Here is a 57,671-nt window from a genome sequence, read left to right as displayed (position 1 = left end):
AAGTGATCGCCGACATGGTGGTGATCAATCCTTTTGATTTTTTTGTGGATGATTATGCTTCCGGTTTTCCTTTTGACTACGAGGAAAGTCTGAAAATACAGTTAGGACCGTATCTGGCCATCACTGAAGGAGGAGCTCTTCTTATGAAGCTGGTGGAGAAGGCTAAGAGATTGATATCAAAGGATATAATCACAGTTGACTATCTGGTTGCCATCAATGCGATGATCAATCAGGAGTTGAGGTATAACGTACGTATGGAGCCAGGAGTCCAGTCTTGTGAGGAGACCTTGACGATTGGCTCAGGATCATGTCGTGATTTTGCATGGCTGATGGTTCAGGTTTTGCGCCATATGGGTTTGGCTTCCCGCTTTGCCTCAGGATATCTCGTGCAGCTGACAGCAGATGAAAAATCCCTTGATGGCCCCTCGGGCCCGGAGGCTGACTTTACAGACCTCCATGCTTGGACTGAAGTATATGTGCCAGGGGCTGGATGGATAGGTCTGGATTCTACTTCCGGCTTGTTTGCAGGAGAAGGACATATTCCTTTGGCCTGTACACCTACTCCGCAGGATGCTGCTCCGATTTCGGGTATGGCTGAGCCTGTGAAGACAAGCTTTCATTTCGAAAATAAGGTAACCAGAATTAAGGAAACCCCCAGAGTGACCAAACCATACAGTGATGAGCAGTGGGAGCAGATACTCTCAATAGGCGATGCAGTGGATGAAGATCTGACATCCAATGATGTGCGATTGACCATGGGAGGAGAACCTACTTTTGTGGCAGTGGATAATCAGGATGCCCCGGAGTGGAATTCCGATGCTGATGGTGAGCATAAGCGGAAGTTGGCAAATACACTGTTCCATAAACTCAAAGACGAGTTTGGCAATGGTGCGCTGATGCAATACGGACAGGGCAAATGGTATCCTGGGGAGCCCTTGCCACGATGGAAACTTGCCTGTTTCTGGAGAAAGGATGGAGTACCTATGTGGCATGAGGACAGCCTGATGGCTGATTTGTCAAAAGACTATAAGCTAACCGCAAAGGATGCTGAAAAATTCTCTTCTGAGCTCGTTGAACAACTAAATATTGACCCCAAGAATATACGACCGCTCTTCGAAGACCCATTTTATTTTATCTGGCAGGAAGGTAAAGTGCCGGTAAACATAGATCCCTATGAATACGATCTGAAATCACCATTGGAGCGGCAAAAGCTGGCCCAGCTTCTTAACGAGGGCATGGACAAGCCAGTCGGATTTTCTATTCCGCTGGAATGGGAGTACACAGAGCAGCGTTGGATGAGTTGCCGTTGGAATTTCCGCCGGAAAGATATGTTCCTGATTCCTGGAAATTCTCCCGCTGGTCTGCGGTTGCCGTTGGACTCCATAGAGTTTACTCCTGCCAAAGATGAGCCCATCAAACCTGAAACTGATCTGTTTGCGGAAGTAGGGGCATTACCCACAGCTGTAAGTCCCCACAAGAAAAAACCGATAAATTCTGATCGGGTTTTTAAGACTTCTTTGGTAGCAGAAGTCCGTGAAGGAAAGTTGTTTGTGTTTTTTCCTCCTGTATCATTTATTGAGCATTACCTGGATCTGGTAGGAGCAGTGGAGCGTACCGCAAAGAAGCTGGATATCCCGATTCTCATAGAAGGATATGATCCTCCATCTGATAAGAGAATAGAGAAAATGATGATCACCCCGGATCCTGGGGTGATCGAGGTGAATATTCAGCCTGCCCGTTCTTGGAGGGAGATTTTACACAATTATGGCACACTGTATGAAAAAGCAAGAGAAAGCCGTCTGATCAGTGAAAAATTCAACGTGGATGGAAAGCATACCGGAACGGGGGGCGGCAATCATATTACGCTCGGAGGAGAATCCCCCGAACATAGCCCATTGCTAAGAAGACCGGATGTGTTGAGAAGTTTTATAACTTATTGGCAACATCACCCTGCACTGTCTTATCTCTTTTCCACTCAGTTCATAGGGCCTACCAGCCAAGCGCCCCGGGTGGACGAGGGACGGGATGATATGCTTTATGAGCTTGAACTGGCTTTTCAGCAGGTGCCAGAAGGCAAGGAAAATGAAATACCATTCTGGATGGTGGACAGGATCTTCAGAAATCTATTGGTGGATATCACCGGCAATACCCACCGGGCGGAATTTTGTATTGATAAATTGTATTCTCCCGATTCGAGTAGTGGTAGATTGGGGATTTTGGAGTTCAGGGGCTTTGACATGCCGCCGCACTTCAGGATGAGTATGGTGCAGCTTTTATTGATCAGGGCACTTTTGAGTTGGTTTTGGAAAGAACCTTACAAGCATAAATTGGTTAGATGGGGAACCTCCTTGCATGACAAGTTCTTGCTACCGCATTACTGTTACAAGGATATGACAGAAGTGGTGAACGATCTGAAAGGAGCTGGCTACGCCTTTGATGTCTCTTGGTTTGATCCCTTTTTCAGCTTTCGCTTTCCTTTTATTGGTGAATTGCAAGTGGAAGATATCCATATAGATATGAGGATGGCGATTGAGCCTTGGCATGTGCTTGGAGAAGAAATGTCCAGTACAGGGACTGCCAGATATGTGGATTCTTCCTTGGAAAGACTTCAGGTGAAAATCTCAGGACTCACTGATTCCCGGTACTATCTGCTTTGCAATGGATACAGGATTCCGCTCAAAAACACAGGGGTGCAGGGAGAGTTTGTCGCAGGGATTCGTTATCGAGCCTGGCAGCCCTATTCTGCGCTACATCCTACGATAGGAATTGACACTCCTTTAGTCATTGACCTATATGATTCCTGGACCAGAAAATCCGTAGCCGCCTGTCAATACCATGTTGTTCATCCAGGGGGAAGAAGCTATGACAGTTTTCCTGTAAATAGTTATGAGGCTGAAGCACGTAGGGTTTCCAGGTTCTTTGATTATGGACATACCATTGCCCAGCCCGCTGTCCCGCTCTCTCGGGAAAATATACAACCTGGTCGATACCTTACCAAAACGACCGCCGAAAATAATTATGAAGCTCTCCAAGAAGACATCAATCCGGATTTCCCCTATACCATGGATCTACGCAGATATAAAAAACTTGATTAGTTGTTTTAAATGAAGCGTAATAAGCACACTTTTGAGATATGATTGAGTCCTATCTTATTGAAAAAATGTTCAATAATGCGCCATTTCTGGATGAAATGGCCACCGACCAAGGTAAAATACACCCACATTGGGAACGAATAGCAAAGTATTACGAGCAGATTGGCTCTGAGCGTATGGCTCAGTTTCATGATGAAGTGGGACGGCAACTACGGGAAAATGGGGTTACCTATAACGTCTATGGTGATCCTAACGGGATGAACAGGCCTTGGATTTTAGATCCCGTTCCCATGGTTTTTAGTGCGGAAGAGTGGGAAGGGATAGAGAGAGGATTAGTTCAACGTACTGAGCTTTTAAATTTAATAATGAGTGACTTATATGGCGAACAATCCTTGATCAAAGAAGGCCATATTCCATTTGAGTTAGTTTATAATCACAAAGGATTTCTCCGTCAGGCGCATCATATCAAATTGGATGGGGACCAACAATTAGTCCAATATTCGTCTGACCTAGCCCGAGGTCCAAATGGAAAGATGTGGGTGCTCCATGACCGTACTGATGCGCCTTCGGGCGCAGGATATACTTTTGAAAACAGGGCGGCAATGACAAGGGTTTTTCCGGAATTGATCCGGGAAAACCACGTAAGTAAGATCACTTCTTACTATCAGACTTTCAAGAGTACACTTAGTAATCTTATTACTAACAATAAAGAAAATCCGAGGGTTGTCCTCCTTTCGCCAGGACCTACCAACGAGACTTTTTTTGAGCATGCCTACATTTCCTCATTTATGGGATTCACGCTGGCTTTTGGGGAGGATTTGACAGTGAGTGATGGCTATGTATGGCTGAAAACAATCAAAGGACTGGAGAAAGTGGATGTAATCATACGCCGTGTAGATGATGTGTTTTGCGATCCTCTGGAATTTAGAAGTGATTCCCATTTAGGGGTGGTGGGTTTGATGGAAGCTGTGCGCCAGCGGAAGGTTTTGGTGATTAATCCACTGGGGTGTAGGGTACTTGAGAATCCTGGATTAATGGCTTTTTTGCCTAAAATCAGTAAACATTTGCTTGGGCAGGATCTTGACCTTTCTTCTGTGGCTACCTGGTGGTGCGGTCAACCCAAGGAGATGAGTTATGTTTTTGAACATCTTGATTCTCTAGTAATCAGAAATATTTATAGGGGAACCAGTCATAAATCAGTCTTTGGAGGTACACTCTCCAAAGCAGAACTGGATAGATTAAAACAAGAAATCCTAAGTAGCCCCTACATGTATGTTGGTCAGGAGATGGTAGAGTTTTCTACCACGCCTTCCTGGATAAATAATAAACTGGAGGCTAGAAATGCGGTGTTCAGAAGCTATGTGGTAGCTGATACTGAGAACAACAGCTATAAGGTGATGCCTGGAGGATTATCCAGGAGTTCCCCGGAAAAAGGAGCTTTTCTGGTATCGAACCAAACAGGTGGAATAAGCAAGGATACTTGGGTTTTGGGCAAGGTTAAGGAGACATCTGTCCCTACAAAGCCAGTCAAAATCCAACCTCTAGTGAGAAGTGTACTTCCTAGCCGTACCGGGGAGCGGCTGTTTTGGCTGGGTAGATATCTGGAGCGATCCGCTTATACTGTACGATTGATGCGTATGACCCTTCTCTCATATAATGAAGCTGATGAAGATATACATTTGCATGAAAACCCTGTATTGAGCACATTGCTAAAAACCCTTACGGTGATGACGGGTACTTTACCCGGGTTTACAGAGCCGGTTAAATTAAAAAGTCCAGAAAGCGAATTGCTTTCCCTGGTTTATGATTCTGAAAAATCTGGCAGTTTGGCATATTCCATCCAAGCATTTCTATCCAATGCATATGCGGTCCGTGATAGGCTGAGCTTGGATACCTGGAGGATTTTGGACAGTATATCGGAAGAACTCGGCCATATGAAGAAGTCCAATATCTCCTTGATGCAGGCATATCAGTGTTTGGACAATATGGTGGTGAAACTGATGGCTTTTTATGGTCTGAACATCGACAACATGACACGCGAGCCTACCTGGCACTTGTTGAACATCGGTCGATTTATTGAGTCAGCTGTCAACAATTGCACTATTCTAAGGGAAATGCTCTCTAAATTTTATGATGCTGAGTCAAATAAAGAGCTGATGGAGGACACGCTCAGATGCAATGAAAGTCTGGTGACCTATCGCTATAGATACAGGTCAAATCTGGAAATGTCAGGGGTTTTAAGCCTGTTGATTCTCCATGAGGATAATCCCAGGTCGCTGATCTATCAATTGCTGGAGATTGATCATCATTTAAAAACTTTGCCAAGTCAAAGTGAATTGGAATTATTTAGTATAGAACGTAAAAGCTTGCTTGAGGCAATTACTAAAATCCGACTTTGCGATGTCAATAAGTTGTCAGTATCTAATCCGGTTACCAATGAATTTGAAGCTTTGACTACGTTGCTTGATGACGTAATTGCCTTGCTCCACAGTACATCTGATTTCATTTATGAAAAATATTTTAGCCACACAGGGAGTGGATACCGAATGATGCAATCTACCATACCGGAGATATGAGTTGGATGATTGATGCCGTGTGCTGGATGTCCGGTGTCGGGTGCCTGTCCTTAGCACAAAAGATAAGGGTCAATTGTGGTGGGGGTGTAAGTTGTAAATGTCTGCAGGGATTACCTGGAGTAGTTGACAGTCAATAATTTCAATATCCGCAGTCTTCGGTGGAATAGAATAATAGGGCTGAAAGACCGGGTTATAAAAGCCCAGACCATTGGGCTGGGTAAAGATAGAGAACCATACGTAAAGCTCTGAATGGGCAAAATGTAGTATGTAGTTTAGGGGGTTAAAGCAAGATTTGGAAGATATTGCCGGAAGTAGTCCACAATCAATAGATGCCGTTCGTGTCACAAGAACGGTAGCACGGATAAACTTTCTGGCAACGGATATCCAACAGTCCCCATATGAGAGGCTAAGGGATCGTATCAAAACGTAAAACTCTTAATTTACAGAATAAAAGAAAAACATGAAATCGAGAATGACTAAAAAGTCACACACTGTCATGATTATAATCGCTGCGAGATTCCATATGGCCTTTAAAAGACTAATTATAATCATATGAAATATCAGATTACGCATACCACAGATTACCTTTATGAGTTTCCAGCTACGCTTTGCCATAATCTGATGTTTCAGATACCAGTGGATCTTGATTTCCAAAAGGTGGAGGAATACAGTTGTGAAATCACCCCGAAACCTAGTTCTGAAATTGAGAGGGTGGATTTTTTTGGAAATAAATACCTGTATTTTTCTGTAGAAAGGTCACATAAAAATCTAAATGTAAGGTCACGGAGTATTGTGGATTTAGGGATTCCTGCCTGGATAAGTCTGAAGGCTGAAGAAACTATGCCGTGGGAGAAAGTAGTTGCTTTGCTTCACACTACTTCCACTCCTGTGGATATTCGCCAATATTACTTGGAATCGAACCATGTTCAATTTGTGCATGGTATAACCGAATATGCTTTAAAATCATTTACACCAGGCCGTCCTATCATGGATGCGATGCTTGATCTCAATTCTAGGATATTCAAAGATTTTGCGTTTACCCCCGGTTTCACAGACATCAGCACTCCATTGGAGAAGGTTTTTACGCATAAAAAAGGAGTTTGTCAGGATTTTGCACACTTTTCCTTGGCCTGTTTGAGAGCAATAGGTCTCTCGGCAAGGTATGTAAGCGGATACTTGGAGACTTTACCCCCTCCGGGTAAGCCAAAGCTGGTAGGAGCAGATGCTTCCCATGCTTGGATAGCTTTATATATTCCGGGACATGAATGGGTGGAATTTGATGCCACCAATAATCTATTGGTCAGTGATAAGCATATACGTGTGGCAGTGGGTAGGGATTTTGCGGATGTAACACCCTTGAAAGGAATCGTATATAGTGGTAGTGAACAGGAAATGAAAGTAAGTGTGGATGTAAGGAATCTGTTGGATAAATAACCGATAGCCATACACAGTCAGTTTGCTTTCAAAAGGATAATCATTACGGAACCAACAATCATTATAGCGGAACCTATTATTTTTTTCCTGATGTCCTTTTCCCGAAAAAATCGATAGCCCAGGAAAACACTGACGATGATAGAAAGTTGAAAAAGTGATAAGGCATAGCTTACATCCATACGTTCAAAGACATAATTTGTGCTGAGCTGCATTGTTCCTATACACCCTACAAGGAATAGCAGTTTATATAGGGTCTTCCGAGTCAAATGCTGAAGATTCTCCTTTAACCTGACCTGAAAAATAAGTAGGAGTGCAAATGAGAAAATCGCACCAAACCCACACCAGGAATAAAACGCAAGGGTAGGAGAAGAGGAGATGATTACTTTCTTTACGAATATTGCCTCTACTGCGGTGAGTAGCATAGCAGCGATACGGAATTGAATTTCTTTGTTTTTGATTAATGCAGGGGTAAACCGCTCTTCAGTAGTATCAAGAACCATATAACTGCCATAGATAATAATTCCAATACCGATAATTCCCCAGGTGTTGGGTACTTCGCCTAATAAAACCACTCCGAAAATCAAGGCTACTATAGCCTTGTATGAGTTGATTGGGCCCAGAATGGAAAGATCCCCTTTATGGAGGGCTTTGACAAGAAGTCCGTTTCCCATTGCTCCAAAACTACCACCAAGAAGAGAGTAAATCCAGAAGTCCTTATTGAGGGGGCTTATTTCTATAAAAACGTAGCTCAGGAAGCAGGCAAACGTGAGCAGAAGATAGGTGAGAAAATTAATCCATAGAGGATGAGATCCTGCCTGTGTAAGTTGTTTTTGAAAGACATTCCCTAGAGGATTGGCTATTACTCTAAGGGACACAGCCGACAAAATGAATATAATCTCAACCAAAGATTTGTCCTGTTATGGCACGAGGATTATCCACCGGATTTTTTGGCTTTATAGCCAGAAGCCTGAAGAACCTGGACTACTTTGTCTCTGTGATCTCCTTGGATAAGGATTTCTCCGTCTTTCGCAGACCCGCCTACACCACATTTATTTTTAAGCATTTTCCCTAATTCCTTTAGGTCTTCATCGCCTCCGATAAAACCTTCGATTAAAGTTACTTTTTTGCCTGCACGGGCTTTTTTGTCCAGCATTACTTTTAAGTTTTGCTGATTAGCAGGAAGAGTATCCTGTGTCTCGTGGCTTCCGGTTTGAAATTCAAATTCATCACTGGTGGAATACACCACGCCGTCACGCTTTTTCCAGTCGTTATTTCTTTTTGCCATTATTAAAATAAAAAAGAGGCTGTCGTATGGTTATATTTGCTTGTCAAGCCAAGCGAAGTTCATTATTCAAATAAAACCCGTTCCGTCCTTTGACCCGCAGAAGATCAATGAGACAAATAACATCTTTGAGGCAGCCTCATAAACTGCTTATATCCTCAATTACCTCGTTTTAAAAGTCCAGACCGGACGTTTGGCATGGTTTACCACATCCTCGGCTATAGAGCCAGTAAATAGATGGGCTAAACCGGTTCTGCCATGGGTGGCCATGGCTATAAGGTCTGCGTCTATGTCTTCTGCAAACTCAACTATGCCGGATTCTTCAGAATCAGAATTGTAAATCTCCGCCACTGCATGCTCGATTTCATATTTGGCGGCAAATTTCTTGATTCTGGCAGCGGATTCCCTTGTGGTTTCAAAACTGCCGGGAGTATTGATGATTACCAAATAGAGATCGGCATCAAACCATTTTTGTAGATTTTTCAGTCTATGTGCGAGCTCGTCCTGATCCTCACGGAAATCACTTGCAAATACAATCTTTTTGAAATTAGCCGGATCCACGGCAGCTTTTACTGTGACCACCGGGCAGTGCGAAGTACGGACTACCTTTTCCGTGTTGCTACCGATCAGGACTTCTTCCAATCCGCTGGATCCCTTGGATCCCATGATCACTAGATCAGGATCTTCCTCCTGTATCGCTGAGGAGATATTCTGAAAAGCATTTCCCAGAACTATTTTTGTGTTAAAAGCAAAGCTTTTTCCTGAGTACTTAGCTTCCATTTCTTGGAACTGCTGCTTCCGACGATCCATAAGTTCAATGAAAAACATCTGGTTTTCATATTCAGGAACCATTTCACCCCCTCCCATAGTGCCCATTCCTGAAGAGGAGGGAACCTCGATGACATGCAAAACAGTGATTTGCACATGTTCAAACTTAGCGGATAAATTTGTGGCGAACTCTAGGGCATTTTGCGCTTGCTCTGAGAAATCGAATGGAATAAGTACGTTGGTCATGGTTAAAAGCTTGTTGGTTTATGTCAAGCCAAATTAGCCCAATTTCAAAGATTAGAAAAGGACTTTTGTCAGCTTTTTGCTAAAAAAACCAAACCTATTCCAAAGAGAATGACCCAGGCTAAGGTGGAGACAGCCATTTTCTTTAAGTTAGGGTCGATTTCCTTTGAATCTGTCCCTTTTTGTACAGCCAATCCGACTTTGACCATAATCGGAAAAATAACCAGTGCTAGCAGAGAAGTCCACTCATTAGTCACATATGCGAACATCAACAAGCAATAGTTTCCTCCCAGAATCAAACACCAGTTGTAAATTATTGCCGCATTTTTCCCTATTCTTACGGGAATGGATTTCTTTCCGGCAATCGAGTCGGATTCTATATCCCTGATGTTGTTTATGTTCAGCACGGCCGCACTGAACAGTCCCAAAGCAATTCCAATCCAAATGATAGCGTCGTTCCATGTAAGGCTGTGCAGATAATAGGTGCCGAAAACCCCCAACAATCCGAAAAATAAAAAGACGGAGATATCGCCCAATCCCGCATACCCATACGGATTGCTTCCCGAAGTATAAGAAATTGAAGCCCATATTGCCGCCATCCCCAAGGCCAAAAACATCCCGAACAACACCCAATCCTGCACAGCAACGTATAGTAATAGCAAGCCAGATATGAGAGCGAGTACTCCAAAAAGATACATGGCCCTTTTCATTTCAGTAAGGGAAATCAAGCCAGACTGCACGGCTCTTACAGGTCCCTGCCGTTCCTGATGGTCCGCACCGTGTATGGTATCTCCATAGTCATTCGACAGGTTGGATAGAATTTGTAAAAAGATGGTGGTGAGCGAGGCAAGAAGTAAAATTTCCCATCGGAAAACCCCATAATATGCCGCCAAAAAAGAACCTCCAAAGATACTTGCCAGTGCAAGTGGCAATGTACGAAGCCTGACCGCATGCAGCCAGGCCTCTTTTTTAGTCACTATTGTTTGTTTCACTAAGTAGAAAATGGTCTGTTTACGCGTTGATGATATCGATGATTTCCTGATCCATAGGATCTACTTTAGAAGGAAAATACTTGATCAATTCGCCATTTTCATCTATCAAATACTTACAGAAGTTCCAGCTAGGTTCCTCGTTGTTCCAGCCGTTTTGCCCGGCATCAGACAGCCATCTGTATATCGGGTGCTTGTCGTACCCTTTCACGGATACCTTCTCAAACATAGGGAAAGTCACCCCGTAATTTTCTGAGCAAAAAGACTTGATCTCCTCATTTGAGCCAGGTTCCTGCCCCCCGAAATTATTTGCAGGAAAACCTAAAACCACAAGCTTATCACTGTTTTCTGTATATAATTTCTGAAGTGCTTCATACTGTGGCGTATAGCCGCACTTGGAGGCTACATTGACTACCATGATCTTTTTGCCTTTGAAGGAGCTAAAAGAAACCAGTTTTCCGTTCAGGTCCTTCATGGAGAAATCATAAAATGACTTTGACATGGTGTTTTCAGACTTAGAATTTGCTTTTGTTTTGGAAGCATGGCTTTTGCTGATGGCATACGCACTTACCAATAACAAAAGACAGCCTATAAATACTAAGTTTTTCATGTGATTATAATTTGTTTTTAATGGCCACATGGAATCTCGCTGGGGTTATAATCACACTCTGTGTGTCGCTTGCTCCATGCTCGATTTCATAATTACATCCTTTCTGGTACTGCTATTCCCAATAGATTCATTCCTTTTTTCAGTGTTTTGGCAGTATGTGCCGAGAGTGCCACCCGAAATGCAAGTATCGTGGAGTCATTCTCCAGAAATATAGGAAGTTCTGCGTAGAATCTATTGTATTCTTTAGCTAAATCAAATAAGTATTGTGCTAATATTGACGGGGAATAATCCAATCCGGCCTGTGCAATCTTTTTCTCAAAATCATTGAGCAGGTAAATTAGGCTGGATTCTGAATCTTCAATCTTACTCAGTCCGGAAAAATCCGCATTGCCATAACTTACCCCGATCTGTTCTGCTTTTCTTAAGATAGAAGCGATCCTGGCGTGCGAATATTGGATAAAAGGGCCGGTATTCCCCTGAAATTCTATGGATTCCTGTGGGTTGAAAAGCATACGTTTCTTAGGATCTACTTTTAGCAGAAAGTATTTCAAGGCACCTAACCCTAATGTCTCATAAAGCTCTTTGGCCTGCTCATCAGAAAATCCATCAATTTTACCCAATTCCTGAGTATGTGCGGCGGCGGTATCTATCATCTCTTGCATGAGGTCATCCGCATCTACCACTGTACCTTCCCTGGATTTCATTTTTCCGGTAGGCAAGTCCACCATTCCGTAAGATAAATGATACAAGCCTTCTCCATACGGACGGCCAAGCTTTCTCATAATCTTAAACAATACATCAAAGTGGTAATCCTGTTCATTACCAACTACATAAACAGACTTACTAATACCAAAATCCGCATATTTCAGATCTGCGGTTCCCATATCCTGAGTGATATAGACAGAAGTGCCGTCACCGCGGAGAATCAATTTTTCGTCCAGGCCTTCATCTGTCAGGTCCACCCACACCGAACCATTTTCCTTTTTGAAGAAAACCCCTTTCTCCAGTCCTTCAGTGACGATATCTTTGCCTAGTAGATAGGTGTTTGACTCATAATAATATTGGTCGAAACTGACGCCCATACGCTGATAGGTTTTTTCGAAACCAGCGTAAACCCATTCATTCATTTTCTTCCAAAGTGCCATGACTTCCCCGTCATTGGCTTCCCATTTTCGAAGCATTTGCTGAGCTTCAAGTAAGAGGGGGGCGTGCTTTTTGGCTTCTTCCTCGGATTGGCCCTTTTCCTTTAGTTCAGCAACCTGTTCCTTGTATTTTTGATCAAAAACCACATAGTATTTTCCTGCCAGATGATCCCCTTTCAGCCCGGAGGATTCTGGGGTTTCCCCATTGCCAAAATGCTGATAAGCAACCATGGATTTGCAGATGTGGATTCCCCGGTCATTCACCAGATTGGCCTTGATGACTTCATACCCATTTGCTTGCAGGATATTTGCCACGGCAAATCCTAAAAAATTATTTCGTAGGTGGCCTAGATGTAAGGGTTTATTGGTGTTAGGGGAGGAGTACTCTACCATTACTTTTTGACCCTTGGCAGGCAGCTGACCTATGTTGTCATTGGAATATAGTTTCTGAAAGACATCTATCCAGACCATGTTGTTCAACTCAAGGTTAAGGAAGCCTCTCACCACATTGAATCCGGCAACCACGTCCACATTTTCACTGAGGTATTCACCGATCAGGTTTGCGGTTGCTTCCGGAGTGGCTTTGGAAACTTTCAGATAAGGGAAGACCACAAAGGTGTACGTACCTTCAAATTCCTTGCGGGTAGGCGCCAGGCTGATCTGATCCATCGGCAGATCATGGTCGAAGATATTTTGGAAGGCAAGCTGAATGCCGGTATGTATTGATTCTTGTATGTTCATATTTTTTAACCACAGAGAGCACAGAGGCTAACACAGAGGCCACTATGGATTTTGTAAGTGCTATTATTTAGTATTTATTACTCTTTTTATCCCAAGTTTAAGTCTAGGGACATTGAAATTAATCAAAAGACCTAATTTGAATTTGCCAAGCTTTACATAATTGAGGGTTTGTGCAAAATGAGTATCTGTGGTTCTTTCTACAGCTTTCAGCTCCAAAACTAGCTTTCTTTCGACTAATATGTCAATGCAGTACCCATTTTCTAATTTTATTCCATCAATAATTAATGGCATTTTCTTTTCCACTTCAATAAACAGTCCTTCACTTTTGAGCTTGAATGCCAATGCTTGCTTATATGCATTTTCTAACAATCCAGGCCCTAATTGTGTGTGAACATCCATAGCGATTCCTATCACTTTGGTTGCTAAGTCATTTTCATAAGCCAAATCATAACTATCTATCATTTTAGCGCAAATTTTTAAAAACCAGTTTAAATTTTACGATGAAATTAAGGTATAAATTAATTCTTGTGCTCTCTGTGTTATCCTCTGTGGGCTTTGCGGTTCCCATTTCAGAAGTTATCCACTAAACTTTTCACTGTTGCTTCGAGGACTTCGAAAGCGTTTTCTGCCATGGCATTTTCGGAATCAAGGGTAGGGTTTACTTCCACGATCTCCCAGCAGCATACACGCTTGTCCTGGATGAGTTTAACATTTAATTCTATCGCTTCCTGTACAGTCAGCCCATCGGGAACCGGAGTGCCCGTACCCACGGAGATAGAGCTGTCCAGGCTGTCCACGTCAAAAGAAATGTAGATTTGGTCACAATCCTTTAACACTCCTAGCGCCTCCTCAGCGATCTGGTCTATTCCTCTCCGTCTAACTTCCTGTGTGTTGAAATTTTTTATCCCATGGTTTTTTATCAGATGATCCTCGGGGGCTTCGGTGTCTCGGACGGAAATAAACACGATATCTCCAGGAATGATTTTAGGAAAATCTCCTCCTATGGTTTTGATCTTTTTCCAGATAGCAACGGTCTCTTCAGAGGGGTCATTTATCTTGCAGTCCAGGTTGTCCACCTGGGATACCATTGCCAGTGGCATGCCATGCATATTTCCAGAGGGGGTCGTGTAAGGGGTGTGCAGGTCCGCATGGGCATCGATCCATATTACCCCTAGGCGTTTCTCCGGATCTGCGGCTTTTATTCCCATGATGGTGCCCGCCGCCGTGCTGTGATCTCCTGCCAGTACGATAGGGAATTTCTTTTCCATCCTCAGTGATTCTATCGTTGAATACACATTTTTCAACACCTGATATACACCATCTATGTACTTGGCATGCGGGAAATTATTTCCTTTCCATAGGTAGTTATTGGCATCGGGAACGTTGATAGGGTCAAACTGTGTAAAGAAGTCTGATTTCTTATCTAAGCTGGCAATTTTCAGCGCATCTACTCCCATACTCGCACCGCGGGTACCGGCAGCTATTTCTGAGCGTACTTCTACTAGTTTAATATCACGCATTTTCGGTGGAGTTTTAAGCTATATTGGGTTGGATTTAGGCTGACAAAAGTAGTCAAAAATGCCTTTATATGACCAATTTTAACGAGCAATGCCCTATTGACAATTTTCAACTTACTCAAATGGTAAAGGAGCCAACATGCCCATAGGAATAGATCCCGCAGATATATGTAGATCTATATCGCAGGTTTTCGCTGATTAACTCAACACATATCAGCAGTATTTTCCTTTTCTTAGTCATGGGGATGATAGAGATTTCTCCAAATTGCTATCACATCAAAAAATACTGTCTCAAAATCCATAGTTTTGAATTATGCCTCTTTCATCCAAACTCCCCAACATTGGGACAACGATTTTCACCGTAATGTCTAAGCTTGCTAGTGATTGCAGAGCTATTAATCTTTCTCAAGGATTCCCTGGTTTTGACTGCGATCCAGTTTTATTGGAATTAGTCAGTAAATACATGAAGGCAGGCTATAATCAGTATGCGCCTATGAGTGGTGTGCCGGTATTGAGGGAAAGGTTGGCACAAAAAACCAAGTTGGTACAAGGAGTTGAATTAGATTCAGAGTCAGAAATCACAATAGTTTCTGGAGCCACTGAGGCATTGTTTGCAGCTGTAGCCGCAGTAGTACGGCCGGGGGACGAAGTGATTCTCTTCGACCCTGCCTATGATTCATATGCTCCAGCTGTAGAATTAAACGGAGGCAAACCTGTGTTTGTGCCTTTGAAGTTACCTGACTTTTCGGTGGATTGGGACTTGCTGAAATCAGTGATCACCGCATCTACCCGGCTGATTATGGTGAACACACCACATAATCCCAGTGGCTATGTCTGGACTAAAGAGGACGTTGAGATATTGGCAGGTATTATTCAGGAAACCAATATTTTGATCGTCAGTGATGATGTATATGAGCATATCACCTTTGATGGAAGGAAACATCTATCGTTGTTGACCCATCCTGTTTTAAGGGAAAGAACCTTTATCTGTGGTTCCTTCGGGAAGACTTTTCATGTCACAGGCTGGAAAATCGGCTACTGTCTCGCCCCGCCAAAATTGACCGAGGAATTCAGGAAAATGCATCAATTTATAACCTTCAGTACCGCCACGCCTTTGCAGTATGCCCTGGCGGATTATCTGACTGAGCCTACCGGATATTTAGATCTTCCTGATTTTTACCAAATGAAAAGAGATTTGTTCTGCGAGGGCTTGGGGGATACACCTTTTGTATTTACTCCTGCTCAGGGAAGTTTTTTTCAAATCGTGTCTTACGGACACCTTACACAGGAATCAGATTATGATCTGGCTGTACGGCTCACCAGGGAGGTAGGAGTGGCAAGTATTCCTGTTTCGGTATTTTTCTCAGATAAAAGTGATCATAAATTGCTTAGGTTTTGCTTTGCAAAGGAAGACGGTGAATTGGAAAACGCGCTAGAAAAATTAATGTCCATCAAACTTTAAAGAAGCAGATTCAAGTATGGGCAATTTCCGCTTAAAATGCCTTGATGGGATCCGCGGCAAATCAATAGCCTATTACATTTTTAAAATATTGGGAAAGTCCTAGGGGATTTGTCCCTTTTTCATTTGAATATATCTGATAAAAAGCAATTTTTGCAGGGCTTAACTACCAATCATTCTTGCCAATGAATACTTACAAAGACCTTATAGAGCAGACATTTGATTTCCCGACAAAGGAATTTAAAGTGGAAAACAATGAACTGCACTTCAATGGAGTAAATATGATGGAGATCATAGAAACCTATGGAACTCCGCTAAAACTCTCGTATTTGCCCAAAATCACGGAGAGTATTCAGAATGCGAAAACGTATTTCAGAAATGCGATGGAGCAGCATGATTATAAAGGGAAATATACTTATTGCTACTGCACGAAGTCCTCACATTTCAGTTTTGTCCTCAATGAGGCGTTGAAGAACGATATTCATATCGAGACATCATCCACTTTTGATATCCCACTGGTGAGAAGTCTGTATGCCCAGGGCAAGATCGACAAGGATACATACATAGTATGCAACGGTTTTAAGCGTGAGCTTTACAAGCAATATATCACAGCGTTGCTCAATGACGGGTTTGTTAATTGTGTGCCCATCCTCGATAATCTCACAGAGATCGATTACTATCTGGAACATGTGAAAGTGCCGTTCCAGGTAGGAATTAGGATTGCTGCTGATGAAGAGCCGAAATTCGGTTTTTATACCTCTAGGTTAGGAGTGAGGTATAACGATATCATCAAACTCTATGAAGATAAAATCAAAGATAATCCCAACGTAAGCTTGAAGATGCTGCATTTCTTTATCAATTCAGGTATCAGGGATACAGCCTACTATTGGTCTGAACTGACTAGGTTTATCCAGAAATATGTGGATCTAAAGAAAGTCGCACCCACATTGGATACTATGGATATTGGAGGCGGATGGCCGATCAAAACCAATGTGTTCTTCGACTACGACTATCAATACATGGCAGAACAGATCGTGAAAAACATCAAATGGATGTGTGGAAAGAACAATACAGAAGAGCCTAATATTTTTACCGAATTCGGTAGTTACACAGTAGGAGAAAGCGGTGCAGTGCTTTATTCTGTATTGGAAGAAAAGCTTCAGAATGACAAGGAGCTTTGGTATATGATCGATGGCTCTTTTATAACCCAATTACCTGATAGTTGGGGACTTAATCAAAAATACATCATGCTGGCGATCAACAACTGGGATGAGGAATACCATAATATCAATCTGGGCGGACTCACTTGCGATAGCATGGATTATTACAATTCGGAAGCACACCAATTCAATATTTACCTGCCCAAGACCCAGGAGAAGAAAGTGCAGTATCTGGGATTTTTCCATACAGGAGCTTACCAGGAATCTCTGGGAGGATATGGGGGAATCCAACATTGCCTGATCCCTGCACCTAAGCATGTACTGATAGATCGGGATGCTGATGGGAATGTCACCCATCGTCTGTTTGCTGAAGATCAGACCGAGGAGAGTATGCTGAAGACTTTAGGGTACTGACTTAAACGACCGCTCATTCAACTGAGCGGTTTTTTTTATATCACAGCTCAATGTCTGGCATGTTTTACATTAAAAACAGATGTTTTATTGCCCTTTCCATAAAATTATCCCGTAAAATATGCTTGTTGGTTCCCATTTACTTAGTGAAATGAATTAACTTACCGCTGTGGATTTAGGAAATTTAATTTATATCGTCGCGATTTTGGCCTATTTTATCTATCAGGCTACTCGCGGCAAAAAAAAGAATCAATCACCTGCTGATCAAGATTCCTTACCCTCAGAACCTGAAGAGAAACCAACTACGTTTGAGGATCTACTGAGGGAAATCCGTGATGCGCAAAAAAACAAACCTGCTGAACCAGTTCCACCTCGTATTGATCCAGCACCTGCAGAATACAAGAATGAGGCAGAACCTGTGGTGCGTCCTGAGTGGAGACCTGATCCTGCCCCGGCCGTAAAGAGGTTTCCCACTAAGAAATGGGATGGGGAAGAGATTGAAAATTACCAGGGGGAATTTGAAAAAACGAATTCAGATCTCTCACAAACTTCCAAGGGGATTCCCGAGATCCCTTCATTGAAAGAAACTGCAATTGAAACCTCTTACACCACTAAGAGCAGGTACGCGCGTTTGCTCAAAGACCCCAAATCCTTAAAAGAAGCCATCGTACTTAAGGAAGTTTTGGACAGGAAGCATTTTTAGAGATAATCTTATCCATTTCAATTTATTGGTTGATCTGTTTCAGAAATGTTCGGTTTCAAAAATATATACTTTTGAATAACTCCTTTATTTTCTTCTTGGGCCAACTCATACCCCAGTTCATTGAGCTTAAGTAATACACGGTCAATTTCCTTCTCTTCCAATGGGTAGGCGTGCAGGTAATAAGAATATAGCAGCATGGTAACTGTGTCAAATTTTGGCTTTTCCCAACTCATGATCGCGTCCAAGCCGCGCATCTTCACCTGATTGGTGGGATTTTCCGGGAATAGGACCTGCTCACTGAACTCAAGGAAATTGTTGGTGATCAAAAACGTCTCATTTACAGACCTATCAGTCTCTTCAGATAAGGTTTTTATTAAGAAAGGGTATTGTTTCAGTTTCTGCTGATAAGGGATTGCCAAACAGGCTGGTGCAATAAGACAAATCGCAACTAAAACAGGTTGGAATCTCAGGTGGGAATAACCTGCTAAAATAGCCAGTGCAAAGTTAAAGGCAGCCATTTTAAGATCCTGACTAAATAGGCTGATGATTACTCCAAAAAGTAAAAGCCCTGCCATCCATTTTTTTAACTGATAAGAATGAACCCCATGATACCATCCTAAGGCTATCAGCATAGCCAGTATTGGTATAAAGATGATCAGATGCCGGGGGTTGAGGTAAATAGGGTTATAAAACTCCAGGGAGGAACTCATAAACCAAAATCCAACTAGCAGACATAGAAAAGCTAATGAGAATTCAAAACCTGACCATACTTTACTTTTCAGCCCAAGTAAAATTCCCGGTAGAGCAAATACCATCCATGTCCAGTAGGATCGATCCACAAAGTTACTGATCGGTATTACAGTCAGCCTTTTCAGAATAGCCCCAAAGCCCTTGTCCGCATAAGAATATGCAGAAATATAGTGTCCGGCATGGATGGAATTGATCCGGTACATGGGATCTCCAAAATTAACCCAAAAATAGCATAGATATAGACTCAGCAGAATAATACCAGTTACCATGATTGTATTGTAAAAAGATATTTCTACATGTTTTTTTCGGAAATCATAGATAAAAAGTAAAGCAGGAAAAGGAGCAAGTAGAACAATAGTCTCTTTAGTGAGAAAACCTAAGAATAAACTTAGTACAAGGACAAATCCTGCTAATATCGGACGGGTATTTCTTTGGGTGGCAGCAACTGGAATAAGACAGGTAAAAAGAACTAAAAGGCTGTCAGGGTAAACTTTTGTGAGAAAATGAAGAAAGTAAACCTGGGTGCAAAACCACAAAGTCAAAACCCATGCGGGATAGTTTTTTGGAAGGGTTCTGATCAAAAGAAAAAAGCTAAATGTATAGCTCAAAAGGGAGATCAAGGAAATTCTATGTGGTTCAAATCCCAGTAAATGGCCAATCAGCCCAGAAGGAATATATGCTCCCCATCGACTGGAAAAATGGTATTCGTTTACCTGCATATCGCCTTCCCAGAATTTTTTCCCGGCAAGTAAATAATATACATCATCACTGAAAGTAATGCCGTCGTAGCCGATGCCCCAATAAATGATAAGAAAAACAATTCCAGTAAGAAACGCTGGAAGGTGGATCAGTGGGAAAAAGTAGTTGAGTTTTTGGTTGTTCATCGGGCTAAAAATAGAAGGAATTTTCTATCGCAAGGTAAAATAGTCAAGAAGAAAAAAAATGACAATTTATGTCTATTGATCATTTCGTTTAAGCCATTTGCTTACTTTTACCTTTTGAAAACAAGCAGTTATACCATGAGTCAGGCAGGAAGGATAGAACAGCAAAAAATACTTCGGGTGTTCAAATTGATCAATTTGTTGCAAAGCAACATAGGTAAACCTGTGCATAAATTGGCAGAGTTACTGGAGACGGACGAACGCACGATTTACAGGTATTTCAAATTACTGGAGGCTTTGGGGTTTGAGGTAGTGAAGGAATTCAGCAAATACAAAATCCAGCTACGGCCCGGAGTGGATCAGACCTTGTATTATGGGACATTTTCACAGGAAGAAAGCCAATGGCTGAGATCTTTGATAGAAAGTCAGGGGAAGGGAAATCTGCTTCATGACTCAATCATCAAAAAACTGGATGTCAGATCTGAAGTGAAGCAGGGAACCGAGCAACTATTCAAAGCGAACCTGAGTAGAATGGTAGATGAAGTAGGGCGTGGGATCCAGCAAAAAGTGCAGGTTTGGCTTAAGGATTATTATTCCCTTAGTAGTGATACCACGAGTGATAGACTGGTGGAACCCGCTGCTTTTTCTTCTAATTATGAGAGTATTTATGCTTATGAGCCGGCCAGCAAAAGCATGAAAGTGTTTAAGATCGAACGGATAGGAGAGGTGGTGCTCAGTCAGCAAAACTGGAAATTTGAGGCCAAGCATGAGTTGCCGGGCAAGCAGTTGTTTGGTTTTACGGGAAAGAATAAATTCAGAGTGAAGCTGAAACTGAGTAAAAAGGCTTATCAACTGATGATGGAAGAGCATCCCAATGCCAGACCGTTTACCTCGGTTAAAAACCGAAACCAGTATTATTTTGAAGGTGAGGTACCCCAGCTTCCGGGGTTGGCCAGGTTTATTTTAGGGTTGCCAGGTGAAATCAGGGTTGAAGAAGGGGAGGAGATGAAAACCTACCTGAGCGAGCAGTTGGAAAAAGCTAAATTCCTTTAATCCTGTATTTCCGACCGGACTCGCAAAAGCTACTGTATCCAAGGACAAAAGGGAAGTGCGTGCTTTGGTGATTCTAAAAGTTTTAAGCATGTGGGAGAGGGATAGATCCAATTGCGTGGGATATTCCGTTTATACCTTAGAATGTACAGTTGAAAGATCAAAAAACGCAAAATATTATTAGTATCTTTTAATTATAATTTAGGTATGAGTAAGAAATTGATTAATTTGCGAAAGAATTGGTCATTCATGTTTGTGGTTATATAACTTAGCTATTTGAATAAATTTATACTATGAATTTTTTGACGCGGTTAAAAATCCTTCCTAGATGGATAATTGCCACCCTTGACTCTTTAATTCTTTTCCATTGTGCCTTGTTTGGGTACTTGGTGAGGTTCAATTTTGAATTAGCGCTAATCGAACAATATGACGCAATAGCAGGTAGTTTCACCTTTATGGTGGGAGGGTTGCTTGTCATGCAAAATACCCGGAGTTATGAAGGTATTGTGAGGCACACTGGTTTCAGGGATGGGTCGAATATTTTCAGGACCGTACTGGTTAATTTTGTCCTCTTTCTTTTTTTGAACTTCTTTCATGGCAACTTTTTGAATGATAGGTTTTTGCTCCCTACCTCAGTGCTGATCATAGCGAGCCTTTCCTCACTGTTTATGCTTATTTTTTATCGGTTGTTGGTCAAGGAACTTTTTGTATATCTGAAGAATGGGATATTGGTAAAAGAACTTAAGAACGGAGTCATATTCGGTGCGGGCGAGGCTGGTATCATTGCCCAGGAGGCGATTAAGAGAGACAGCAAGATATTGTTTAATACAGTGGCCTTTTTGGACGATGATCCTAAAAAGGAAGGTAAAAATATTGACGGAAAGAGAATTTATAAGGGCATCGGGGATCTGGAGAAACTGTCAAAGCAATTCGGTGTTACCGAATTGATAATTGCCGTCAGAGATCTTTCAGTACTTAGAAAAAATGAAATTATAGATGAGTGTCTGCGCTTGAATATTTCTGTATCGCTGGTTCCCCCAGTGGATCAATGGATCAACGGAGGGCTGACCGCTGGGGCTATACGTGAAGTCAAAATCGAGGATTTACTCAGCAGGGAGCAGATCAAGCTTGACAATCCGAGAATACATGAGGATCTGCAGGGAAAAGTGATCTTGGTAACAGGAGCTGCCGGATCCATAGGATCAGAGCTTTGTAGGCAAATTTCCCATTATGGTCCAAAACTATTGATCTTGTTTGATATAGCTGAATCGGCCTTGTACGACATAGAACAAGAGTTCAAAGAGAATTATATGTACTGTCCTATCAAGATTGTACTGGGGGACATTAGGAATAAAAAGAAGATCAAGGAAGTTTTTAGGGCGTACAAACCCCAGGTTGTTTTTCATGCAGCGGCATATAAGCATGTACCCATGATGGAAAATTACCCTGAGGAGGCGATTCAGTCGAACGTGCTTGGGACTAAGATCCTGGCTGATATCTCTGTATTGGCCAAAGTGGACAAGTTTGTATTCGTATCTACCGATAAGGCAGTGAATCCTACCAACGTGATGGGTGCGAGCAAGAGAGCAGCGGAAATGTACGTCCAGGCTCTAAATGAATACCTGGAAAGAAACCATAAAAGCTATCATACCAAGTTTATCACCACCCGTTTCGGAAATGTACTGGGTTCCAATGGCTCCGTCATCCCTCTTTTCAAAAAACAAATCTTGCACGGCGGGCCTATTACGGTAACTCATCCTGACATTACGAGGTATTTTATGACCATTCCCGAAGCTTGCCAGCTTGTATTGGAAGCCGGGATTATGGGAGAAGGAGGAGAGATTTATGTTTTTGACATGGGAGAGCCTATCAAGATCCTTGACCTTGCCAATAAAATGATACAGCTTTCCGGTAAAAAAGTAGATGAAGATGTCAAAATTGTGTTTTCGGGGCTTAGAGAGGGGGAAAAGCTATTTGAAGAACTGCTCAATGATTTTGAAACAGTGAAGATCACCCATCATCCCAAAATCAAAATAGCACAGGTCCTGCCTTCTTCCTATCACAAAATCGACGGTCAGATAGAGTTGTTTATGGAGCTGATCCATAAAAATTCTGAGAATGAGTTGGTTTCACATCTGAAAGTTATTGTTCCGGAATTTATCTCCAATTCATCCCGGTTTGAAGTGTTGGATAGGATGAATTAATCGATGCCCATAAAAATGCCCTCAAAAAGCATGTAGCTGGTGAGGGCATTTATTCATTTAAGAGCTTTACGTTCAAGATTCAGAAACAACAATCTTCTCGATTTTGTCCCCTGCTTTAATAGCGTCAATCACTTCCAGGCCTTCCACCACTTTACCAAAGCACGTGTGGTTTCTGTCCAGATGGGCAGTATTGTCTCTGCTATGGCATATAAAGAATTGGGAACCTCCCGTGTTTCTTCCTGCATGTGCCATAGAAAGAACCCCGCGGTCATGGTACTGGTTGTCACCATCCAGCTCACATTTGATGTGATATCCTGGGCCGCCGGTCCCATTGCCTTTAGGGCAGCCCCCTTGAATCACGAAGTTGGGAATAACTCTATGGAATGTCAATCCATCATAAAATCCCTTATTGGCCAGGTCAATGAAATTCTGAACCGCCACAGGGGCATCATTCTCATAAAATTCCACTTTCATTGTACCTTTTTCTGTAATCAATTCTGCTGTCTTCATGTTTTTTTTATGTACCATTTAGTTGCTTCTCTTATTAGTGTCGCAAAAATATAACAATTACAATAAGATTTAATATGTTATCCATACATGGTACGATATTATGAACCCTGGTCTGTTTTTTATTGGCAAATTGTATGATAAGCCTATACAACAGCAATAGGACAGTTATCCATAAGTTATAACTAGTTAATAATCAATAATTACTTGCTAATCAGTTATTTTGTGTGATATAATTTGTTTTAGTACTCGCATCTGCCCTATGCATTCATGATCTCATATAGGAAGCGGCCCACCGGCGAGGATATCATCAGAGGCAAAGTCTTTGAACTTCTCAAAATTTGACTTAAACGCCTCCGCAAGATCCTTGGCCTGCTTGTCATATACTTCTACATCTTTCCAGGTTTGCCTTGGGTTAAGAATCTCTAGAGGTACATTTGGACATTCCAGTGGCATCTCAAATCCAAAGAATCTGTGATGGGAGAATTTAACATGGTCTAGCTTCCCCTCCAAGGCCGCGGTAATCATCGCTCGGGTGTATTTCAGTTTCATCCGGGATCCTATTCCGTATGGCCCTCCGGTCCAACCGGTGTTAATCAGCCATACATTAGTATCATATTTCTCAATTTTTTCTCCAAATAATGTGGCATACCTGGCTGGATGTAGGGGAAGGAATGCAGCCCCAAAACATGCTGAAAATGTTAGTTTTGGTTCAGTTATCCCCATCTCTGTCCCTGCTACCTTTGCAGTATAGCCGGAGATGAAATGGTACATCGCCTGGTTTTTATTTAGCTTGGAAATAGGAGGAATGACCCCAAAAGCATCTGCTGTCAGAAAGAAAATATTTTTAGGTATTCCCGATTGGGAAGGAACCAGCGCATTGGGAATATAATCGATCGGATAGGCGCTACGGGTGTTTTCCGTCACCGATTTATCCTTAAAATCAACTTCCCTCGAATTTTCTTTAAAGCGGGTATTTTCTACAATGGAACCGAACTTGATGGCTTCCCAGATTTCGGGTTCTTTCTCTTTGGTCAAGTCTATAACTTTGGCATAGCAACCGCCTTCAAAGTTGAAAACGCCAGTTTCAGTCCATCCATGTTCATCGTCACCCACTAGTTTCCGGTTTGGATCTGCTGAGAGAGTGGTTTTGCCCGTCCCTGACAGCCCAAAGAAAACAGCGGTGTCTCCATCATCTCCTGTGTTTGCCGAGCAATGCATAGAAAGTACATTCCTTTCATGCGGAAGAATGAAATTCAAAACGGAGAAAATCCCTTTTTTCATTTCCCCTGCATAACCGGTTCCTCCAATCAGGATGATCCTTTCGGTAAGATTGATTATCGCGAAATTTGGATTGGCAGTACCATCAGTAGCGGGGTCAGCCTCAAATTCCGGAGCGCAGATAATGGTAAAGTCATGTTCGAAGTCTTCCAATTCTTCTCTGGATGGCCGTAGAAACATGTTGTTGCAAAAGAGATTGTGCCAAGCCAGGGTATTGATGATTTTTAATTTGAGGCGGTGATCAGGATCTGCGCCAGCATAGGCATCCCGCACAAATAATTCCTTATCCGAAAGATAGGATTTCATTTTCTCCAGCAGCAAATCAAATTTCCTGGAGTCAAATGGGATGTTGATGTCGCCCCACCAGACAGAGTCTCTGGTTTTATCATCCAGTACGATGTATCGGTCTTTTGGGGATCTTCCGGTAAATTTACCGGTGTCTGACATGAGGGCGCCAGTGGATGTAAGTTTTCCTTCTTTTCGCGCCAAAGCAAATTCCACCAGTTCAGCTGGTGGAAGGTTGTGGTGAACTTTTCTCTTCGTGTTCAAGCCGAGAAAAGCCAGGGGGGAAGTCTGGGTTGCCAGATCTAGTTCCTGCATAAATATTTGGGTTTACAATCTGAAAATTGTCTTCACAAAACTACTGAAATACCTATTAATAAAACCAATAAAACATGCTTTATTTTTGATTACAATCGATTGCATTAAAGAAACGAATGTTTATTTGGTTCCGGTTTTATGGGATATGGTAGCTAGAATACTTGTGGTCAATCTGGGGTGAATTTTGATGCTTTAGCTGTAAATCCATATTCTTTCCTTTGGAAACAACTGATAAAAAGGTTTATCATTGTGAAATTGATTTCACCCAAATAAAACTATCCTTGGAAAAAGACCTTAATATTGAATTAGAAGAGCCTACACTTTTGGGCCATCCCAAAGGCTTATTTTACTTATTTTTCGCAGAACTTTGGGAGCGATTTAGCTTCTATGGTATGCGGGCACTTCTCACCTTGTATATGGTGGATGTAATCTTCGAAGCATTGACCGATAGGGATTATGCGACTGCTGCAGTGTATGCCTCTTATGGATCACTGGTATATGCATCTACTGTGATTGGTGGTAGAGTCTCTGACAAAGTATTGGGAATGCGTAATTCAATTTTTCTTGGAGGGATTCTGATGTCCTTGGGACACTTTGTATTAGCTATAGAGAATAACGTGGCCTTCTTCTTAGCCTTATCACTGATAATTGTAGGGAATGGCTTTTTCAAGCCTAATATTTCCACTTTTGTAGGCACCTTATATAAAGATGGGGATACTAGAAAAGATTCAGGTTTCACTATTTTCTATATGGGAATCAATATAGGAGGATGGGTAGCCCCCTTATTATGTGGTTGGCTGGCAGTTGCTTATGGCTGGCACTATGGCTTTGGATTGGCTGGTATAGGAATGCTCTCAGGTTTGCTTTTCTTTTGGAGCGGTATTAGGAATGGTGTGTTTGGTGAGAGAGGATTGCCACCTGCAAATGGAGGTATAGATAACAAAGTCATCGGTATAAAACAGCGTTATTTTATTCCCTTGATATCATTTTTATCAGTTCCGTTGATAGCCTATTTATTGTCCTCCTATAAACCATTAGGAAGCGGAGATGGATTTTTTGCTGACCAGAATGTTGTTAATATTATATTTAAATTTATAGGTGTGAGTATCATCGGATATTTAGGCTATATAATTTTCCAAGCAAACAAGGATGAGCGGAAAAAACTATTCGTAGCTGTATTGATTACCGTTTTCATGACCATATTCTGGGGCTTTCATGAGCTTTCGGGAAGTGTGATCACGCTGTTTGCCGCAAGAAACGTGGAACTTTCAGGGATAATGACAGCTTCCCAAACCAACTCACTAAATTCCATGTGGATTATTATTTTGGCGATTCCTATTTCTCTGCTTTGGACTTTCCTTTCCAAAAGAAACCTTAATCCTAGAACACCTTTTAAGTTTGGAATGGGGCTTTTATTTGCAGGAATCAGTTTTTATATCCTCTCTATCAGTAAAGGGAGTGCAAATGAATCAGGACTGGTACCTTTCGCCTACTTGCTATTAATGTATTTTTTGATTTCTGTAGGAGAACTATTCATGTCCCCGGTGGGGCTTTCCAAAATCACTGATTTATCCCCTAAGCGTATAGTGGCATTTATGATGGGGGTGTGGTTCCTGTCCTCGGCTTTTGCATTTCAGGTGGTCGGATTTATTGGTAAGCAGCTTTCAATTGAAAGTACAGATAAAAATATAGGTGGTTTTGACACCCTCTTTGTCTATACCGATGGCTTTTTGCTTATTGCAAAGTATTCTATTGGGGCTGGTCTCTTAGTGGTAATTGCCGGGCCTTTTATAAAGAGGTTGATGGGGAATGTGCATTGAATTTTTATATCTTGGGTGCGCTTCACTTTAATAAAAGCCTGTTTCGATTCTTCGGGGCAGGTTTTTATTATTTATGTCAGATGATTTCTGCTAGCTGCCTATCCTTGATCAATTTTGCATTCCAGTCTCAGCTTGTACGGTAGATCATCCTGTCAAAACAAGCTAGTCTGTACTGTGGTCTTCTTAGTGGCCTGTATGGTGCCCTTGAGCATTTCCTGCATCAGGCGCAGGAATCCTGGCTCCCAGTTTTCCGCATGTATTTTTAGGTCTTTGCCTTCGTACTCTATAGGCCCCAGCATTTTTTCATAGCCTATGATCATACTCCAGATGGTATAAAAAGTGATTTCCGGTTGCAGCTCTGCCCGGATGCTCCCGTCTTTGATCCCCTGGCTCACCATCATGATCCCTATTTTGGCCGGCTCATGGTGGATTTCCAGCAGCTTCTGAAAATGCACCGACTCCATGGTTTTGGGATCTATCCATTTGCGGGTTTCAGGATTGTTGAATTTCTTGAGAAGATCTAGAAAATTAATAATGGCGTCATAGTAAACCTGGTTGGATTTAGCAAAACTTACTATCCTCACCAATAGGGAGCAAAGCATGTCCAATCCGCTTTTCCCTTTTGTCCTGTTTGACCACTCATCGCGGAATTCATCCTTGAACTGATCAAAAGCCTTTTTGGTCAAGGCCATGAACAGATCTTCTTTATTTTTATAATAAAAATAGGTAAGTCCCTTACTGATTCCTGATGTTTTGGCTACATCTTCCATGCGGGTGGCCTGATACCCTTTGGATGTAAACAGTGCTACAGCTGAATCCAAAATGAGTTTCTCTTTGTTTTTCTCTCCTGCCATGTGTTAATTTCTTTAGATAAAAATAGGCTACAAAGATATTAAACTTGGGTCAAAAAATGGTTTGGATCTTTGCTAATTTGAGGAGAAATCGCAAAAAAAGGCTTTAGGAAAAGCCTAAAGCCCTACGTCCATGATTATCACACGCTTATCTAACTTCTAGTATATAGTAATTCTTCTTACCTTTTTGTACCAACAAATATTTGTTTTGAAGCAGAGTCAACTCTATAGCTGCATTCGGGTCGGTAAGCTTTTCCTTGTTTATACTTACCCCGCCTCCCTGGATCATTTTACGTGCTTCGCCTTTGGAAGCAAAAACGACACCCTGGGTGATCTCGCCGAAAATATCCAACACCGAATTAAGGGCCTCGTAATCATTTCTGTCTAGCTGGACTTGTGGCACTCCGTCAAATACCTGAAGGAATGTACGCTCATCCAAAGCGGCCAAATCCTCTGTAGATGACTTGCCGAACAGTATTTCAGATGCTTTTACAGCCATCTGCAAATCAGATTCTCCATGCACCATACTAGTGATCTGTTTGGCGATTTCCTTTTGTAGGATACGTAGGTGGGGAGCTTCACTATGTTTTGATTCCAGTTTTTCTATAGTTTCCTGGTCTAACACTGTAAATATCCTGATGTATTTGGAAGCGTCCTCGTCCGATACATTCAGCCAAAACTGATAGAATGCATAAGGCGATGTTTTCTCCGGATCCAACCATACCGAACCCCCTTCGGTCTTGCCGAATTTGGTCCCGTCTGCCTTGGTAATCAATGGGACTGTCAAGGCATATGCGCTTCCTCCGCCCATTCTACGGATCAGTTCAGTGCCCGTTACTATATTCCCCCATTGGTCTGAACCTCCCAGCTGAATAGAGCAGTTCTCATTTTTCCATAAATGATAAAAATCATAACCCTGAATTAGCTGATAGGTGAATTCTGTGAATGAAAGACCACTTCCATCTTCCAAACGTCGTTTGACAGAGTCTTTGGCCATCATGTAGTTCACTGTAATATGCTTCCCAACGTCACGGATGAAGTCTAAAAAGCTGAACTTTGACATCCAGTCATAATTATTTACCAGTTCGGCCTTATTTGAAGAGCTTCCGGAGAAATCCAGAAATTTTGCCAACTGCTTCTGGATACACGCCACATTATGATCCAGTGTTGGTTTATCCAGAAGGTTTCTTTCTGCTGATTTGAAAGAAGGGTCACCGATCATGCCCGTGGCCCCGCCTACCAAAGCAAAGGGCTTATGCCCTGCCCGCTGGAAGTGAAGCAAGGTCATTACCCCTACCAGATGGCCAATATGCAATGAATCAGCCGTGGGGTCAAAACCCAGATATGCAGAAGCCATTCCTTTATTCAGGTGTTCTTCTAATTCGGGCGTCATATCCTGAAGCATACCTCTCCAGCGCAATTCTTCTATAAATGAATTCATCTTGTCTTGATTTTTCAAAGTGCAAATATAGACTTGTCAATGGAAGGAATGAAGGAAAGAGGAAAAGCATTCAGGGAATATTAGAGCTTTCGGGCGTTGGAATTGTCCATTTGATATAATTATTTCTCTTTAAAAATTGATTTTTGCTTACTTTCAGAGCCTAAATCAATATGATATGAACTTTAAACAAAAGCTTTTTTCTATCCTGTTTGTCTGCGCTACAGTGACCACCCTGTATGGGCAAGATGCCCCGAGATGGATGCGATATCCTGCTATATCCCCGGATGGATCCCAAATAGTTTTTACCTACAAGGGTGATCTGTATTTGGTGGGAAGTGCAGGTGGCGACGCCAGACAGATTACTTTTCATGAGGCGCATGATTTTATGCCGGTTTGGAGCAGGGATGGAAAGCAGATAGCCTTTGGCTCAGATCGATACGGCAACTTTGATGTTTTCGTGATGAGTCCATCGGGAGGGCCTGCAAAAAGGCTGACCTATCATTCCAATGATGAATTGCCGTTTGAATTTTCGGCCGATGACCAATCCGTAATATTTGGTGCCAATAGGATGGATATCGCCGAGCACAGGCAATTTCCTACGGCATCCCAGCCTGAGCTTTATTCCGTACCTAGAGAAGGAGGCAGGGTAGATCAGATTTTTACCATCCCGGCTGAATACGTGCGAAGCAATAAGGACGGCAGCAAACTTCTTTACCATGACAAAAAAGGCGGGGAAAATGAATGGAGAAAACACCATCAGTCCGCAATAGCCCGGGATATCTGGGTGTATGACAAGGCTACTGACACGCACACCATGCTTACCGGTTTCTATGGAGAGGATCGAAACCCAGTGTTTTCACCTGACGAATCTGAGGTTTACTATTTGAGTGAGGAAGACGGCACCTTCAATGTCTTCGCTATGGATATCAGCAATCCTGGGCAGACCATAGCTCTTACGACTTTGGAAAAATATCCTGTCCGCTTCCTTAGTATATCCGATGGGGGATTGATGAGCTTCAGTTACGATGGGGAGCTATATACTTTCCGAAAAGGAGAGCAGCCTATGAAACTTGCCATACGAATAGAGACTCAGTCCATTAACAATCCGGATAGCTACATCAGTATCAATGGTGGTGTTCGGGAAATGGCCATTTCGCCAGATGGTAAGGAGATCGCTTTTATCGCCAGAGGAGAGGTATTCGTGACTTCTGTAGATGGATCGTTGACTAAAAGAATCACAACTACACCGGAGCAAGAACGATTTGTGCAATTTGCTCCAGATGGCAAGTCCATAATTTATTCCAGTGAGAGAGAGGACAAATGGCAGATTTTTCAGTGCACGAAAGTGAGGGCAGAGGAGCCTTTCTTTTATGCTTCTACTTTATTAGAAGAGAAGCCACTTGTGAGTTTAGAAGGGGAGGCCTATTTGCCTAAATTTTCGCCTGATGGGAAAAAACTTGCCTATGTGGAAGACCGGCGCACACTGAAAGTATTGGATTTATCCTCTAAGGAAAGCGTGACTCTCATGACTCCAGACCAGCTGTTCCATATGAGGGACGGAGATCAGTATTTCACATGGAGCCCGGATAGCAAATGGCTCCTGGCTACCTATCGGCCTACTATGGCTAATTCGGAAGTTGTGCTTTTGGATGCTTCGGGTAAAGAAGCTATGAAAAACCTCACAAAAAGCGGCTATGGCGATGAAGCGGCCAAATGGGTAAACGAAGGGAAGCAGATGCTGTGGTTTTCCAATAGAGACGGGCTTCGCAGCTATGCGACCAGTGGACAAAGCCAGAATGATGTATACACCATGTTTTTTGACAAAGCTGCCTGGGACAAGTTTACTTTATCAAAAGAAGACTATGACCTTTTGAAGGAAATAGAAAAGATCAATAAAAAGGAAAAGGAAGACGACAAAGAGAAGGATGAAAAGAAAGATGAAAAGGATAAAACAGTAGCTCCGCTGACATTTGATTGGGATGGAATAGAGGAGCGCAAAGCTAAATTGACCATTCATTCATCTTCTCTAGGTGATGCGGTCCTATCGAAAGATGGTGAAAAGTTGTACTACTTGGCAGCATTTGAGAAAGGTATGAACCTGTGGAGCACTGACCTAAGAACGAAGGAGACGAAGCAGGAGCTTGTATTGGATGCAAGTTACGGCAGTTTAGAATGGGATAAGGACCAAAAAAACCTTTACCTGCTCAGCAACGGCACAATCTCCAAAATCAACCCCGAGGGAATGAAAAAGGAAACAATCAAAATCTCAGGAGAGATGACCTTTGACAGGAATGCGGAGCGGGCCTATATGTTTGACCACATCTGGTTAAGAACAAAGGGGATATTCTATACTCCTGATATGCACGGGGTAGATTGGGAAGAGGCTAAAATAGCTTATGAAAAATACCTTCCCCATATCGGGAACAGCTATGAATTTGCTGAAATGATCTCAGAAATGATCGGTGAGCTGAATGTTTCCCATGCAGGTGCGCGCTACTCCCGGTCAGTGGATATGGCAGACCAGACCGCTTCACTAGGGGTGTTTTGGGATTATAATCACATAGGAAATGGCGTCAAGGTTACTGAGATTATCTCAGGAGGGCCTTTGGATAAATCAGATCTGGATGTGAAAAAAGGCATGATCATAGAGAAAATAGATGGAGAAGTAGTGGACACTACTACTGATTTTGCCCGCTATTTAAACAGAAAAGCCGATAAATTCATGCTGATCGAAGTTGTGGATCCTGGCTCGGGAGACCGAAAGCAGCTTACCGTAAAACCTATAACACTACGGGAAGAAGGACAATTGCTTTATAAGCGGTGGGTGAAAACCAACCAGATGGAGGTGGATAGTCTGAGTGGGGGCAAGCTGGGATATGTACACATTCCGGGGATGAGTGATGGCCCTTACCGTAATGTTTACGAAGAGATGATGGGGAAATATCACGATAGCGAAGCTGTGGTAGTTGACACCAGATTTAATGGTGGCGGGGATTTGGTAGCAGATCTGGCAATGTTCTTTACAGGAGAGAAATTTATCACTTATGCCACAGAAGCCAGAGAGGTGGGATATGAACCCACTGCGAGATGGACTAAGCCTACTTTGGCAATGTTTAATGAGGCCAATTATTCTGACGGACATTGCTTTGCCTGTGGCTATACTGATTTGAATATTGGAAAGACTGTAGGGATGCCTACACCTGGGACTTGTTCATTTGCGGGATGGGAAAGTCTGCCGGATGGAGGCAGGTGGGGCACTGTTCCTATTTCCGCTAAAAATAAAGCAGGTGAATGGATGGAAAATAATGAAACCAAACCACAGTTTCTGGTGAAAAACATGCCAGGTAAAATAGATAAGGGAATAGACCAGCAGCTTGAGAAGGCAGTGGAAGAGCTATTAAAAGACGTACAATAAAAAAAGACAAAAAAAAACCTGGTATGGCTACCAGGTTTTTATTTTTCCACAAATGATTACTGATAAGTTTTGGTATTCAGGGTTTCATCATTTTTGAAAAATTCAGTGAGTTTTCCGAAGGAATTTTCAAAATAGCCATCCAGCATTTTCTTGATAATAAAAGACCTGTATTCATCCTTGGACACTATAGGAAAATACTCGTGACTTTTGCCGTAGGATTTGTGGCTGACAAATCCCTTGCGCTCCAATATCCTCACAATAGTCGATACAGTATTGTAGGCTGGTTTTGGTTCTGTCATAGGAGTAAGGATGTCTTTCACGAATCCCCTTTCTATCTCCCAGAGGATCTGCATGATTTCCTCTTCTGCTCTTGTTAATGGTTTCATAAGTAAGGCGTTAAGTTTTAATTGCTAGAAAATTATTGGTTTAGTTTCACAATTGCAAATAAAATCACCTTTACTTTTAATTTTTTTTATCTCAAGAGATTAGACGTTTACATAATATTTTATCCTTTTCAACAAAAACGGCCTCAAAGAGGCCGTTAATTTTATGCAGGTCTTAATTTGATGATCCTGGTCATGTGCAGCAATTTTACAATTGGATAAGTAGGGTCAAACTCATACCATTTTACTGCGAAATTAGGTCTGTTTGGCAGTTTGTGATGATTATTCTGGAATAATTCACCCAGCATCAGCACATCGAGCAAAAGACTGTTTTTTGATTTATCGTTGTTGTCAAAATTGGCATAACCATATTTGTGACCACTCCAGTTGACTATAGCTCCATGTACCGGTCCCATCAGGAAATGGATAGGAAGCAGAAAATACATCCACCAATGGGTACCTGGCAAATCAAATACTGAAATACACAACACATAAATAGCTACATACAGCAACCCCCAGCTTACCCTTACCAGCATGGTATCAGCAAATCTGTCAAATCTGTTCCAATCAGGGATGTCCCTGGAGAATCTTTCTTCCGGTTTCAGGCGAAAAGAAAAGTACTCATTATAAATGTTCTTGGTCTTCCACATCATTGTGAAGAGATTTTCAGTATGATGGGGGCTGTGGGGATCTTTTGGGGTGTCACTGTAGGCGTGGTGCATCCTATGTAGAATGGCATAAGCTCTAGGGGACAAATAAGAGCTGCCCTGCCACATCCATGTGAAAAGATAGAAGAACCTTTCCCAAAATTTGTTCATATAGAACATTTGATGGGCCGCATATCTGTGAAGGAAGAAGCTTTGGCAAAACAGGGAGAAATACCAGTGCAATAAGAAGAATATGATGATTATCACTCGGTGAAGGATTTAATGTTAAAGTTGCAAATATAGGACAACCTAATCCAAGTAACGAATTCCAGCGAGGTTCCATTCATTTTTTCGGGATGATATTTGTCATTTTTTCTGAAATATTGACCATTATCTGTAAATTTATTGGATGGGAACGAGAAACAAGCCTTTAGATCTTTTGGTCAAAATCTTACTTGGAGGGATAGCGGTGTTGATTGCCGAGTTTTTCTTGAAAGGTATTCATATAGACACCTTTATGACTGGATTTTTGCTGGCAGCGGTTATTATCCTGATTAATATTACCCTGAAGCCTCTTTTGATAGTGCTGACCTTGCCTATAACGGTGCTGACACTCGGCCTTTTTTTGTTGGTGATCAATGCATTGATGATCATGCTGGCGGATCGGATTATTCCGGGTTTTACTGTCGATGGTTTTTGGTGGGCAGTTTTATTCGCAATAGTCGTGAGTATCATAAATTCTCTTTTCGGCAACAATTTGAATCTTACCCAGTAAGGGATAGGGAATTCCCTGAATTTTAAATTCCGTTGTTTTTTTGCTTTTCTGATAGGTTAAAATGTGCTTTTTACTTCTTATTCAGGTTATTATAATCCTAAGAATAGCACAATTTTATAACAATTTCTCTATCAGACTTTGTTGTTTTAATTAAAATCGATTAGATTTTGATACTATATTACTATTCTATTTAGTACTATTGAACCGCTAATCACTGAACAATAACTATTCTTTAACTATTTGACCCATGTCAATATCAAATCCAGGTTTTGATCCTATGCGTATCGGCGAGCTGAGGGAAGAGCTAGATCAGCTCAAGAAACCGTTTAAAATCATTCCCGATGAGGAAAACTCCGATGAGTTCGTGAATTTCTATTTTATTGGAATGTATCAGGGAAAGGAAGTCATTTACGATGCAGCATTATATACGCTCAGATTACACCATGCAAGTGAAGTATATGAGCTTGCCGAACATAAGGCTGCGCAGAAATTCCCGAATTTCAATGGAATCTCCTACGAAGAGGATGAAAACGGAAATTTAAAACCACTCACCAGCGAAGAAGAGGAAATCGGTTGGTTTATCACAGAGATTATCATGGAGATAGAGGAAGAAGAAAGTGTGAAAGTGCAGGAATTTGTGGACGTGGACACGCACCATGATTTCGGGATAGGGGTGGATGCCGCTTTGAATGTAGATCACATTGATGAGATCGTTATCTCAAACTTTATCAAGGAATTCAACGACGATACACTTGAGTTGGATGACACCATGTATGCCTTCCAATCTGAAGAGGAGGATATAGAAGATTAATTTGATTTCCATATAAACTCTAAGCTACGCTTGCTGACGACAAGCGTTTTTTTATGCTCAAAATTGCCTTTTCCACTGTTTATAACCATCTTCTTCCCGAAGGACATAGGTTTCCTATGCTAAAGTACGAGCTGCTGCGCGGACAGTTGTTGCATGAGGGGATAGTTGATGAAGAGAACTTTTTTGAACCAGCGCCCTTGGACGAAAAGTGGATTATGAGTACCCACACCCCTCAATATTGGCATAAGCTTAAAAATCTGGCCCTTTCTAAGTCAGAAATCCGGGCGACAGGATTTCCCCTTACAAAAGAACTGGTGAATAGAGAAACCACTATTGCGAATGGTTCGATTCAGGCAGCGCTTTTCGCAATGCGATACGGCATAGGAATGAATATAGCTGGCGGAACTCACCATGCTTTCGCTGATAGAGGCGAAGGGTTTTGCCTTTTAAATGATCTTGCTATCACATCTAATTATTTGATTGATAATCAGATTGTTGAAAATATTCTGATTATTGATCTGGATGTGCATCAAGGCAATGGAACCGCAAGTATTTTTGAAGATAATCCTCAGGTATTTACCTTCAGTATGCATGGGGAAAAGAACTACCCAATGAGAAAGACCACATCGGATCTTGATTATGCATTAGCTGATGGGACTGGAGATGCCGAGTACTTGAAAATACTTCAGACCCAGTTGGATAAGATATTGGCTGTTTTTACACCGGATTTTATTATTTATCAGTCAGGGGTGGATGTACTGGAAAGCGACACGCTAGGGAGGCTGTCAATGAGCTTAACAGGGGTGCAGCAGCGGGACAGTATGGTGCTTGACTTAGGTAAATCCCTTGGCGTGCCTATTATGTGCTGTATGGGCGGAGGGTATTCTTCACAGGTCTCCAAAATAGTAGATGCCCATACCCAGGTATATAGAATTGCCCAATATCTATATTCATAGGTGTATGTATTGTGGTTAAAAATCCTATGAGATTCACAGTCTTTTCTTGTAAAGTCAATACTTTCTTTATATTTGCGCCCTTGTAATCAATAACATCAACAAAGTGAAAAGAGGACTAAAATTAATCGGTGCATTGAGTCTTGCTACAGTGCTGCTATATGGCTGCGATAAGGCCGGAACTTCCACCACTACCACCGAAGGAACCGCTAAAGAAGTTAATCAAGGTGATTTGACTATTGCTTTCGTTTATACTGATAGTGTGATCAATAAGTACGATTACTTCAAGACGAAGTCCGAAGAACTGACAGAGAAGGGCAAAAAATTTGAAGGCGACCTTCAAAGTAGAGCTAGGGGTTTTGAACAGGAAATTCAGAATTTCCAACAGACTGGAGGGAACATGACCCAGAACCAGGCAAGAGCTAAGCAAGAAGAGCTTGCAAAAAAAGAACAAAATCTAATGACTTACCGGGATAATCTGATGCAGGAGTTGTCTTCTGATGAATCAGCTCTTTACAGTGAAGTGTATGATAGGGTTCAGAAATACTTGAAAAAATATGCTGAGGAAAACAACCTTTCGGTGATTCTGAGCTATACAAGAGGCGGAGCTGTATGGTATGGAAATGATGCCCTTGACCTTACGGCCTCTGTGATTGAAGGATTAAACAAGGAATATACTGCAGCACCTACTGACACTGCGAAGTAATTTTGTAACTCTATCTCAATATTGAAACCCAGCTTAAGCTTAAGCTGGGTTTTTTTGTGGGAAAAAATTGGGTAATTTTGATGCTCTAACGAAAAAATATAGAATGAAAATCACTGAATTTTTAAAGCATAATTACCGCCACTTCAATGCTGCGGCACTGATAGATGCCGCTGAAGGGTATAAGACCCATTTGGATAATGGTGGTAAGATGATGGTGACACTCGCGGGAGCTATGTCCACAGCTGAGCTTGGGATTTCCCTAGCGGAGATGATTCGCCAAGATAAAGTTCAAATTATCACCTGTACAGGAGCAAACTTAGAAGAGGATGTTTTCAACTTGGTAGCCCATGATTATTACGAGCGGATTCCAAATTATAGGGAACTTACCCCTGCTCAGGAGCAGGATTTAGTTGAGCGACACATGAACCGCGTCACAGATACGTGTATCCCCGAAATGGAGGCTATGCGTAGGATAGAAAATGTGATCCTTGAAGAATGGGTGAAAGCTGACCAAGCTGGCGAAGCCTATTTTCCCCATGAGTTTTTCTATAAAATCCTACTTTCAGGCCAGTTGGAAGGCTCATATCAAATAGATCCGAAAAACAGTTGGTTGTTGGAAGCAGCCAAGAAAAATCTCCCAATCATTGTTCCTGGATGGGAGGATTCTACGTTGGGAAACATGTTTGCGGGACACGTGATCTCTGGTGATGTAAAGAATGTACATACAGTAAGGACCGGTATAGAGTACATGATGTATCTGGCAGAATGGTACACAAATACGGCTACAACCGAAAGTACTATAGGCTTTTTCCAGATTGGCGGGGGAATTGCAGGAGACTTTCCTATATGTGTGGTGCCGATGTTGCATCAGGATCTACAAAGAGAAAACGTGCCTCTGTGGGGCTATTTCTGTCAGATTTCTGACTCGACCACTTCCTACGGTTCTTATTCCGGAGCTGTACCCAATGAAAAAATCACCTGGGGGAAACTTGGAATCGATACACCTAAATATATTATCGAGTCTGATGCAACGATTGTAGCACCATTGGTATTTGCCATTGTGCTAGATCAATAACTTATGAAAAAAATTATTAACGTGTTTTCTAAAGCAAGCGGCATCATGCTGCTTGCTTTTTGTTTTTCATTAAATAGCCAGGCCCAGAAGGTTGTCTCGCTTTCAGGTGCCAACAGTCCTCAAGACGACATGAATCCTGTATGGATTGGGGAGAATACTTTGCTGTTTACCCGGGCTTTTCATCCGGATAATGTTGGGGGGATCACAGATCCCGGGGATATCTGGATGACCAAAAAATCAGAAACAGGCGAATGGCAGGAGGCGGTTCACAGAGCTGATCTCAGTACAGATGGCTACGATTTTTCTTTGGGACTGGAAGATTTTCTTACCCTGTTGGTTTATCATACCGGAGGGTCAAGATTTGGGATTTACCAATATTCAAAATTTGGCACTGAATGGAATTTTCTCCGGCAGGTAGCTATGCCTGGACTGGATAGCCTCTCGGGACAGGTTACAGGCCGTGTAGGATCGGATGGAAAAGTGATTTTTCTCTCAGGAAAGGGAAAGGATAGTAGAGGAAACGAGGACATTTATGTAAGCGAAAAAAAGGGGGCTATCGAATGGTCAAGGCCTATCAATATAGGTTCGGCTGTAAATACACCTGGTCAGGAAATGAGCCCATTCTATGATGCCAAATCAGGGCAATTGTATTTTTCTTCCAACATGCACGAAGGAGCAAAGGGGAAGGATATCTATATAGCTAAGCGTATGGGAAATGATTGGGCAAACTGGAGCAAGCCGGTGCTTTGGGAGCAGCTTAATACTCCTGGATCGGAAGTCTCCGTAACCTTTATCAACGAGGAAGAAGTAGTCTGGACCAGTACGCAAAATAGTGACGGTTTTGCGGATTTATTGACTTTTGAGGTCATTGTGCCATTGGTTATACCAGAGGAATTTATTGTCGCTAGCCCAGAACCAATTACAAAAAATGAATCACCCCTAAAATCAAAGATTGTTTCCGTGACACCCATTTATCCCGCATCGGCAACAGGGTTTCCTGAAGTAAAAATGACTGAAGAGGATGAGAAAACAGAAGAGCCGATCACTTGGTTTGTAGTGGATGCTAAAAACAAGAAAATGGTGCCATTCACCATAAGTTGGAAGAATGGTGAGAGTACAGTCTCCGCTTCGGAAACCGAATTAATCAAAATCTCTGAACTAATTGACTCTCAGATAGGGGAGATAAAAGTAAGTGCTGAGGGGTATTTTCCAACGTCTGTTCCGATCAGCGAAATCAAATCAGGAGAACCAACCGTGGTATTGATGACAAAAGCGGAATCTGGGAATGTAATAGTATTGGATAATGTGAATTTCAAACGGGGAACAGCTGAACTGGAAGGAGATGAGACAATAGCTTCTCTGAAAGAACTGGCAGACTTTCTTGTGGGAAATCCAGAAATGAAACTACGGATTCATGGACACACGGATAATGCAGGTGATCCTGGATTGAACAAGGCACTTTCTCTGGAAAGAGCTGGTAGTGTCAGGGATTTCCTGATTACCCAGGGGGTGCCTTTTGAAAGCCTAAGAATATCAGGCTGGGGAGGCACCAGACCATTTGCTTCAAATGCCACCGAAGCTGGCAGAGCCAAAAACAGGAGGGTAGAACTCGAAGTGGAACGGTAAAAGAGATTTCTACGACAACCCAAAAAATGCCAGGGGTGTTATTTTCTTTGCTAGCCTGGCCGGAAGACCGGTGACCGAAGTATCCTTCATGGTCATTGTTGACCAATACCGGAGATGATTTAGCCTATTTGCTGGCAACAAAGCGGATTTGCTTATTGATTAAACCTTAAAACGGCTTTGAAATCATCTTTCAAAGCCGTTTTCCTAATTAGAGAGAAAAGTCTCCTCTATATTCGCGTTTCACAAACTGATTGGCAGGCTCAAAGTTGGTGACCTTCATATTTGGCCCATCCCATACGAGTTTTATACCTCTCCCAGGATAGTCAAACTGATCTGGATTGTCCGGTTTAGGGGTTCTGTAGTCATAGCTCCTGATAGCCAGATTTCCCATCAGCACCGATTCTGTCAGTGGCCCCGCAATGGAGAAAGGGGAACTAAGATTTTTGAATTCCTCGGATCCATATCCTGCTATACAGGCGTCCACCCAGTTTTTATAGTGACCACTATCGCCTCCCGGTACTCTATACAGTGTCTCCGGTACATTGATGTCTTTGGTTTTGGAAGTAGGAAGTAGTTGGGGATTGATGCCATAGGTAGAGCACATCATTTTACCTTCGGTACCTTCTATGATTACTCCGTTACCTCCATCACCCATCTGTTCATTTGGTTCCAGCTCCTCTGGTCGGGTAGGCTGGATACCACCATCCATCCAGTGGAATTCCAGATCTGATTTTCCAGGTCTGTCAAAGCGAAGGGTAATATGTGAGGAAGGAGGGCAGCTTTCCGGGAAATATCCTCTTTGGAATTCCCCTACATATACGGAGCCTACAGAACATTCTGCGGATTTAGGATAGCCAAGTCCAAGCACACGGAAAGGAGGCTCCATAATATGACAAGCCATATCACCTAATGCTCCTGTACCATAGTCCCACCAGCCTCTCCAGTTGAATGGAACAAGATTGCCAACATACTCTCTGTAGGGCGCAGTCCCAAGCCATAGATCCCAATCTAAATCCTCAGGAGGTGAAACTGGGGCGGTTGGCCATTGGATGCCTTGAGGCCATACGGGACGGTTGGTCCAGGAATATACCTTGGTGGCTTCTCCGATCAAACCTGCATTATACCACTCTACCATTTTACGCACTCCATCTCCTGAAGACCCCTGATTTCCCATCTGGGTGACTACCTTATATTTCTCAGCTGCCTCAGTCAGCATTCTGGCCTCATAGATATCATGGGCCAGAGGCTTTTGTACATATACATGCTTGCCCATTTTCATGGCTGCCATGGCCGCCACCGCATGTGTGTGATCTGGTGTGGATACAGTGACCGCGTCTATATTTTTCTCTTCCTTGTCCAGCATCTTCCTGAAATCCCTATAGTATTTTGCTTTTGGATGCAGGTCTCTACTAGCTTTGGCCCTACTGTCATCCACGTCACATAGGGCGACGAAATCCACCCTTTCTGTTTTGGTGATTCCTCTTACGTCACCGCCTCCCATACCGCCGACTCCAATACCTGCTACTCTAAGCTTATCGCTGGGGGCAATGAATCCAGGTCCTCCGAGAACGTTGCGGGGAACTATATAGAACCCGGCTGCTGCCAATGCAGAACCTTTCAGAAATTTTCTACGGGAATTCCCAGAACCTAAGTTTTTACTTTTCATTTAATTATTAGTTATGTTAAAGAGGGTTACTGATGTTTTGCTAGTAAGATATTTTAAACTCTCCCCAATAATTTGAGGAATTTGAAATTATCAAAAACTCCCAACAAACTTAAACCCATTCATATAATTCCCAACAGCCATACAGCAGTAAACGTCATGCAAGATAATTACTGTGTTTTATTATAAAATTAAATTATCTTGTCGAGATTATTAAAAAAATAGACAAAGCAAACCCAATCCCGAATTTATATGAAACATTTGCTGTACGCTGTGACTTTACTTGCTGTATTTTCTTTTAGTTCCTGCCAAACTCCAGATGCGGTGAAATTGGAAGATACGGGTATTATCCCTATTCCCCTCATAGTATCATCTTCCTCAGGGGTTTTTGAATTAGGTTCAGGATCGGCTGTTAGATTGATTGGAAGTGGGGATGAGCTACAAAGGGTAGGTGGTTATTTGGCTGAAAGATTACGTCCTGCCACAGGTTTTGAGATCCCGGTCTCAGCGGATAGCGGTGACTTGATTTTAGAGTTAATTGGAGGTGATCCTTCCGAAAAGTATAGTGTTTCCATATCAAAGTCGGAAGTGAAAATAAGCTCCACTTCTGCGGCGGGGCTTTTTTATGGCGTTCAGACACTATTAAAAGCATTTCCGGAGGAGATTGAAAACGACTCTGTAGTGGATGTTCGGTGGGTAATTAGTAGCGGATTAATCGAGGATGAACCGGAATTCGGCTATAGAGGGGCTATGCTCGATGTAGCCAGGCATTTCATCAGTGTAGAAGATGTAAAGCACTACATAGATCAGATGGCAGATTTAAAATTAAACCACCTCCATCTTCATTTGACAGATGATCAGGGCTGGAGAATTGAGATTAAATCCTGGCCAAAACTTACAGAAATAGGAGGGAAAACAGAAGTCGGTGGTACGGAAGGTGGCTTTTATACCCAAGAGGAATACACAGAGCTTGTAAACTATGCTGCGGAGAGGTTTATCACTGTGGTACCGGAGATAGATATGCCTGGTCATACCAATGCCGCTTTGGCATCCTACGGAGAATTGAATCCTGGGGTGAATCTGCCAAATGGTGATCTGGCATCTATGTCCGAAGGCAACATTGATTTTGATATCCTGGATAGAAACCCGATAGCGGCGGAACTTTATACAGGGATTGAAGTTGGGTTCAGCACCTTTGCCACCAATAAAGAAATTACATATGTTTTTGTTGATGATGTGATCAGAGAGTTAGTTGCTCTTACCCCCGGGCCTTACATCCACATAGGTGGTGACGAATCCCATGTGACAGAGAAGGAAGATTACATTTACTTCGTAGAGCGTGTTCAGGAAATTGTCGCAAAGTATGGTAAAACAAGTATGGGTTGGGATGAAATTGCCACTGCAAAGCTAAGTAAAGGTTCTGTGGCTCAATTTTGGGCTTTGGAAGAAAACGCTGTCTTAGCTAAGGAGCAAGGAAATCAAATATTGATGTCACCTGCTAAGCGCGCTTACCTTGATATGCAATATGACTCCACTTCGAGATTAGGATTGCATTGGGCGGCATATATAGAACTGGATGATTCATACAATTGGAATCCCTCTACCTATGTGGACGGAATTGATAAAAGTGATATACTTGGGGTAGAGGCTCCGCTATGGACTGAGACCATTACCAATCGGGCTGATATAGAATACATGGCTTTTCCTAGATTGGCAGCACTTGCAGAAGTGGCCTGGTCTCCAAATGAACGTAGAGACTGGGAAGATTTCAGAAAACGGATAGCTCTTCAAGGACAACGTTGGGAAATCAATGGAATAGAATTTTATAAATCTCCCAAAGTGGATTGGTAACCAGCTTCACATGAAGTAAGAAACCCGGGCTCACCCGGGTTTTTTGTTGTTTCGAAATCCATATTCTTTGATTTTCATGAAAATGAACCTAATATGTGGGTTAATTTCAAATCCTTCCACCGAGCATAAAGCTTGAATAAACTTAAATATCTTAAATGGGCGAATTGATTATTTCCTTCGCAAACTGGATCTGGGGAACCCCAATGCTTGTCATATTAATGGGAGGGGGATTGATGCTCTTGGTACATTCAGGCTTTGTGCCCTTTCGTAAAATAGGACATGCCATCGGCCTGCTTAGCGGAAAATATGATGATGATCTAGCCCCAGGGCAGATTTCTTCCTTTCAGGCACTTTCCGCAGCTATTGCCGCAACAGTAGGACTGGGGAATATAAGCGGGGTAGCCATAGCTATCAACATGGGAGGGCCGGGAGCGATCTTTTGGATGTGGGTTTCTGCCTTTGTAGGTATGGCCACAAAATTTTATACCTGTAGCCTTGCTATCATGTACAGAGGCAAAGATTCTGAAGGGCAAATACAGGGTGGGCCGATGTATGTGATTGAGGAAGGAATGGGTAAAAAATGGAAATTCCTTTCTATTGTTTTTTGTGGAGCCGGAGTCCTTGGCTTGTTGGCGATCTTCCAAGCCAATCAGTTGACTGCTGTGCTACGAACCGTCATCCTAGAACCGGCCGGTCTGGACGAGGGGGATAAAACCAGATGGATTATTGGCATCACTATGATGGTACTGGTGGCTATTGTAATCCTTGGAGGGATTAAAAGAATAGCCGCCGTGGCATCTAAAATGGTTCCTTTCATGGTAGGACTATATTTCGTTACAGTTATTCTTATCGTTTTCAAATACATAGGAGATGTTCCTGAAATGCTCTTTAGAATATTGACAGATGCGTTTACAGGAGAGGCTATGGCTGGTGGGGCAGTAGGGGCCGTCATCATAGTAGGGGCGAGACGTGCCGCTTTTTCCAATGAAGCCGGTATAGGAACGGCCCCGATGGTCCACGGTGCTTCCAAAAACAACGAACCCATACGGGAGGGATTGATAGCTATGCTCGGGCCTTTCATTGACACCATCGTGGTATGTACGCTTACTGCACTGGTAATCATGCTTACAGGGGTCTGGGAATCTACCGAGAAAGACGGAGTGAGGTTGACGTTGGCTGCATTTGATATGGCACTTCCTCATTTTGGCAGGTATCTTTTAATGTTCGCCGTATTGGTGTTTGCATTGTCCACGATGTTTACCTATTCATATTATGGCCACAAATGCTTTGGGTATCTATTTGGAGCCAAGAAAGCTGATTATTACAATTATTTTTACTTGATCACTATAGTAGCTGGAGCTGTAGCTTCTCTTGACGTGGTGGTAAGCCTCGTGGACGGTATGTATGCCATCATGGCAGTTCCCACTATGATCTCCACCTTTTACCTTGCCCCCAAAGTCAGGATAGCTATGAAAGATTATTTTCAGAGAATGAAAAAAGCCTGATAGTAATGAATATCTTGATTGCTCCTAATGCTTTTAAAGGTACTATGAGCGCTGCTGAGGCAGGGGGAATAATTGCAGCTTTTATAAACGAGAACTATCCTTCCTACACCACTTTCTTACTCCCAATTGCGGATGGCGGAGATGGTACCTGCGAGCTGCTTACTGAGGTACTTGGTTTAAAAAAAAGGTGGATATGGTCTTTGGACGTGTATGGAAGACCGATTCTCTGCTCATACGGTTGGGATGATATTTCTGAAAAGGCATATCTGGATATTTCCTCAGCTTCAGGAATAGCCCAGTTAGGCAACGAACCTAAAAACCCTTATGTGGCTTCCAGTTACGGGACTGGCTTACTTATTCAGCAAGTAGTAAGGCTTGGAGCTAAGGAAGTGGTTGTTGGTCTGGGGGGCAGTGCCACGATTGATTTAGGAACAGGGATTCTAGCGGCCCTAGGTATAGCTTTTTTAGATGCGAAAGGAAGGCAATTGACTCCCTATTCGCCAGACTACCTGTCCAGAATCCGACATGTCCAAAAATCCCCAACTATACCAAAAGTCAAGTTTACCTGTCTTTGTGACGTTCAAAATACATTTTTTGGAGATAAAGGAGCTGTTCCGGTATTTGGTCCTCAAAAAGGTCTTGCGCCAAGTGACATCTATTCTTACCAGAGAACCTGCAAAACTGTAGCTAAGCAGCTATTCCAAAAACAAGGGAAAGCGTTTCACGATTATCCGGGGTTTGGGGCAGCAGGTGGGGTAGCGTTGGGCTTGTCAGCTTTCTTTGAGGTAGATATAGAATTCGGCTCCAACTATTTTTTTGATAAAGTGAATCTGAAGACGAAACTGAAAGAGATAGATTGGGTGATTACTGGCGAGGGGAGATATGATAGCCAGTCTTCAGATGGCAAGGCCTGTTATGAACTATTGAAACTGACCCACAAATATTCCAAGAAAATCACTTTAATTACTTCTGGAAAAGAAGGCGGGGCAGAACAATTTGATAAGGTACTGACTTTGCCCGATTTGGATTTTGCTGTTCCGGATTTCAAAAAGAAGGCCAGACAAAATCTTCTGCAGTTACTTTCTTCTGAATTAGACTTCAGCATAGAATAAAAAACAGAAGGTAAGTGACATAAAAAAAGGGAGACTTAAGCCTCCCTTTTAATTAAAGTATAAGTTATCAATGATCAGCTTTACCCTTCTTGGTAAAGGTACTTTTTGTATCAATTGCTGTAATTCCGGCACCTAGACCGATTAAAACACATACAATCACAAGAAAGGTCTGGGCTCCTCCAGCTAGAGGAGAAGTGAAAATATCAAGTAGAGTCATGATCAGTTTTTTGAATTGCTAAAGATTGGCCGAAGATAATTTCTTAATGCCAATTAACCAAAGAATATGGTTAATCGTATTGCTCATCATCATCGAACTCTTCCTCTTCATCATCTTCATCGAAGTCCATAATATTATCGTCGATAAATTCAGTGTCTTCATCGAGATCATATTCATCTTCGAAATCAGTGCCGAAATCATCTTCATCATTGAAGCTGTCGTCATCTTCGAAATCTTCGTCAAAATCCTCCATAGTAGTTTAGATAGGGGTTTTTATAGTGTTGAACGACACGAATTAAATTAAAAAAATCATTTCACACTATAGAGTTCAATATTTTTTTTCAAATTATTTTGGCAAAAAAGAAATACCTCAGTGGAGACTCAGCTGAAAATTGATTTAATGTACTTTTTAATAAGAGGTTTGGACAAATAGTCTTTCACCACGCTATATCTGCTTGCCTTGGTAATGTCTCTCTCATCTACTGAACTGCTCAGGATGTAGATTTTGGCCTCGTTTTTATCAGAGTTAAAATTATCCAGAAAATCCCATCCGTTCATTTCCGGCATGTTCAAATCTAAAAACAAATAATGTGGATTGATCGAGTAAATCTCCTGTAGCGCTTCTTTTGCACTGTGATACTTATAAAAACGACACGGCTCCTTTACATTTCTGGAAATGAGTTTTTCAGTGACAAAGGTACTGATCGGGTCGTCATCTATTAAGACAATTGTTAGCATTAAGTGCAAAAATCAGTTGTTGAAATACAATATATGTATTACAAAAGTAATATGTAATTCATATTTATACAAATATTTTATCAAATAAGAAGCCAACAATGGTTTTTGAAGTAACTAGGGCGGAAAGATGAAATATCAGGGCAAACGGGTCTTTACCAGGAAATCAATCTTCCTTTTTTATTCTTGGCCAAAATATCAGACTAGTCCCAGTCACCCCATTTTCTACGTTGGATCCATTACAGGTACATACATAGATCTTCCCCCGACCGTTTTGATACCTGCCTGCTGGCATTTAGTACCCGAGATTTTTTCAGCAAGCCCCATTTACTGGGATTGTTTTAGATCATTTAAAAAATAAGTGATGATTTTGTCGGTTGTTTTCAGAACTTTCTTGCTTTTGCTTTTTTCACTGCTCACTTCTGTCACACCGGTCAAAGTCATCAGCAATTTATCCTCCCTTGGATCAATAAAGTCCACTATCACCTGGACCAATTCATAAGAACTCGTAGTGCTGTAATTTCTATTGTTGAAGTAAGGGTTGTACATCCATGGATCCCAAACCCTATAACCCCAATAGGGGAATAGATTATTGTTTTGATAGGTTTCTCTCTTTCTGGGATCCTCATTCGAAGTATATCGGATCACCAATTCTGGCTGGGACTTATTATAGACCATGCCATTTGCTTCGAGAGCTTCCTGTAAATGAATCTGTACCTGCTGATCTATAAACTGTGATGAAAAGCTCCGGATCCCTACTTCCTGATTGATTATTACAAAGGAGTTATAGGGTTTTCTAATAGGGAGTTCACTGTTTTCTTTGAATATGTCAATAGAGCTGCAAGAACTGCATAGAATGATGACAAGAAGAGTAAGGGTATTCGCTATTGAACTATGACGATTCATTTTGATTGGTTTTTTCATTCCAAAACGGTTATTGCAAGGGAAAGTTAGGTTCCTGCATTGAAGTAATACTTGGGGCTATTATTTGGGCATTCTTATGCACCTTCCATATCAAGTGTTAATTTTGGCGAAATTGTAAAATATGAACAAACCGGATTTCGACGATATTTTCATGGAGTTGGCAGTAAATCTAGCTAAACGCTCACATTGTATCAAGAAGCATGTAGGTGCTGTGCTGACCAAGGATACCCGGATTATTTCTATCGGGTATAATGGACCGCCGGCAGGCACACATAATTGTGATGTGGAATTTCCAGACCATGGATGTGCGAGAGACAGTAAGGGGAGTTGCTCTTTGGCCCTGCATGCGGAGCAGAATGCTATATTATATGCGGTAAAGAACAACACGACTGTTGAGGGCTCTACCTTATATGTGACGCTTTCACCGTGTCTGGCCTGTTCCAGGATTATCTTTTCAATGGGTATCTCCAGGGTGATTTACCTTTTTTCCTATGCTGAATACAAGGGGATCGGTTCAGATGAAGGAGTTGATTTTCTTAGGAAATTCGGGGTAAGCGTAGATAAATATGAAAAGGTGCTGATAGCCAATGATCCTCTTGTTTAGAGGAAATTTACTTCTGGTTGGATGGAAACATTAAACTTTTCCCAGACGGATTGTTGGATTTTCTCAGCCAAGTCTTTGATCTCGATACCTTCTCCCTCCCCATAATTCACCAAAACCAACGGCTGTTTGCTATGGACGCCCACATTCCCAAACCGTTTGCCTTTCCAGCCACACTGCTCGATAAGCCAAGCGGCGGGTACTTTCACGCCATGGGGCAAGGGATAGCCGGGAATCAATGGGTAATCCTTCTTGAGACTTGAAAAGTGTGTGACGGAAATTGTCGGGTTTTTGAAAAATGATCCCGCGTTTCCGATTTCCTTCGGATCAGGAAGCTTTGATTGGCGGATTTGGATGACGGCATCCGAGATTGCTTTTATGGTCAAGTCTTTAATGCCCGAAGCTTCTAAAGTCTCCCTGATAGCTCCATAATCCGTGTGAAATTCAGGCTTTTTTCCCAACCTAAAGATGACTGAGCTAATGACATATTTACCCTTCAGTTCATGCTTGAAAATACTTTCTCTATAGCCAAAAGCACATCGTTCTGATCTGAACTCTTCAAGTTCTAATCTGTCCATATCCAATGCCTTAAGGCTGTAGAACACATCTTTGACCTCTACTCCATATGCCCCGATATTCTGCATAGGCGATGCCCCGACGGTGCCTGGAATCAAAGATAAATTCTCAATTCCTGCCCAGTTGTTTTCTAGAGACGTGAGTACAAACTCATGCCAAATAATACCTGCCCCAACTTCCACCCAGACATAGTCACTATCCTCACGAATGACTTCTATACCCCCAAGTTCGATTTTGATCACCAAAGCTTGCTGATCTTGGGTCAATAAAATATTACTGCCGCCACCTAAAACCAATACGTTGACTTTCTGGTGCTTAGCCCATAGAATTGCTTCTTTCAATTCGTCAACTGATTTTACAACAACAAAAAACCTTGCAGTTTTATCAATTCCGAAGGTATTGTATGGTTTGAGGGAAATGTTTTCTAGTATATTCATATATGAAGAGTGCCTTGCGAAATAAGCAAGATTTTACTCCAATATGAAATCGATTTGCTCAATTGAGGAATAATGTATTATGCTGGATTGGCCTAAAAAGTCACTCTGGGAAAGGAAAAGTGGCAGCCTGTCTGGCTGAAAAGGATGTAAATAGTACCTTATGCCGTTGGCAGATTGAACTTTGAACGACAGATTATATTGCCTGGCGATACAGGCATGTTTCAGGCAATACCCAGAGCCAAGGTTTTAAAGTTCCGCAGGATCCGCCAAAACCAGTTCGGGAAAGGTCATTTGGCTTTTGAAAAACAAATTGTAAATACATGAAAGAATTGATCATAAATGGCGTTCGGATAAGACCCGGTCAATCTATGAATCTAGAAATAGCGATAGCGAAGCTCCCTACCCATACCTTGATTGATTTACCTATTTTTATCCGATCGTCCAAAATGGATGGCCCCGTGGTTCTTATCAGTGGTGGGGTGCATGGGGATGAGATCAATGGGGTGGTGACAGCTAAACGTCTGCTGGAAGAAGTAGATGAAGGCTTGGAACTGCTAAAGGGAACTTTAATATTTATTCCTTTGGTCAATATCTATGGTTTTCTTTCCAACAGCCGTACTTTTCCCGACGGGAGAGATCTCAACCGCAGTTTTCCAGGAAGTAAAAAGGGATCTCTAGCGGCCAGCATAGCCTTTATTTTAAGCAATGAGATTATCCCGCAGATAGACTATGGAGTGGATTTTCATACAGGGGGAAGAATGCTGAGCAACTTCCCCCAGGTACGTGTGGACTATAAGGATAAGGTGGCAGTTGAATTGGCGAAGGCATTTGCGACTCACTACGTGGTCAACTCTAAGTATATAGAAAAATCCTTCCGAAAAGAAGCCTATAAAGCGCGGAAACATATAATTGTTTTCGAAGGAGGAGAGTCCATGCGTTTGGACGACTATGGGATCGAGGAGGGAGTGAATGGCACAAAGCGGATGCTGGTAAGCTTAGGCATGCTTTCTGACGCACCCGTAGGCCAAGACAGTATCTTTTTGAAAGAAAGCAACTGGGTTCGCGCAAAAGCTTCAGGCATTTTCAATTCTAGTGTCAAAGTAGGGGAATCCGTAAAGAAAGGACAGATTCTGGCACGGATTTCGGATCCCTACGGGCAGGTGAAGATTCCTGTGAAAGCTCCCACGAACGGACATATAATCGGTATGAACAATATGCCAGTGATCAATACGGGGGACGCTTTAGTGCATATTGGCAAGGAGTAATTTGACCTCTTTATCATCTTAAAATATATAAATCAGATTTTTACATGAATTTATCCCGGGCTTTTCAAAACGTAAGAAAGCATTCGATAGACCTTTGCGAAAAATTAATTACCGAGGATTTTGCCTTGCAGGCTTCTGAGGAAGTTAGTCCTCCCAAATGGCATCTGGCTCACACTACCTGGTTTTTTGAGCAATTTATCCTTGTGCCAAAAAATCCTGGATATGTGGTTAAGCATCCCCAGTTTAATTTCCTTTTCAACTCTTACTATAATTCCTTAGGAGCAAGGACTGCAAGAAATCAGCGAGGTCTGATGTCCCGTCCTTCCGTCGAAGAGGTTAAAGTTTACAGACGCTATGTAGATGAAGCAATGTTAAACCTCATTGCAAAGAATGATAAAGAAATTGATGAACTAGTAATCCTAGGGATGAATCATGAGCAGCAACACCAGGAATTACTGATCACGGATTTGAAATATAGTCTTTGGTTCAATCCATTGAATCCAGAAGTGATGGATATAAGGGAATACAGCCCTGAGCACGAGTCAAAATGGATTTCTGTTGATGGTGGGGTTTATGAAATAGGTTACAGCGGTGAGGGGTTTTGCTATGACAATGAACTGAATCCCCATAAAGTGTATATAAATGATTTCTCTATTTCTTCAGCCTTGGTTACAAATGGGGAATATTTGGGATTTATGAAAGCTGGAGGTTACGAAAATCCCACATATTGGCACGATGAAGGCTGGGCATGGGCCAAGGAACAGCAAATAAAAGGGCCTTTGTATTGGGAAGAAATCAAAGGCAAATGGTTTTGTTATACTTTAGATGGGATGCGGGAAGTCGATAGCCGCGCTCCGCTCTCACACGTGAATTTTTACGAAGCTTCAGCTTATGCGGCTTGGAAGGGGTGCAGATTGCCCACTGAGTTTGAATGGGAAGTAGCCCAGGATAGGTTTAGTTGGGGAAAAAGATGGGAGTGGACCAATTCAGCCTATCTTCCTTATCCCGGATTTACGGTCGCGCCAGGGGCAATAGGGGAGTACAACGGGAAATTCATGGTCAACCAGATGGTGCTTCGGGGAGCTTCAGTGGCTACTTCCGCAGGACATTCCAGACCTTCTTACAGAAACTTTTTTCACCCAAAATACAGATGGCAGTTTATGGGTATCCGTCTAGCCAAATCAAACTAAGTTTATGAACGCAAAAAACACAGATTTTGGAACTTTTGCCCAAGACGTGATGCTTGGTCTCAACTCTAAGCCTAAAACCCTACCCTCCAAATATTTCTATGACGCAAAAGGTGATAAGCTGTTTCAGCAGATTATGGCATTGCCTGAATACTATCTGACTAGAAAAGAATATGAGATTCTGGAAGGTCTGCATCAGGAAATTTTAGCAAATATCCTTGCTCTGAAAAAACCTTTTAACTTAGTAGAGCTGGGAGCCGGGGATGGATTGAAAACCAAAATTCTCCTGAGGTTCCTGGTTAATAACAAGATAGCGTTTAGTTATTATCCTGTGGATTTTTCAGGATCAGTGTTGGAAGAATTAGAGCAAAGCCTAGCCCAGGAACTACCTGGTCTGGAGGTAACGCCAATTCAGTCCACCTATAGAGATTCACTTAGGCACCAAGAATGGGAAAATGGGAATCCGAATTTGATTCTTTTTCTTGGAGCAAACATAGGCAACTTCGGTGTGGAAGAAGCTAAGAATATTGTGGATCATTTAAGAGTTGGAACCAAAAAAGGCGATCAGGTTCTTCTGGGGTTTGATTTGAAGAAGAATCCCCAAACTATCCTGGATGCTTATCATGATGCTCAAGGGGTGACGCGTGAATTCAACTTGAATTTGCTGGATAGAATTAACAGGGAACTCGGCGGGGATTTTGACCTAGAGTCATTTGTTCATTGGCCTAGCTATGATCCAGTAAGCGGGGAATGCAGAAGCCATCTGGTCTCCAAAAAATCTCAGTTGGTGAGCATAGAGGCACTCAATCAAACGTTTGACTTTGAAGCCTACGAGTGCATTTTCACCGAAATTTCCAAGAAATACAGCTTCAGTGAAATCAATGCCTTGGCGTTATCAGGAGGGTTCCAGGTGATAGAAAATTTCACGGATTCGGAAGGTTATTTCTCGGATGTGCTCTGGCGGAGAACCTAAGGTTCTTTTTTTGAGGGCATAAATGCACGGTATCATCTGTTGATGATTTATTTGTAAGAGTAGAATCCAGGTTGAAAAATTCAATTTTTTCTTTGATATAATGAATTAGGCTGTTCTTAAACAAAAAAGGCACTGGGGGTATCAGTGCTTTTTTTGTTTAAACGTAATTTGATAATTAGCTGAAGTATCGCTTTAAACCTTCAAGTCTTTCATTGAGTTCGGCTTCAACTTTTCTATACTCAGTAATAGATGACAGCTGGGCATTCACCGAGAAATAGTATTTTATTTTTGGCTCAGTCCCGGAAGGCCTGGCGGAGATTTTGCTACCATCTGCCAGATAAAACTGCATTACGTTGGACTTATCCATATCCAGTTTTTCGGACTTTCCGGTTGTCAGATCTTTCACAGTGCTTTCTTTGACATCTACGATTTTTACTACCTTCACACCATTCATCTCGGAGGGTGGATGATGGCGGAAATCCGTCATCAAAGCCTGAATCTGTTCCGCACCGTCTTTTCCTTTTTTGGTCACAGATATCAATGATTCTTTATAAAAGCCAAACTGGGCGTATATATCCGCAAGTACATCAAATACGGTTTTGCCCTCAGTTTTATAATATGCCATTGCTTCAGCAACCATAGCGCAAGCACTTACGCCATCTTTATCCCGTACAAAATCACCTACCAGGTAGCCGTAAGATTCTTCACCGCCCCCGATGAAGGTTTCTTTGCCTTCCAGGTCCTTGATGATAGCGGCGATATTTTTAAAGCCTGTCAAGACGGAATAGCAGGTTACTCCGAATCCCTCACATATTTTGTCAATCAGCTCTGTGGTAACTATGGTGTTTACCATGAACTGGTTTCCATTCAGTTTACCGCTTTTTTTCCATTGACTTAGTAGATAATAGGTGAGAAATGCCCCGGTCTGATTGCCATTAAGAAGTTCGAATTCCCCAGAGTCATTAGGGACTGCAGCGGCATATCTATCCCCATCAGGATCACAGGCAAGAACCAGGTCAGCCCCAACTTCCTTCCCCAGCTTCAGTGATAGTGTCAAAGCTTCGGCCTCTTCTGGATTAGGATAGATTACGGTAGGGAAATTACCGTCCGGTTCGGACTGCTCCTTTACAATGTTTATATTTTCAAATCCAAAAGCTCTCAAGGCCATTGGGACCATTTTGCCTGAAGCTCCGTGAATAGGGGAAAAAACTATTGGCATATCCTTATTTGCCGCAATAGCATCCGGGGCTAGGCTTAAATCTTTGACCAACTTCAGGTAAACCTCATCGAAGTCCTCTCCAATATACCGGAACAATTCATCATTTTTATTCCAGTTTACATCATCAAAAGAAGTGATCTTTTTTACCTCTTCTATGATCTTTTTGTCATGGGGAGCTACTACCTGGGCACCATCATCCCAGTAGGCTTTGTAGCCGTTATATTCTTTAGGATTGTGAGAGGCTGTGATCATTACCCCGCTTTTACAAGCGTAGTGCCTCACTGCAAATGAAAGCATGGGCGTAGGGCGCATTTCCTTGAAATAAAGCACTTGGATGCCATTTGCGGTTAAGACATTTGCTGTGGTTGTGGCAAAAAGCGTGTTATTGATTCTACAATCGTGGGTAATCGCCACACGTATAGTCTCACCCGGAAAGCACTTTAAAAGGTAATTCGCCAGACCCTGTGTGGCCATTCCTACTGTGTAAACGTTCATTCGGTTAGTGCCTACCCCCATCAGTCCCCGAAGGCCACCGGTACCGAATTCTAGATCCTGATAAAAGGAATCGGTTAACTCCGAGGGGTTTTGGTCAATGAGAGAGCGGATTTGGCTTTTGGATTCCTCGTCGATTTTTCCGTTCAGCCAGGCATTTGCTTTAGCTTGAATGTTGGGGTCTATATTAGTCATAGTGTAAAAATTGTTTAAGGTCCAAGATATATAAAAACACAAAATATGCCATCTGTTTATTTTTTAGGTGTTGAATAAGTGGCAAATAAATTTTCCTATGTTCACTTTCTCTAAACTTGTATGGACTTAGCCTTGAGAAATCGCAATTCGGATTGTTGAAATTTATTCAAAGCGAACCTAGTATAGAAGGCAAAAGGAGTCTGTTGAATGATTTGGGTTTTCACGGAACGAACTCAGAATTTCATTCACTTCTCCTTCAGGCTGAAGATACCCTCTATAGCGGTTTAGATTTATTTATGTGGATTGATATATAGTAACTAATCTTTCTCCTCTAGAGGTCATCTTCTTCTCCTTCTGGTAAGGGATCCTGAGGAGGGGGGATCAAATCACCTTCTTGTATTACTTCCTTTTTTTTTACCCTGGAGTAATTCTTTCTTGGAATGATCCCATAGCCATATCGAATTGAAAATACCTTGGTGAATTCTGCTCCATAGAAGAATATCAGACATGAATAGGAAACCCAAAGCAAAATTAAAATAATCGATCCTGCGGCTCCATAAGTAGATCCAGGCTCTGCAGCACTAAAATAGATACCCAATAAAAATTTGGATATTGAAAATAAGAAAGAGGTCAATAATGCCCCCACCCAAACTGATTTCCACCGTATTTTGGCATCTGGCAGGTATTTAAATATTAAGGCAAACAATATGGCAATAACTCCATAGGAGATCAAAAGGTCCACAATGAATGCGAAGACCACCACGAACTCAGGTAGAATACTTTTGATAAAATCGCTGAACACCGATAATAAGGCTGTCAATAGGAAACTGACGAGCAATAAGAACCCCAGAACCAGCACAAAACCGAAACTTATGGCACGGTCCCATAGTGTATAATACCATTTTACATCCTCGGTCTGTTTCAGTCCCCAAATAGCATTTATCGAAATTTTAAGATGAAAAAAGACTCCGGATGCGCCGAATATCAAAACCCCAACCCCTATAATAGAAGCAATGGTGGACTTTCCGCTATTCTGGGTTTGCTCTACCATACCCGTCATAAACTTTGCGGCTTCGGAGCCCATAGCTGAGGCAAGCTCATCGTTCAGCTGTCCGGTCACCAGATCCACGCCCCAGATTGCTCCCACAGTATTTATAACGATGATCATCAAAGCAGGGAGAGATAGCACGGCGTAATACGCGATCACAGCGCTGAGCCTCCATGGATCAGCAGCGTTCCATTGCTTGAAACTTTCAACAATCAAACTTGGAATATGCGTTAATTTAAATCTTGCTGGTGTAAGATTACCCATGTGTTCTTCAGTTTCCATTAATTGCAGGTGTTCATACTTCACTTTTTGGGAATGTTCCTAAAGCTTCTCCATGTCAAAAAAGCATGCCAAGGGTGGATACCTGATTCGCCTAGTTGCGTTTACCTAACAATATTTTCATAAGTTCAACTTCTTCAGGTTTGTATCCCTCTTCTTCAAAATTTTCAGTTAAGCGATTTTTCGGTGTATGCTGCGAAAGGCAATGATCCAGGATTTCTGGATGAAGATAAGAGCTTTTGCATACTGCCACCGTATGGCCCATTTCCTTAGCCACCAATCCTATAAGAGTTGTTTCAGGTTTTTTTCTTGTCCCCAAGCATAGTTCTTCCACTTCAGCGGCGTGTTTGATACACGTACAATTTGCGCCCCAGGTGCGGAAGTATTTTGCTGTAAAATAATGATCTTCAGGAGCTTCTTCGCTGATGTATTCGTTGAGCGCCGATGAATCTACTGTATGCCATTGGCTGTTCTGTTCGTATCTAAATAGATCATAGCCAGGCAGCTGTGAACAGTCTTTGAGTAAGCGGATGAGTCGTTTGTTTGTAAGGGAAACAGATCTTTCTTTGCCGCTTTTCGCAGTATAGTTGATCAGAAGTTTATTGCCGTCTTCCTTCAGGTGTTTTCTTCTTAAGGTGGTAAGTCCATGTGTTTTGTTTGAGTTTGTGTAGTGTTTGTTTCCCACCCTTAGGTATAATTCATCTAACAGCGCCGTAGCCAGCGCAAGTACTTTTGACTTGCTCCAGGATTTTTTCCTGAGGTCTTTTTGATATCTTTCTCGCAGTTTGGGCAAATAAAGCCCAAACTTGAGCAGGTCATCATATTTGATTTTTTGGGAATATTCTGACCATTTAGGATGATATAAATATTGCTTTCTTCCCTTTTCATCTATCCCAGTTGCCTGAAGGTAACTGTTTTTTTTGGGGCTGATCCACACTTGCTTCCATGCAGGAGGGATGACCATGTTTTCAATACGCTTCAACTGAGATTCATCAGAGAGTTTTTGCTGGTCTTTGTCCAGATAGAGAAAGCCACGTCCCTGCTTTTTTCTATATATCCCCGGTTGGGTGTCCCGGATATAAATGAGTCCTTCGGGCAGTTCAGAAGCTGTGACCATAATGCAATGACATGAGGGTGAATTTTCCAGATCATTACAAGTCCCGTGCAATTGTCTATTATTTTATTCGACTTTGGTTTCTGAAACAACTCCGTAGATCCCGTCTCTATGTTGCTGATTATTTGGTTGTCAGTTTTTTGTGAGAGATATGAGCTTTTTATTTTCTCTTTGTCAATGACCATGTTACCTTGCTAGGTATTGGAAGTCGAAGCTATATCGAAACCTAATGATCCGGGTAAAAAAAGAAAGAGGCTGTCTCAAAAGTAGCTAGTTTAAAAGGCTAGTCGATTTCTCGGCTAGCCTTTCCTGTTTTAACTCAAAACATGTATTTTGAGGTGTGCAAAAACAAGACTTAAATGTAGCCTTTAAGGA

The 57,671-nt window shown here is 42.1% G+C and carries 47 protein-coding genes (1 of these 47 running past the window's edge); 23 read left to right on the top strand and 24 right to left on the bottom strand.

Annotated elements, in window-relative coordinates; translation table 11 throughout:
- From LZF95_RS15895 to LZF95_RS15885, 3 genes are all read left to right on the top strand, one after another.
- Positions 1-3,095 carry the 3' portion of a DUF2126 domain-containing protein gene (locus LZF95_RS15895; RefSeq protein ID WP_233756090.1) on the top strand. The gene continues 238 nt to the left of window position 1, outside the view, so the window shows 3,095 of its 3,333 coding nt (coding positions 239-3,333); its start codon lies beyond the left edge, outside the window; its stop codon occupies positions 3,093-3,095.
- A 38-nt stretch (positions 3,096-3,133) separates the two neighbouring features.
- A complete protein-coding gene (locus tag LZF95_RS15890) occupies positions 3,134-5,668 on the top strand; it encodes a circularly permuted type 2 ATP-grasp protein (protein ID WP_233756089.1) in 2,535 nt (844 codons plus the stop codon).
- Between the two features lie 552 nt (positions 5,669-6,220).
- A complete protein-coding gene (locus LZF95_RS15885) occupies positions 6,221-7,102 on the top strand; it encodes a transglutaminase family protein (RefSeq protein WP_233756088.1) in 882 nt (293 codons plus the stop codon).
- Positions 7,103-7,119: 17 nt separating this feature from the next.
- Here the strand turns inward: LZF95_RS15885 and LZF95_RS15880 are convergent, their stop codons facing one another.
- The 8 genes from LZF95_RS15880 to LZF95_RS15845 all read right to left on the bottom strand — a co-directional run bounded on the left by LZF95_RS15880 (position 7,120) and on the right by LZF95_RS15845 (position 14,397).
- The gene (locus tag LZF95_RS15880; protein WP_233756087.1) at positions 7,120-8,007 is read right to left on the bottom strand and encodes a DMT family transporter; all 888 of its coding nucleotides are present in this window, start codon (positions 8,005-8,007) and stop codon (positions 7,120-7,122) included.
- 26 nt (positions 8,008-8,033) lie between these two features.
- Positions 8,034-8,387 carry a translation initiation factor gene (locus LZF95_RS15875; protein ID WP_233756086.1) on the bottom strand — a complete coding sequence of 118 codons (354 nt, stop codon included), beginning with the start codon at positions 8,385-8,387 and terminating at the stop codon, positions 8,034-8,036.
- Positions 8,388-8,546: 159 nt separating this feature from the next.
- Entirely contained in the window at positions 8,547-9,398 is an 852-nt protein-coding gene (locus LZF95_RS15870; RefSeq protein WP_233756085.1) for a universal stress protein, read from the bottom strand.
- A gap of 68 nt (positions 9,399-9,466) precedes the next feature.
- Positions 9,467-10,387, bottom strand: coding sequence for a 1,4-dihydroxy-2-naphthoate polyprenyltransferase (locus tag LZF95_RS15865; protein WP_233756084.1), 921 nt, complete (start codon positions 10,385-10,387; stop codon positions 9,467-9,469).
- A 19-nt stretch (positions 10,388-10,406) separates the two neighbouring features.
- On the bottom strand, positions 10,407-10,994 hold the full coding sequence (locus LZF95_RS15860) for a glutathione peroxidase (protein ID WP_233756083.1): 588 nt from the start codon (positions 10,992-10,994) through the stop codon (positions 10,407-10,409).
- A gap of 92 nt (positions 10,995-11,086) precedes the next feature.
- Positions 11,087-12,877, bottom strand: coding sequence for an arginine--tRNA ligase (argS, locus tag LZF95_RS15855; protein WP_233756082.1), 1,791 nt, complete (start codon positions 12,875-12,877; stop codon positions 11,087-11,089).
- A gap of 63 nt (positions 12,878-12,940) precedes the next feature.
- On the bottom strand, positions 12,941-13,339 hold the full coding sequence (locus LZF95_RS15850) for a GxxExxY protein (RefSeq protein ID WP_233756081.1): 399 nt from the start codon (positions 13,337-13,339) through the stop codon (positions 12,941-12,943).
- Between the two features lie 107 nt (positions 13,340-13,446).
- Positions 13,447-14,397, bottom strand: coding sequence for an arginase (locus tag LZF95_RS15845; RefSeq protein ID WP_233756080.1), 951 nt, complete (start codon positions 14,395-14,397; stop codon positions 13,447-13,449).
- Positions 14,398-14,707: 310 nt separating this feature from the next.
- On the opposite strand from LZF95_RS15845, the gene LZF95_RS15840 reads away from it, so the two are divergent.
- The 3 genes from LZF95_RS15840 (at position 14,708) to LZF95_RS15830 (ending at position 18,127) form a co-directional block, all read left to right on the top strand.
- Complete coding sequence (locus tag LZF95_RS15840) at positions 14,708-15,856, top strand: methionine aminotransferase (protein ID WP_233756079.1); 1,149 nt, start codon at positions 14,708-14,710, stop codon at positions 15,854-15,856.
- 182 nt (positions 15,857-16,038) lie between these two features.
- On the top strand, positions 16,039-17,427 hold the full coding sequence (locus tag LZF95_RS15835) for an arginine decarboxylase (protein ID WP_233756078.1): 1,389 nt from the start codon (positions 16,039-16,041) through the stop codon (positions 17,425-17,427).
- Between the two features lie 166 nt (positions 17,428-17,593).
- Positions 17,594-18,127, top strand: a complete 534-nt coding sequence (locus tag LZF95_RS15830; RefSeq protein ID WP_233756077.1) for a hypothetical protein — start codon at positions 17,594-17,596, stop codon at positions 18,125-18,127.
- Positions 18,128-18,144: 17 nt separating this feature from the next.
- Here LZF95_RS15830 and LZF95_RS15825 read toward each other — a convergent pair whose 3' ends face one another.
- A complete protein-coding gene (locus LZF95_RS15825; protein WP_233756076.1) occupies positions 18,145-19,761 on the bottom strand; it encodes a glycosyltransferase family 39 protein in 1,617 nt (538 codons plus the stop codon).
- A gap of 135 nt (positions 19,762-19,896) precedes the next feature.
- On the opposite strand from LZF95_RS15825, the gene LZF95_RS15820 reads away from it, so the two are divergent.
- Both LZF95_RS15820 and LZF95_RS15815 read left to right on the top strand, forming a co-directional pair.
- A complete protein-coding gene (locus LZF95_RS15820) occupies positions 19,897-20,811 on the top strand; it encodes a YafY family protein (RefSeq protein ID WP_233756075.1) in 915 nt (304 codons plus the stop codon).
- 290 nt (positions 20,812-21,101) lie between these two features.
- Positions 21,102-23,012: a nucleoside-diphosphate sugar epimerase/dehydratase gene (locus LZF95_RS15815; protein WP_233756074.1), complete on the top strand. Its 1,911-nt coding sequence runs from the start codon at positions 21,102-21,104 to the stop codon at positions 23,010-23,012.
- A 72-nt stretch (positions 23,013-23,084) separates the two neighbouring features.
- Here the strand turns inward: LZF95_RS15815 and LZF95_RS15810 are convergent, their stop codons facing one another.
- Complete coding sequence (locus LZF95_RS15810) at positions 23,085-23,522, bottom strand: peptidylprolyl isomerase (RefSeq protein ID WP_233756073.1); 438 nt, start codon at positions 23,520-23,522, stop codon at positions 23,085-23,087.
- Positions 23,523-23,795: 273 nt separating this feature from the next.
- Entirely contained in the window at positions 23,796-25,400 is a 1,605-nt protein-coding gene (gene pckA, locus LZF95_RS15805; RefSeq protein ID WP_233756072.1) for a phosphoenolpyruvate carboxykinase (ATP), read from the bottom strand.
- A 281-nt stretch (positions 25,401-25,681) separates the two neighbouring features.
- On the opposite strand from pckA, the gene LZF95_RS15800 reads away from it, so the two are divergent.
- Positions 25,682-27,220 carry a peptide MFS transporter gene (locus LZF95_RS15800; RefSeq protein ID WP_233756071.1) on the top strand — a complete coding sequence of 513 codons (1,539 nt, stop codon included), beginning with the start codon at positions 25,682-25,684 and terminating at the stop codon, positions 27,218-27,220.
- 152 nt (positions 27,221-27,372) lie between these two features.
- Here LZF95_RS15800 and LZF95_RS15795 read toward each other — a convergent pair whose 3' ends face one another.
- The gene (locus tag LZF95_RS15795; protein ID WP_233756070.1) at positions 27,373-28,074 is read right to left on the bottom strand and encodes a TetR/AcrR family transcriptional regulator; all 702 of its coding nucleotides are present in this window, start codon (positions 28,072-28,074) and stop codon (positions 27,373-27,375) included.
- Between the two features lie 145 nt (positions 28,075-28,219).
- Entirely contained in the window at positions 28,220-29,512 is a 1,293-nt protein-coding gene (gene tyrS, locus LZF95_RS15790; protein WP_233756069.1) for a tyrosine--tRNA ligase, read from the bottom strand.
- A gap of 259 nt (positions 29,513-29,771) precedes the next feature.
- On the opposite strand from tyrS, the gene LZF95_RS15785 reads away from it, so the two are divergent.
- On the top strand, positions 29,772-32,927 hold the full coding sequence (locus LZF95_RS15785) for a S41 family peptidase (RefSeq protein WP_233756149.1): 3,156 nt from the start codon (positions 29,772-29,774) through the stop codon (positions 32,925-32,927).
- A 56-nt stretch (positions 32,928-32,983) separates the two neighbouring features.
- Here the strand turns inward: LZF95_RS15785 and LZF95_RS15780 are convergent, their stop codons facing one another.
- On the bottom strand, positions 32,984-33,313 hold the full coding sequence (locus LZF95_RS15780; RefSeq protein ID WP_233756068.1) for a BlaI/MecI/CopY family transcriptional regulator: 330 nt from the start codon (positions 33,311-33,313) through the stop codon (positions 32,984-32,986).
- Positions 33,314-33,474: 161 nt separating this feature from the next.
- The gene (locus LZF95_RS15775) at positions 33,475-34,224 is read right to left on the bottom strand and encodes an acyl-CoA desaturase (protein WP_233756067.1); all 750 of its coding nucleotides are present in this window, start codon (positions 34,222-34,224) and stop codon (positions 33,475-33,477) included.
- Between the two features lie 142 nt (positions 34,225-34,366).
- On the opposite strand from LZF95_RS15775, the gene LZF95_RS15770 reads away from it, so the two are divergent.
- The 6 genes from LZF95_RS15770 to LZF95_RS15745 all read left to right on the top strand — a co-directional run bounded on the left by LZF95_RS15770 (position 34,367) and on the right by LZF95_RS15745 (position 39,903).
- The gene (locus LZF95_RS15770) at positions 34,367-34,732 is read left to right on the top strand and encodes a phage holin family protein (protein WP_233756066.1); all 366 of its coding nucleotides are present in this window, start codon (positions 34,367-34,369) and stop codon (positions 34,730-34,732) included.
- Positions 34,733-34,979: 247 nt separating this feature from the next.
- The gene (locus LZF95_RS15765) at positions 34,980-35,543 is read left to right on the top strand and encodes a hypothetical protein (RefSeq protein ID WP_233756065.1); all 564 of its coding nucleotides are present in this window, start codon (positions 34,980-34,982) and stop codon (positions 35,541-35,543) included.
- Between the two features lie 53 nt (positions 35,544-35,596).
- Positions 35,597-36,499: a histone deacetylase gene (locus LZF95_RS15760; protein WP_233756064.1), complete on the top strand. Its 903-nt coding sequence runs from the start codon at positions 35,597-35,599 to the stop codon at positions 36,497-36,499.
- A 103-nt stretch (positions 36,500-36,602) separates the two neighbouring features.
- Positions 36,603-37,202 carry an OmpH family outer membrane protein gene (locus LZF95_RS15755; RefSeq protein WP_233756063.1) on the top strand — a complete coding sequence of 200 codons (600 nt, stop codon included), beginning with the start codon at positions 36,603-36,605 and terminating at the stop codon, positions 37,200-37,202.
- A gap of 103 nt (positions 37,203-37,305) precedes the next feature.
- Positions 37,306-38,277, top strand: coding sequence for a deoxyhypusine synthase family protein (locus LZF95_RS15750; RefSeq protein WP_233756062.1), 972 nt, complete (start codon positions 37,306-37,308; stop codon positions 38,275-38,277).
- Positions 38,278-38,280: 3 nt separating this feature from the next.
- Positions 38,281-39,903, top strand: coding sequence for an OmpA family protein (locus tag LZF95_RS15745; RefSeq protein ID WP_233756061.1), 1,623 nt, complete (start codon positions 38,281-38,283; stop codon positions 39,901-39,903).
- 208 nt (positions 39,904-40,111) lie between these two features.
- Here LZF95_RS15745 and LZF95_RS15740 read toward each other — a convergent pair whose 3' ends face one another.
- The gene (locus LZF95_RS15740; RefSeq protein WP_233756060.1) at positions 40,112-41,569 is read right to left on the bottom strand and encodes a Gfo/Idh/MocA family protein; all 1,458 of its coding nucleotides are present in this window, start codon (positions 41,567-41,569) and stop codon (positions 40,112-40,114) included.
- A 249-nt stretch (positions 41,570-41,818) separates the two neighbouring features.
- Here LZF95_RS15740 and LZF95_RS15735 point away from each other — a divergent pair, with 249 nt between their 5' ends.
- The 3 genes from LZF95_RS15735 (at position 41,819) to LZF95_RS15725 (ending at position 46,034) form a co-directional block, all read left to right on the top strand.
- A complete protein-coding gene (locus tag LZF95_RS15735) occupies positions 41,819-43,417 on the top strand; it encodes a family 20 glycosylhydrolase (RefSeq protein ID WP_233756059.1) in 1,599 nt (532 codons plus the stop codon).
- A 155-nt stretch (positions 43,418-43,572) separates the two neighbouring features.
- Positions 43,573-44,922, top strand: a complete 1,350-nt coding sequence (locus LZF95_RS15730) for a sodium:alanine symporter family protein (protein ID WP_233756058.1) — start codon at positions 43,573-43,575, stop codon at positions 44,920-44,922.
- A 5-nt stretch (positions 44,923-44,927) separates the two neighbouring features.
- Positions 44,928-46,034 (top strand): glycerate kinase, encoded by a 1,107-nt coding sequence (locus LZF95_RS15725; RefSeq protein ID WP_233756057.1) that lies wholly within the window; start codon positions 44,928-44,930, stop codon positions 46,032-46,034.
- Between the two features lie 67 nt (positions 46,035-46,101).
- Here LZF95_RS15725 and LZF95_RS15720 read toward each other — a convergent pair whose 3' ends face one another.
- The 4 genes from LZF95_RS15720 to LZF95_RS15705 all read right to left on the bottom strand — a co-directional run bounded on the left by LZF95_RS15720 (position 46,102) and on the right by LZF95_RS15705 (position 47,910).
- Positions 46,102-46,251 (bottom strand): hypothetical protein, encoded by a 150-nt coding sequence (locus tag LZF95_RS15720; protein WP_233756056.1) that lies wholly within the window; start codon positions 46,249-46,251, stop codon positions 46,102-46,104.
- A gap of 70 nt (positions 46,252-46,321) precedes the next feature.
- A complete protein-coding gene (locus LZF95_RS15715; RefSeq protein ID WP_233756055.1) occupies positions 46,322-46,504 on the bottom strand; it encodes a hypothetical protein in 183 nt (60 codons plus the stop codon).
- 128 nt (positions 46,505-46,632) lie between these two features.
- Positions 46,633-46,989 carry a response regulator gene (locus LZF95_RS15710; protein WP_233756054.1) on the bottom strand — a complete coding sequence of 119 codons (357 nt, stop codon included), beginning with the start codon at positions 46,987-46,989 and terminating at the stop codon, positions 46,633-46,635.
- A gap of 324 nt (positions 46,990-47,313) precedes the next feature.
- Positions 47,314-47,910: a DUF4136 domain-containing protein gene (locus LZF95_RS15705; RefSeq protein ID WP_233756053.1), complete on the bottom strand. Its 597-nt coding sequence runs from the start codon at positions 47,908-47,910 to the stop codon at positions 47,314-47,316.
- Between the two features lie 121 nt (positions 47,911-48,031).
- Here LZF95_RS15705 and LZF95_RS15700 point away from each other — a divergent pair, with 121 nt between their 5' ends.
- Positions 48,032-48,514: a dCMP deaminase family protein gene (locus LZF95_RS15700; protein ID WP_233756052.1), complete on the top strand. Its 483-nt coding sequence runs from the start codon at positions 48,032-48,034 to the stop codon at positions 48,512-48,514.
- Here LZF95_RS15700 and murB read toward each other — a convergent pair.
- Positions 48,511-49,524: a UDP-N-acetylmuramate dehydrogenase gene (murB, locus tag LZF95_RS15695; protein ID WP_233756051.1), complete on the bottom strand. Its 1,014-nt coding sequence runs from the start codon at positions 49,522-49,524 to the stop codon at positions 48,511-48,513. The genes LZF95_RS15700 and murB overlap by 4 nt on opposite strands.
- Before the next feature lie 320 nt (positions 49,525-49,844).
- Here murB and LZF95_RS15690 point away from each other — a divergent pair, with 320 nt between their 5' ends.
- The 3 genes from LZF95_RS15690 to egtD are packed head-to-tail and all read left to right on the top strand — an operon-like array spanning position 49,845 to position 52,949.
- Positions 49,845-50,789, top strand: a complete 945-nt coding sequence (locus tag LZF95_RS15690; RefSeq protein ID WP_233756050.1) for a succinylglutamate desuccinylase/aspartoacylase family protein — start codon at positions 49,845-49,847, stop codon at positions 50,787-50,789.
- Between the two features lie 44 nt (positions 50,790-50,833).
- A complete protein-coding gene (gene egtB / locus LZF95_RS15685) occupies positions 50,834-51,979 on the top strand; it encodes an ergothioneine biosynthesis protein EgtB (RefSeq protein ID WP_233756049.1) in 1,146 nt (381 codons plus the stop codon).
- A gap of 4 nt (positions 51,980-51,983) precedes the next feature.
- Complete coding sequence (egtD, locus tag LZF95_RS15680) at positions 51,984-52,949, top strand: L-histidine N(alpha)-methyltransferase (protein WP_233756048.1); 966 nt, start codon at positions 51,984-51,986, stop codon at positions 52,947-52,949.
- Between the two features lie 175 nt (positions 52,950-53,124).
- On the opposite strand, the gene LZF95_RS15675 is transcribed toward egtD, so the two are convergent.
- The 3 genes from LZF95_RS15675 to LZF95_RS15665 all read right to left on the bottom strand — a co-directional run bounded on the left by LZF95_RS15675 (position 53,125) and on the right by LZF95_RS15665 (position 57,299).
- Complete coding sequence (locus LZF95_RS15675; RefSeq protein WP_233756047.1) at positions 53,125-54,855, bottom strand: phospho-sugar mutase; 1,731 nt, start codon at positions 54,853-54,855, stop codon at positions 53,125-53,127.
- Positions 54,856-55,186: 331 nt separating this feature from the next.
- Positions 55,187-56,185, bottom strand: a complete 999-nt coding sequence (locus LZF95_RS15670) for a YihY/virulence factor BrkB family protein (protein WP_233756046.1) — start codon at positions 56,183-56,185, stop codon at positions 55,187-55,189.
- A gap of 91 nt (positions 56,186-56,276) precedes the next feature.
- Complete coding sequence (locus tag LZF95_RS15665; RefSeq protein ID WP_233756045.1) at positions 56,277-57,299, bottom strand: DNA topoisomerase IB; 1,023 nt, start codon at positions 57,297-57,299, stop codon at positions 56,277-56,279.
- Positions 57,300-57,671 lie beyond the last annotated feature (372 nt).

The organism is Algoriphagus sp. AGSA1, from assembly GCF_021390545.1.
GTDB lineage: Bacteria > Bacteroidota > Bacteroidia > Cytophagales > Cyclobacteriaceae > Algoriphagus.
The sequence above is the reverse complement of the archived record's forward strand: the minus strand, read 5'-3'. Positions and strand labels throughout refer to the sequence as shown.

Excerpts from the sequence above, each read along its gene's own strand:
- LZF95_RS15890 (WP_233756089.1), top strand. The coding sequence starts at position 3,134 with ATGATTGAGTCCTATCTTATTGAAAAAATGTTCAATAATGCGCCATTT.
- LZF95_RS15885 (WP_233756088.1), top strand. The coding sequence starts at position 6,221 with ATGAAATATCAGATTACGCATACCACAGATTACCTTTATGAGTTTCCA.
- LZF95_RS15875 (WP_233756086.1), bottom strand. The coding sequence starts at position 8,387 with ATGGCAAAAAGAAATAACGACTGGAAAAAGCGTGACGGCGTGGTGTAT.
- LZF95_RS15870 (WP_233756085.1), bottom strand. The coding sequence starts at position 9,398 with ATGACCAACGTACTTATTCCATTCGATTTCTCAGAGCAAGCGCAAAAT.
- LZF95_RS15860 (WP_233756083.1), bottom strand. The coding sequence starts at position 10,994 with ATGAAAAACTTAGTATTTATAGGCTGTCTTTTGTTATTGGTAAGTGCG.
- argS (WP_233756082.1), bottom strand. The coding sequence starts at position 12,877 with ATGAACATACAAGAATCAATACATACCGGCATTCAGCTTGCCTTCCAA.
- LZF95_RS15850 (WP_233756081.1), bottom strand. The coding sequence starts at position 13,339 with ATGATAGATAGTTATGATTTGGCTTATGAAAATGACTTAGCAACCAAA.
- LZF95_RS15845 (WP_233756080.1), bottom strand. The coding sequence starts at position 14,397 with ATGCGTGATATTAAACTAGTAGAAGTACGCTCAGAAATAGCTGCCGGT.
- LZF95_RS15840 (WP_233756079.1), top strand. The coding sequence starts at position 14,708 with ATGCCTCTTTCATCCAAACTCCCCAACATTGGGACAACGATTTTCACC.
- LZF95_RS15835 (WP_233756078.1), top strand. The coding sequence starts at position 16,039 with ATGAATACTTACAAAGACCTTATAGAGCAGACATTTGATTTCCCGACA.
- LZF95_RS15825 (WP_233756076.1), bottom strand. The coding sequence starts at position 19,761 with ATGAACAACCAAAAACTCAACTACTTTTTCCCACTGATCCACCTTCCA.
- LZF95_RS15820 (WP_233756075.1), top strand. The coding sequence starts at position 19,897 with ATGAGTCAGGCAGGAAGGATAGAACAGCAAAAAATACTTCGGGTGTTC.
- LZF95_RS15815 (WP_233756074.1), top strand. The coding sequence starts at position 21,102 with ATGAATTTTTTGACGCGGTTAAAAATCCTTCCTAGATGGATAATTGCC.
- LZF95_RS15810 (WP_233756073.1), bottom strand. The coding sequence starts at position 23,522 with ATGAAGACAGCAGAATTGATTACAGAAAAAGGTACAATGAAAGTGGAA.
- pckA (WP_233756072.1), bottom strand. The coding sequence starts at position 25,400 with ATGCAGGAACTAGATCTGGCAACCCAGACTTCCCCCCTGGCTTTTCTC.
- LZF95_RS15795 (WP_233756070.1), bottom strand. The coding sequence starts at position 28,074 with ATGGCAGGAGAGAAAAACAAAGAGAAACTCATTTTGGATTCAGCTGTA.
- tyrS (WP_233756069.1), bottom strand. The coding sequence starts at position 29,512 with ATGAATTCATTTATAGAAGAATTGCGCTGGAGAGGTATGCTTCAGGAT.
- LZF95_RS15785 (WP_233756149.1), top strand. The coding sequence starts at position 29,772 with ATGCGATATCCTGCTATATCCCCGGATGGATCCCAAATAGTTTTTACC.
- LZF95_RS15780 (WP_233756068.1), bottom strand. The coding sequence starts at position 33,313 with ATGAAACCATTAACAAGAGCAGAAGAGGAAATCATGCAGATCCTCTGG.
- LZF95_RS15770 (WP_233756066.1), top strand. The coding sequence starts at position 34,367 with ATGGGAACGAGAAACAAGCCTTTAGATCTTTTGGTCAAAATCTTACTT.
- LZF95_RS15765 (WP_233756065.1), top strand. The coding sequence starts at position 34,980 with ATGTCAATATCAAATCCAGGTTTTGATCCTATGCGTATCGGCGAGCTG.
- LZF95_RS15760 (WP_233756064.1), top strand. The coding sequence starts at position 35,597 with ATGCTCAAAATTGCCTTTTCCACTGTTTATAACCATCTTCTTCCCGAA.
- LZF95_RS15750 (WP_233756062.1), top strand. The coding sequence starts at position 37,306 with ATGAAAATCACTGAATTTTTAAAGCATAATTACCGCCACTTCAATGCT.
- LZF95_RS15745 (WP_233756061.1), top strand. The coding sequence starts at position 38,281 with ATGAAAAAAATTATTAACGTGTTTTCTAAAGCAAGCGGCATCATGCTG.
- LZF95_RS15740 (WP_233756060.1), bottom strand. The coding sequence starts at position 41,569 with ATGAAAAGTAAAAACTTAGGTTCTGGGAATTCCCGTAGAAAATTTCTG.
- LZF95_RS15735 (WP_233756059.1), top strand. The coding sequence starts at position 41,819 with ATGAAACATTTGCTGTACGCTGTGACTTTACTTGCTGTATTTTCTTTT.
- LZF95_RS15730 (WP_233756058.1), top strand. The coding sequence starts at position 43,573 with ATGGGCGAATTGATTATTTCCTTCGCAAACTGGATCTGGGGAACCCCA.
- LZF95_RS15725 (WP_233756057.1), top strand. The coding sequence starts at position 44,928 with ATGAATATCTTGATTGCTCCTAATGCTTTTAAAGGTACTATGAGCGCT.
- LZF95_RS15720 (WP_233756056.1), bottom strand. The coding sequence starts at position 46,251 with ATGACTCTACTTGATATTTTCACTTCTCCTCTAGCTGGAGGAGCCCAG.
- LZF95_RS15715 (WP_233756055.1), bottom strand. The coding sequence starts at position 46,504 with ATGGAGGATTTTGACGAAGATTTCGAAGATGACGACAGCTTCAATGAT.
- LZF95_RS15710 (WP_233756054.1), bottom strand. The coding sequence starts at position 46,989 with ATGCTAACAATTGTCTTAATAGATGACGACCCGATCAGTACCTTTGTC.
- LZF95_RS15705 (WP_233756053.1), bottom strand. The coding sequence starts at position 47,910 with ATGAAAAAACCAATCAAAATGAATCGTCATAGTTCAATAGCGAATACC.
- LZF95_RS15700 (WP_233756052.1), top strand. The coding sequence starts at position 48,032 with ATGAACAAACCGGATTTCGACGATATTTTCATGGAGTTGGCAGTAAAT.
- murB (WP_233756051.1), bottom strand. The coding sequence starts at position 49,524 with ATGAATATACTAGAAAACATTTCCCTCAAACCATACAATACCTTCGGA.
- LZF95_RS15690 (WP_233756050.1), top strand. The coding sequence starts at position 49,845 with ATGAAAGAATTGATCATAAATGGCGTTCGGATAAGACCCGGTCAATCT.
- egtB (WP_233756049.1), top strand. The coding sequence starts at position 50,834 with ATGAATTTATCCCGGGCTTTTCAAAACGTAAGAAAGCATTCGATAGAC.
- egtD (WP_233756048.1), top strand. The coding sequence starts at position 51,984 with ATGAACGCAAAAAACACAGATTTTGGAACTTTTGCCCAAGACGTGATG.
- LZF95_RS15675 (WP_233756047.1), bottom strand. The coding sequence starts at position 54,855 with ATGACTAATATAGACCCCAACATTCAAGCTAAAGCAAATGCCTGGCTG.
- LZF95_RS15670 (WP_233756046.1), bottom strand. The coding sequence starts at position 56,185 with ATGGAAACTGAAGAACACATGGGTAATCTTACACCAGCAAGATTTAAA.
- LZF95_RS15665 (WP_233756045.1), bottom strand. The coding sequence starts at position 57,299 with ATGGTCACAGCTTCTGAACTGCCCGAAGGACTCATTTATATCCGGGAC.